This is a genomic window from Rubrobacter sp. M3-4 (genome assembly GCF_059772285.1).
Genome location: NZ_JCBAJP010000001.1, coordinates 56,646 through 114,316 on the forward strand (window position 1 = coordinate 56,646; position 57,671 = coordinate 114,316).

The window sequence follows — 57,671 nt, forward strand, 5'->3', positions numbered from 1 at the left end:
ACGTTGTGGCTGATGAAGATGACGCCTATGCCCTGCTCGCGGGTGCGGGCGATGTAGCGCAGAACTATCGCCGCCTGCTTCACCCCGAGGGCGCTGGTCGGCTCGTCGAGGATCAGGACCTTCGCCCCGAAGTAGACCGCACGGGCTATCGCCACCGACTGCCGCTCGCCGCCGGAGAGCGTGGCGACCGGCTGGGAGGTATCGCGCAGCTCTATGCCGATCTTCCGGAGCTCCTCGCGGGTGATGCGGTCGGCTCTGGCCGCGTCGAACATCTTGAACGGCCCCACCCTCTTTACCGGCTCCCGCCCGATGAAGAAGTTGCGCGAGATGCCCATCAGCGGGATCATCGCCAGATCCTGGTAGACGGTGGCGATGCCGTGGCTTATGGCGTCGCGCGGCGAGTCGAAGACGACCTCCTCGCCGTTGACCAGGATCGAACCACGGTCGGGCCGGTGGACGCCGGAGAGGATCTTGATCAGGGTGGACTTGCCCGCCCCGTTGTCCCCGAGCAGGCACATCACCTCCCCGGATCTCACCCCCATCGAGACGTCCTCGAGCGCCACGACCTTGCCGAAGTACTTCGAGACCCCCCTCGCCTCCAGGATGGGCGTCGTCTCTTTCATCATCACCTGGCCTCCGAAGCCCGCTTGCGGATGTAGTTGTTGAACAGCACGGCCACCAGCAGCATCACCCCGACGAAGACCAAAAACCAGTCGGTGTTGACGCCGGTGAAGAAGATGCCCTGCTGCACCATGCCGAAGATGAGCGCCCCGAAGAGCGCGCCCACCACCGAGCCGTAACCCCCCGTCAGCAGCACCCCGCCTATGACCGAGGCGGCTATCGCCTGCAGCTCCAGGTTCTCTCCCCTGAGAACGTCTGCAGAACCGGCCGCCAGAACCTGTATCGCCGCCAGAAGCGCCGCGGAGACCGCCGTGCACACGAAGAGCGTTATCTTCACCCGGTCGACCGGCACCCCGACGTTGCGCGCCGCGTCCGGGTCCCCGCCGGCCCCGAACGTCCAGTTGCCGAAGACCGTCCGCTGCAACACCCAGGTCCCTATCGCGGCCAGGACCAGCCACCAGATGATCGAGACCGGAAATCCCCCCACCGTCCCGGCGAAGATCGGCCGCAGAGGGCTGCCGTGCGTCGCGGAATCTAGCCCGCCTATCTGGGTGCGGCTGGTTATGAGCCGGGTGAACCCGATCGTCAGCCCCCGCAGCGCGAAGAGCATCCCCAGCGTCACGATGAACGAGTGGAGCCTGGTCTTTATGACCACGTACCCGTTGAACAGCCCCACCAGAGCCGCAAAGACGATCGCCGCCGCTATCGAGAGCCAGAGCGGCCATCCGAACTGCGTCACCCCGAGCGCGATCAGCATCCCCGCCGCCCCGACCATCGAACCCACCGAGAGGTCGAACTCCCCGGCGATCATCAGGAGCGAGACCGGAACGGTCACGACCCCGAGCTGCGCCGCGACCTCCAGGTAGCTCGCCGCCCCCCCGAGCGTCAGAAAACCAGAGTCCCCGGCGACGATCGCGAAGAAGGCGAAGACCAGGACGGCCCCGGCAACCGCCGCGAGCTCCGGCCGGGTGAGCCACCTGCGCAGGAAGCCTACCTGACGTACCCTCTCATCGGCCGTAGCTGTCTGCGCCATCAGCGTCAAACCTCCTCCTCTCCCGTGGAGAGGGGACCGAAGTCCCCTCTCCTAGCGGATACCCTCCTTGCTCAGGCTGATCACCTTCTGCGCGTTGTCTTTGGTGACGAACGCCGGACCGGTCGGCACGACGCCTATCGGGTGCAGCAGATACTGCACGTAGGTTGTGAGGAACAGGACCGGCAGATACCCCTGCAGGAACTGCTGCTGGTCGATGGCGAAGAGCATCCTGCCGTCCCTCACCGCCCGGAGGATCTCCGGAGCCAGGTCGAAGGTGGCGAATTTTATCCTGTTGTTGCCCTTGAGCGCCTGCAGGGTCGGCAGGGCACCCTGGGGACCGAGCGTCAGCAGCCCATCCACACCCGGGTTCTGCTTGAGGGCGGTCTTCACCCCGTTGCGCACCGCGGTGGGGTCGTTGCCGTTGACCGCGATCTGCTTGGCGTTTCCGCCGATGCCCTTCTTGAAGCCCTCGAACCGCTGGTCAAGCGTGACGACACCCTGCTGGTGGTTGATGACGAGCGCCGACTTCACCCCCGATTGGGCCATCTTCTTCCCGGCCTCGACTCCGGCCTGGTACTCGGTCTGGCCCACGTAGTTGAGGGCACCGAGCTTCTGCCAGACGTCCAGCCCGGCGTTCAGCATCACCACCGGGATGCCCTTGCTCACCGCCTTCTTCACCTTCGGGCCGAACGCGCTGGCATCTGCGACGGTCGCCGCGATACCGCTTGGGTTCGAAGCTATGGCCGAGTCGAAGTTCTGCTGGATCTGGGGCACGCTGTAGGTGTCTGGAGCACGATACTTAACGCTCACCCCGAGATCCTTCTCGGCCTGGTTAATCCCGTTGATCACCACCGACCAGAACGGGTCGGAAGCCGGACCATGGCTAATGAACTCGATGTGTATGTCCCCGCGGTTGACGAGCCCCTGTTTGCCACTGCTCTTGCTGCTTGAGGCCTGCTGCGAGCCTCCGCAGCCAGCCGCTCCGAGCAGCGCAGCCCCGGCAATCCCAATGCCTCCAGCCTTCAGCAGATCCCTGCGGCTGAAGTTCCCGCGATCTACATCTTCCTCTATCACGTCTCGCTCCTCTTTTCCCGCTGATTGGAGAGTCTCAGGCTGCACTTCGGTGGCACCTACGCTACCCGAAGACAGCCTCTCGCTGCCACCGCATTCTCACCCTTAGTGGATTCCTTGCCTGCTCAGCTTGATGAACTTGTCCGCCATGTCTTTCGTCACAAACTCGGGACCCGTAGGCACGGCCGCAACCGGAGACAACAGATACTGTATGTACGTGGTCAGAGCAACAACGGAGAGATATGTCTGCAGAAACATCTGCTGATCGATGGCGAACAACAGCCTACCATTGCGTACGTCTTTGAGAACCTCGGGAGAGATGTCGAAGGTGGCGGCTTTGACCTTTCCCTCTCTCCCGACATCTTTTATCGCGCCGAGAGCCTGTACGGCGGCCTCCGGACCGAGGGTGATCAACCCATTTACATCGGGGTTCTGCTTGAGGGCACTCGCCGTCCCGTTACGCATCTTAGTGGGATCCGACCCGTCGACGGCCACCTCCTTCACGTTGCCGCCGAGCCCCTCTTTGACACCCCGGTATCTAGTTTCCAGCGTGAGCTGTCCCTGCTGATGGTTTATGACGAGCGCGCTCGTGACCCCAGCCCTGGCCATCCTCTTGCCAGCTTCTACGCCAGCCTGGTACTCGGTCTGCCCGAAATAAGTCAATGCACCGAGCTTCTTCCAATAGTCCAGGCCCGCGTTGAAGAGCACTACGGGTATGCCTTTGCTCACCGCCTTGCGGATCTCGGGTCCCAGAGCGCTGGCGTCGGGCAACGTGGCAGCGATACCACTCGGGTTCGAAGCTATCGCCGATTCGAAGATCTGACGTATCTCGGGCATGCTGAACTGATCAGGCCCTCTGAACTTGACGCTGACGCCCAGATCTTTCGAAGCCTGTTCAGCCCCGTTCTGCATGATGGCGGTGTTGGGATCGGGTGGGATCATATGGGTGGGCATCTCGATATGGATCTCATCCCGGTTAACAAGCCCCTGTTTGCCACTGCTCTTGCTGCTTGAGGCCTGCTGCGAGCCTCCGCAGCCAGCCGCTCCGAGCAGCGCAGCCCCGGCGAGACCCACACCTCCAGCTTTCAGCAGATCCCTGCGGCTGATCTCCATCCGGATCATCTCCCTTTCCCCACTCATCTGCTTACCTCCTTCTCCATCTCTTCTTGAAGGTATGAAAGGCTCTTACTCACGTTCTCTATGGGACCACCACCAACGTCCGGTTCGTAATCCACGACGGTGTCCTGCTCGAGCACGTACCAGCCCGGGTAGCCGCCCTCTTCCAGGTGGCGCACCACCCCGGCCACGTCGACATCCCCCTCGCCGAGCGGCCGGAACATCCCGCGCCGGGCGGCCTCCTTGAAGGTGAGCTCTCTGTCCGCAACCTGTCTGGCCAGGCTCCGGTCCACGTCCTTGAGATGGACGAGCTTCACCCTGCGTGCGGCCCTCCTCGCTACCTCGACCGGATCGCTGCCCCCTATCACCAGGTGCCCGGTGTCCAGGCATAGTCCAGTCTCCGAACCCTCCAGAAAGCGCCATAGCTCCTCATCGCGCTCGATGACGGTCCCGTAGTGGGAGTGGAGCGCGACCGTGAGGCCGCGACGGGCGGCGATCTCCTCGACCCGTGAGAGCCCCTCGAAGAGCGTCCTCCAGCCACCCTCGTCCAGCTCCACGACCTCCTCGTAGCCCTCCGAACCGGTCGAGGCGGCGAGGACGATCACCTCGGCACCGGCCGCCTCGAAGAAGCGCGCCCGCCGCTCGACGAACGAGAGTTCCTCCTCCAGGATCTCCGGCCTGTGCAGCACGGCGGGCACGAAACCGCCGAGCAACCTGAGGCCATACCGGGAGAGGGTGCGCGATACCTCTTCCGGATCCGGGCCGAGGAAGACCTCAGGACCAGCCTCCATCGCCTCGAGCCCGAGCGAGGCGGCCTCCTCGAGCACCCTCTCGGCGGGCATCTGGTAACCCCAGTCAGGGATCTCGATGACCCCCCACGACACCGGCGCCCCCGCGATGGGTCTGCCGCCTCTCATCTGGACACCTCCAGTCCCTCTTCGTAGAGCGCGGGCCGCTCTACGGACGGGATCCTCTCCGGCCTGCCGGAGCGCAGCGAGGTGGCGCAGCTTCCCGTCGCAAGCGTGGACACATACCCGTCCCACGCGTTCGCCCCGCCAGGCGGCCTGCCCTCTCCGACCGATCCCACCCAGTCACGGACCTCGGCGACGTACGCCTCGGGAAAGCGCTCGAGAAAGCTCCCGTGGACGCCGTGGGAGACTGCATTCGACCTGCGCACCACCGTGTCGGTCGGGAGGGTGGTCTGCACCGAACCCCGCTCACAGACGAGCTCCGCCCCGACCTCGTATCCATAATCCGCCGTGACGAAGACCTCTACCGTTCCCAGACATCCGCCGCTCATCACGAGCTGTATGAGCTGAAGATCGAGGGTGTCCTCATCCAGCGCCGAGCTGTTGTGCACGCCGCGCACGTAGACCTCTTCTATCTCCCGACCCGTCATCCAGCGGGCCGAGTCCAGATCGTGCACGGCGGCGTCGAAGACGACGAACTCCGAGTCCCAGTACGGCGGCACCTCCGGGTTGCGGTGCACCCCCTTGAACAGGAGTGGACGCCCGATTGCGCCCTCCGAGGCCATCCGTTTGACCTCGAGATGCCGCCGGTCGTAGCGGCGCATGAAACCGACCTGCACCAGCCTCCTCCCCAGTTCGACCTCCGCCTCGACGATCCGGCGGGCGTCATCCGGGCTGGTCGCTAGAGGCTTCTCGCACAGGACGGGTCTACCGCGCTCCAGACACTCCAGGACGAGCTCCGCGTGGGTGTCGCCGGGGGAGGCGATCACCACCGCATCCACGCTCTCGATGAGCGCCCGCTCGTCCTGGAAGACCCTCGCCCCGCAGCGGGTGGCGACCGCTCCCGCTCTCGCTTCGTCGACATCGGTCACCCCGGCCACCTCGGCCCCGGCTACCAGGGAGTGGAGGTTGTCCGCGTGCCTTGTGCCCATCGCCCCTACCCCGATGATCCCGACACGAACCCTCTCCTGGTTATCCACACTCATCGCCTTATCTCTCCGTATATCTCCGGCTTCGTCCACTGGCCACTCTCGAGGCTCCTCTCCACCGCATCTATGACCGCCTGGGTGCGATAGCCGTCCTCGAAGGTCGGCACGGGGCTCTCGCCCGCCTTTATGCCGTCCAACAGGTCCTTCACCGTGTGCACGAAGGTGTGCTCGTAGCCGATCGTGTGTCCCGGCGGCCACCACCCCTCCATGTACGGGTGCTCCGGCTCGGTGACCAGGATGGTCCTGAAGCCCGCCGTCTCGGGTTCCTCGTCCTCGAAATGGACCCGAAGCTCGTTCATCCTCTCCAGGTCGAAGACGATGCTCCCGTTTGAACCGTTGATCTCGAAGTACTCGTGGGCCTTGCGACCCGGCACGAGCGGGGAGACCTCGAAGGTGCCGATCGCCCCGTTCTCAAACCGCGCGAGAAACGCCGCCGCCTCGTTCACCGTCACCTCACCCATACCGTCCCCCTCGGGGAGCGGGCGTTCTCTCACGAAGGTCCCGGCCGTCCCGACGACCTGCGCCACCGGGCCGACGAGGTAGTGCGCGAGGTCCACGAGGTGTGATCCCAAATCGGCGAGCGGTCCTGCCCCTCCGGTCTCCCTCCTCAGTCGCCAGGTCAGCGGTGCTCCGGGGTCGAGGAGCCAGTCCTGCAGGTAGACGGCGCGCCAGCGACGGATCTCCCCGAGCCTCCCCTCCTCGAGCAGCCTCTTCGCGAGCCGCACCGCCGGCACCCGCCGGTAGTTGTGGCAGACCATGTTCACGGCACCGGACCTGCGGGCCGCCTCCACCATCCTCCGCGCTTCGTCGAGGGTGTTGGCGAGCGGCTTCTCGCACAGGACGTGCTTTCCGGCCTCGAGGGCGGCGACGGCGAACTCGCAGTGGGTGTCCCCGGCGGAGGAGATGTCGATGAGCCGTACGTCCTCGCGCCTGAGCAGCCGCTCGTAGCTCGTCTCGTGGCCCTCCCAGCCGAGCCTGCGGGCGGCCTCGCGCACCGCAGCCTCGTTGCGGCCGCAGAGGACGCGCATCGCCGGCACCGGGTCGACGTCGAAGAAGCGGGCGACCTGCCGGTAGGCGTTCGAGTGAACCCGGCCCATGAACCCGTAGCCGACGAGGCCGACCCCGATCCCGCCCACCCCTAACCCACCTCCTCGTAGAGGATCCCTCCGTCCCTCTCGACGGGCGCCAGGCGCACCGTCCTGCCTTCCCGGTAGGAGCACTCGGCCGCCCGGGCCAGGGCGAAGGCCGCCGCGGCATCGGATCCGTCGGGCTTCGGAGCGGACTCGCCCCGGACGACGGTGACGAAGTGCTCCATCTCTCTCCGGTAGGCTTCGGCGAAGCGCTCGACGAAATCCGAGACGTAGTCCTGGCACATCCGACCGGGGGTGAGCGTCTGGACGGAGACGCGCCGGTGGTCGTCTATCCTGAGCGTGGCCTTCGAGCCCATGACCTCGCTCGAGCACTCGTAGCCATATCCGGCGACCCGGCTGTTGTCTATGATGCCCAGAGTGCCCGTGGCGAAGCGCAGCGCGACGACGGCGTTGTCTATGTCTCCGAGCTCTTCGAAGCCGGGGTCCGAGAGCGCCGCGCCGAAGGCGGTCACCTCCTCTATCTCCCCGATCATCCAGCGGGCCGTGTCGAAGTCGTGCAGCGTCACGTCGGCGAAGAAGCCGCCGGAGCCTTTTATGTACTCGAAGCCGGGGGAGCGCATGTCCCTGAGCGAGGTGCGGAAGAGGTAGACCTCGCCGACCTCGCCGGAGGCGATCTTCTCACGCGCGGCGCGGTAGTCGGGGTCGAAGCGGCGGTGGAATCCGACCTGCATCCTGACGCCCGCCGAGCGGACGGTCCGGACGACCTCGTAGGTGCGCCCGAGGTCGAGCGAGAGAGGCTTCTCGCAGAAGACGTGCTTGCCCGCCCTGGCGGCCGCCTCGGCCATCCCGGCGTGCAGCGACGTCGGGCTGGCGATGACCACGGCCTCTATCCCGGGATCTTCGAGCAGGTCCTCGTAGCGGGTGGACCACCCGACCCCGCCGAGCTCGCGGGCGGCCTTCCGCGCGATTTCTTCGTCCGCGTCCACGACGCGCACCAGCTCCGCCCGCGGGATGCGCCCCGCGAGGTTCTCGGCGTGGAAGCGTCCGATCCTCCCGAGCCCGACCAGCCCTACGCGCACCCGATCCATCTCTGTGCGACTCCTCCTTTCCCCACCGGTCTTCGTCCCTCAGCTCATCCCGTGGCACCCTGTCCGACACGGTGTGCACCGCGTTCTTTCCAGAGCGAGATCATCCGCCCGTAGGATGCGGAGACCGAGGATACGAGATCCTCGTCTTCAACCTCACCCGCGAGCCAGCGCCTGGCCGCCTCACCGTAGATGGACCGGCCGATCGCAAACCCCCTGCACATGGGCTCCGAGGAGGCGGCCTCGAAGCTCTCGGCGAGCCGCTCCTCCTCGAGCGCCTGCCCGAGGACGAGCACCCCGGCGCAGTGTGGGTCGTGCTCCCGGATCACGTCTCCTATCTTCTTCCAGGCGCCGGGTTCCGTGCTCGGCGGGAGCTTCCACCAGTCGGGGTACACCCCGAGCGCGTAGAAGCGCTCCAGGAGTGCGGCGAGCTCGCCCTCGCCGTAGCCCGTCCCCCGCGGGGCCTGCACCTCGAGCAGGAGCAGCCGATCGTTCGCCAGGCAGGCGTCGTAGAGCTGCCTCACCCTCCGCTCCTGTAGCTCCCTGATCCCCGGCTCGTCCTGCGGGTGTATGTACAGGTTGCACTTGACGACGTGCTCTTTGGGCCAGCTCCGCAAGACGGCGGCGAAGTTCGACCCCCCGACGAGCTCCACCGGGCGGCTCTTCGCCACCTCGGCCGCGCGCGCGATCCAGAACCCTCCCCCCGTGAGCTCATCCAGCGCCCCGTCCCCGTAGATGTCGTCGATCAGGACGCCTGCAGCCTCGTCCTCTTTCGCCACTTGCCGGAACGCCCGCCCGAGAAGCACCTTGAGCTCCCTGATCCTCTCTCGCTCCACCCCGAGCCCGTCCGCGACCTCCTCGAGCTGCCAGCGGTGGTCTATGGCGAGCACGTGCAGCTCGTCCGGAGCACGCCGGGTGGTGACCCGGTGCAGGTGCTCGAGCCACGCGTCATCCCTGAGGCGGCGGGGCCTCTCTTCCAGAGAGAGGAAGTACTCCAGCTCCTCGCGCGTGGGCATCGCGGGGGAGCACCCGTGGCGGGAGACCACTATCGCGCCGCAGGCGTTGCCGAGCCTGAGGCATTCCTCCGGGGGCTCGCCCCTCAGCCACCCGGAGAGGAACCCGCTCATGAAGGCGTCCCCGGCGCCCACGGAGTTGAACACCTCGACCGTAAAACCGGGGACCCTGATGCCCTCCTCGATATCATCCGGTATCTCCCCCGGGAAGAGCACCGCCCCCAGCGCCCCGACCTTGAGCACGATGGTGGCCTCCGAGATCTCGCGGATGTTCTTGAGAGCCTTTATGGTGTCGGTCGAGCCGCCGGCTATCCGGATCTCCTCCTCTGTACCGACGACCAGATCGCACTCCGGCAGCACCGAGCGGTAGATCCCGGTAACCTCCGCGCTCTCTACGAACATCTCCCCGCCCCGTCCGTGCGAGGCGACACCCCAGAAGACGGGTCTGTAGTCGAGGTCGAAGAAAACCTCCCTCCCCGCATCCTTCGCCGCCCGCACCGCCCTGAGGCACGCAGCCCGGCTTCCCTCGCGCGAGAGGGGCGTGCCGGTGACGAGAAGCGCCTTCGCGGAGGCGACGAAATCCGGTTCGACGTCTCCCCCCTCGAGCGCGAGGTCGGCCGCCTCCCCGTAGGCGAAGATGCGGGGGAACCCATCGGGCTCGCGCACGGCGAGGAGCACGTAGGGCGTGAGGTGTTCGGGATCGAGGCGCACCCGGCTCACGTCCACCCCGTTCTCCTCCAGCGTCCTCCTCACGTAGCGGCCCATCTGCTCCTCCCCGACGCGGGTGAGCATGGCGCTCCTGACCCCGAGCCGGGCGGTCCCCACCGCGATGTTGGTCGCGCTACCCCCGACGTACTTGCGGAAGGACTGCACGTCCTCGAGCGGTGCACCCTCCTGCTCGGCGTAGAGGTCCACGCAGGTGCGCCCGATGCATACGAGATCCAGCGGGGTCTGCTCCACGCTCATGCTTCTCCTCCGGATGCGGCTCCGGTCCTCGCCCCTTCGACCGGCTCCCAGAGCCCCGATTCGCAGGAGCGGTCCATCGCCTCCACGACCCGCATCGCCGAGACGATCTCGCGCATGGACGGCTCCTTCTGCCGGTCTTCGGCTATGGAGGTGAGGAACCTGTACGCCTCTGTGACCTTCAGGTCGTCGTAGCCCATCGAGATGCCGGCCCCCGTCTGGAAGCGCTCGAAATCTCCCATCCCGGGTGCGGCGAAGACGGTGCGGTATCCCCTCTCGCCGGTCGGGCCCAACCTGCAGATCTGCAGCTCGTTCAACCTCTGAAAGTCCCAGGAAAGCGCGCCGCGGGTCCCGTTGACCTCGAAGCCGTTCCTGACGTGCGGCCCGACGCAGACGCGGCTGTTCTCGATCGTCCCGCGCGCCCCGCTCTCGAAGCGCACCAGGCAGCTTACGTAGTCCTCGTTCTCCACGGCCCCCATCTCGCCGCCTTCGACGACGAAGTGGCCCGTCCCCATACCCTCGGGCACCTCCGGGCGCTCTTTTATGAAGGTCTCCTTCTGCGCCGAGACGCTCTCTATGGGCCCGAGCAGGTTCTGGGCCAGGTCCACCGTGTGGGGCATGATGTCCCCGAGCACCCCGAGCCCAGCGCCCTCGAGCCTGTAGCGCCAGGTGAGCGCACCGCCCGGGTCGGCGGCGTAGTCGGCGAGGAAGTATCCGCGGTAGTGCGTGATCTCACCGAGCTCCCCCGAGGCGACGAGCTCTTTCGCGTACTCGACCGCCGGGGCGTGGCGGTACATCAGCCCGATGGTACTCTTCACCCCGGCCTCCTCTACGGCGCGGGCGATCTCGTAGGTCTCTTCGGGAAACCTGCCGCAGGGTTTCTCGAGCCAGATGTGCTTTCCGGCCTTCGCCGCGGCCACCGCTATCTCCCGGTGCAGATAGTTCGGGGCGGCGATGCTCACCGCCTCGACCTCCGGGTCGTCGATGACCTCCTGCCAGTCGGTCGTCCACCCCTCGAAGCCGAGCAGCTCCGCCGTCCGCCGCGCCCTCTCCTCGACCGCGTCGGCGGCCACGACGAGCCGCGGCCCGAGCGGACAATCCGGATAGTGGTGGAAGAGCCGCAGGTAGGCCCGGCTGTGCACCTGTCCCATCCACCCAAGCCCGATGACCCCGACCCCGATCTTCGCGCTCACGTCTCCTCCCATCCCCTCACATGTCCACCAGCATCATCTCGAACCAGTAGGACTCCGCCGGATAGCAGTGCGAGCCGTACTCTATGGGCCGGCCCTCCGTGTCGTACGCCACGCGGGTCATCGTCAGCACCGGGTCCCCGGCCTCTATCTCCAGAAGCTCGGCCTCCTTCTCCCCGGCCTTGCGCGCCCCGATGCGCTGGGTGGCCACGTGCGGCGTCACCCCGCCCCTCCGGAACACCTCGTAGAGCCCCGTCTCCTCCAGATCCTCGCGCCTTATCTCCAGGATCCCCGCCGGAACCACGTTGTGCATCAGCGCGATCGGCTCCGGATCCCCCGAGTCGGTTATGCGCAGCCGGTCGAAGACGAAGACCCGCTCACCGGCCTCGATCCCGAGCTCATCCGCAACCTCCGCCGGACACCGGCCCCTCTTGAAGCTCAAAACCCGCGTCTCGGGCTCCCTCCCAGCCTTCTTCAGATCGTCGTAGAGGCTGGTGAGGGCCACCGCCCGCCTCACGGGCCGCGGCGCGACTATCGTCCCGATGCCCCGCCGCCTTATGAGAAGCCCCTTGTCCACCAGCTGCCTTATCGCCTGGCGCATCGTCGGACGGCTGATCCCGAGCCGCTCGGCAAGCTCGACCTCGCTCTCCAGCTTGCTCCCCCGCGGCAGCCGCCCGTCCTCGATCGCCCGCTCGATCTCCCTCGCCGCCTGGTGATAGAGCGGTACCGGACTGCCGTGATCGAGCTTCACACCCCGAAGCCCTCTCCCCATGCGCGCCCCGCCTCTCTCCTCTCCATTTCTCATGGTGGGAGTATTGTAAAGACATTCTCAGGTATTGTCGATAGTACGTAGATGATCGGCTCCCTTCCACGGCAACATGCGGGTCTTCGAGTGGTGTTCCCACGAGAGTGGTTCTATTTCCTGGACGAGAAAGAGGAGCCGGCGGCGGCCACCGTCACCAGCAGGACGGCCGCGGCGGACCTGGCCCCCAGGCTCTCACCCAGGACCATAAAACCCACGAGCGCGGCCACGGCGGGCTCCAGGCTCATGAGGACGCCGAAGACGCGAGGCGGGAGCCGCCTCAGGGCCTCTATCTCCAGCGAGTAGGGTATCGCGGAGGAGAGCATGGCGACCGCGAAGCCCATAAAGAGGGCGTGCGGTTCGAGGAGCGCTGCGCCGCCGTACGCGATTCCGACCGGGAGCAGCACCACCGCCCCGACGCACATCGCGATCGCCAGGCCGCTGCCGCCGGGGAAGATCCTGCCCGTGCGGGCGTTCAGGAAGATGTAGCAGGCCCAGAAAAACCCGGCCAGCAGGGCGAGGCCCACTCCGGTCACGTCGAGCCCCGAATGCCCGAAGACCCCGAGCGGGGCGAGCAGCAGGATACCCGCCGCCGCGAGCACGACCCACAGGAGGTCCACGGACCGCCTCGACCCGATGACCGCCACGGCGAGGGGGCCGCTGAACTCCAGCGTGACCGCCACGCCGAGCGGTATCCTGGCTATCGCCGAGTAGAACGAGAGGTTCATCAACGCCAGCGCGAGACCGAAGAAGATGGCGGTCAGGATCTCGGAGCGGGAGCGACCTTCGAGCGTGGGCCGCCACAGAGCGAGCAGCACCACGGCCGCGAACCCGACACGCAGCAGCACCGTCCCCCCGGGCCCAAGCGAACCGAAGAGCCTCTCGGCCACCGCCGCACCAAGCTGCACCGAGAAAACCGATCCAAGCACGAACACCTGGGGCGGCAAAGCGCCGGAAGCCCGGCGTGCGAGCGAACCTACCTGCCAGCCGAAGAGAGACATCCCATCCCCGAGTCTAGCACCCTTCCACCCTCAGCCCTTCCCATCTGCCTCCGTCGTCCCGGACAGCACGGCCACGACCGCCGAGAGCGCCACGATCAGATAGAGTGCCACCCCGAGCCCCACACGGTCAGCCGTGAAACCTATCGTCGGGGGGCCGACCAGAAAGCCGAGATAGCCGCTGGTCGAGACGGCGGCCACGGCCGGCCCGGAGGGCATCGCTCCCGCACGGCCCGCGGCGCTCAGGGCCGCCGGAAAGACGGTCGCGAACCCCGCTCCGGCACAGGCGAAACCCGCGAGCGCCGCCACCGGATCGCCGAGCAGCAGCGCACCCCCGAACCCGGCCGCGGCGAGCAGCCCCCCGGCCCTCACCACCGTCCGGGGTCCGAAGCGCGAAAGCAGCCCGTCCCCCACCAGCCGCCCGGCGGCCATGGCGACCGAGAAGGCGGCATACCCGAGCGCCGCAAAACCCGCGTCGGTCCCGAGCGTCCCGCGCAGGTAGACCGCGCTCCAGTCGGCCATCGCCCCTTCCCCGAGGAGCACGCAGAAGGCGATCGCCCCGAGTCCGGCCAGCGCCCGCGTCGGCCGGGCGAACGCGGGACCCGCGGCGTTCGCGTCGGCCCCCGCCGGAAGCAGACGCCGGTAGGCGAAGGCCACGACGACCGCCATCGAAGCCCCGATCCCGAGCAGATGCTCCGACACCCCCACCCCCGCCGAGGCTGCCACCCCCCCGACGACCGACCCGGCGAGCCCGCCGAGGCTGAACATCGCGTGGAAGGAGGACATGATCGGCCGCCCGTACCTCCGCTCGACCGCCACCGCCTGGGTGTTCATCGAGACGTCGAGCCCGCCCATGAAGACGCCGACCACCACGAGCGAGAGCGCGAGCGCCGCCGCTCCCCCCGCAAACCCCGGCAAAGCCAGCACCACACAGAAACCCGCCGCCATTACCCCGACCACCGGCCGGCTCCCGAAGCGCGCCGCCATCCCCCCCACCAGCGGCATCGAGATCAAAGACCCGACAGAAGCCCCCAGCAACGCCAGCCCGAGCGTACCCTTGTCCAGCCCGAGATGGTCCCGCACCGCCGGTATCCTCACCACCCAGTTCGAAAACCCGAAGCCGTTGAGGAAGAAGACCGCCGCAACAGCAACCCGCGCCGCCCGCACCCCCCCTACACCAGCCACGCGACCACCCAGAGCCACAAGACCACCGCCGATACCCCCGCAAGCCCCAGAGAAAGATCAACCAGGACCATCTCCTCACACGGCCGCGAGATCCCCCGCGAAAACCAGTAGAACATCCCCGCAACCACCGTGAGAAGCAACGCACCCACGAGCATGAGAGAAGGCCCGACCTCCCGTTTCTGAATCGTTTCAGCAAGAACTGCTCAGGCAGTGTAGCATGTGGGACATGGGAGTCAATCGGAAGAGACCCGGCGGGCGGGTGACGATCCGGGAGGTGGCGGCGGAGCTGGGGGTGGCACCCTCGACGGTTTCGAACGCGTACAACCGGCCGGATCAGCTCTCTTCGGAGTTAAGGGAGCGGGTGTTCGAGGTGGCGCGGAGGCTGGGGTATGCCGGGCCGGACCCGATGGGGCGGGGGCTCAGGCGGGGGCGGGCGGGGGCGGTGGGGGTGCTCTACACGGACAGGCTCTCGTATGCCTTCGCGGATCCTGCGGCGGTGATGTTCTTCGAGGGGGTCTCGCAGGCCACCGAGGAGGCCGGGCTGGGGCTGCTTCTGATCCCGGGCCGCTCGCTCGGGGAGAGGGACGTCTCGGCCGTTCGGGAGGCGGTGGTCGACGGGTTCGTAGTGTGGTGCATGGCCGCGGAGGATCCTCTGGTGGGTGCGGCGTTCGAGCGGCGGCTGCCCGTGGTGCTGGTGGATCAGCCGCCGGTCGAGGGGATACCCTCCGTCGGTGTGGACGACGAAGGGGCGGCGAGGGAAGCTGCGGAGCACCTGACCGGGCTCGGTCACCGCAGGGTCGCCGTCGTCTCCTTCGAGCTCACCCCCAGGACCAGGGGCGGGTTCAGGAGGCTGGATCGCTGGGAGGAAGCCGCCTTCAGGCCCTCGCGGCTGCGGCTCGCCGGGTACGCCGCCGCGCTGGAGGAAGCCGGGGTCGATCCTTCCGGGATTCCAGTCTACGAGTGTCCGGAGAACACCGTCGAGGAAGGGAGGAGGGCGGCGCGCGCCCTGCTCACGCGCGAGCCCCGGCCGACGGCTCTTCTGGCGATGAGCGACCAGCTCGCGTTCGGCGCGATCGAAGCCGCCCGCGAGCTCGGGCTCCCGGTACCGCAGGAACTCTCGGTCGTCGGTTTCGACGACGTTCCGGCGGCCGCGCGATCGGCCCCGCCGCTCACCACCGTTCGCCAGCCGCACGTCGAGAAGGGGAGGCGGGCCGGGGAGATGCTCATCGCGCTCCTCGCAGGAGGAGAGACCGCCGGGACCGTGCTCCTCCCCACCCGGCTCGTCGTTCGGGGCTCCACGGCGAGGCCGCCATCATCCGGATGAGCGCAGGATCACGCCCTCCCCTCCGGCGAGGGTGAGCCGTCCTGAGACCTCCTCCCCCTCGCGGTCGAGCCCGGTAGAGAGGACGATCCGGCCGCGGGCCGGCGTGCTCTGGACGTCGGAGCCGAGGTTGAGCACGACGAGCAGCCTGCGTCCTTCGTGCTCGCGGGCGTAGTAGAGCAAATCACCGTCGATGCCGAGAGAGGCGTAGCCGCCGGTGGAGAGAGCCCCCTCGGAGCGGCGCAGCGCGATGAGACGCCGGTAGAGGTTGAGCAGAGAACGCGGGTCCTTTCGCTGGCGGGCGACGTTCACTTCCTCGTAGTCCTCTGCCAGGGGAAGCCAGGGTTCTCCGGCGGTGAACCCCGCGTTCTCGGAGTCGTCCCACTGCATCGGGGTGCGCGCCGGGTCGCGCCCGAGCTGCGGGAAGCTCTTCCCGAACGGGTCCTGGATGCGCCCGGGCGGGATGGGGACGTCGTGCATCCCGATCTCGTCGCCGTAGTAGAGGGTGGGGGTGCCGCGCAACGTCAAAAGCAGCATCGCCGCGAGCCGCGCCTGCCCCTCTCCCACCCGGCTCGCGACCCGCGGCCGGTCGTGGTTGCCGAGCACCCAGTTGGGCCAGGCGCCGGGAGGGAGCGCCGCCTCGTACTCCTTCACGAGGCTGTAGACGGCGTCCGCCCGCCAGGGCGTGAAGATCAGGTGAAAGTTGAACGGCAGGTCCACCCCGGAGCCGTAGTAGGCGATGAGGCTCTCTATCGGGAGGTAGAGCTCCCCGATAAGAAGCCGCTCGCCGTACCCGTCGAGCACCTCTCTCATCATCCGGACCATCTCGTGCGTCTCGGGCCTATCGGAGGAGTAGAGCGGTATGAGGGCGTCGTAGGGGTTCTGCCCCTCCCGGTAGTCTGGGTTGGGCGGGTCGTCGCGCAGTCTTTCGTCCTTTACGAGCCGCCTGAGCGCGTCGACCCGGAATCCGTCCACCCCACGCTCGAGCCAGAAGCGCAGCACCCCGAGCATCGCCTCCCGGACCTCGGGGTTGCGCCAGTTGAGGTCCGGCTGCTCTTTCAGGTAGGCGTGATGGTAGTACTGCCCGGTCTTCCCGTCGAACTCCCAGGCGCTACCGCCGAAGGAAGAGAGCCAGTTGTTCGGCGGAGAGCCGTCGGGCTTCGGATCGGCCCAGATGTACCAGTCCCGCTTCGGGTTCTCGCGCGAGGAGCGCGACTCCACGAACCAGGGGTGAAGATCGGAGGTGTGGTTCGGGACGTAGTCGAGGATGACGCGGATCCCCCGCCGGTGCGCCTCCTCGACCAGCCGGTCGAAGTCCTCAAGCGTCCCGAAGAGCGGGTCTACATCCGTGTAGCAGGAGATGTCGTACCCGAAGTCCGCCATCGGAGAAGGGTAGATCGGTGAGAGCCACACCGCATCCACCCCGAGCCACGCCAGGTAGTCGAGCTTCCCGATCACCCCAGCCAGATCCCCCACCCCGTCCCCGTCCGAGTCGGCGAACGACCGCGGGTAGACCTGGTAGATGATGCCCCGCTCCCACCAGCAGTGTCTTCCGTTCATCTCCCTCTCCTAAAAGCCTTTAACGACGCCACGGTCCGAAGGTTAAACCATGGAGTCTGAGGAAAGAACCCCGGACTTTGTTAGAATGAGATCATGAAGGTGGAGCTCTACACGGCCCCCGGGTGTCCGTACAGCGCGGCGGCGCGGGAGGATCTGGAGTGGCGCGGGGTCGAGTTCGTCGAGTACGACGTGGAGAAGGACGCAGAGGCGCGCCGCAGGCTCTTCGAGATCACCGGGGGGGCGCGCATGGTACCGGTGATCGTCGAGGAGGGGAAACCGCCCCGGATCGGGTGGCAGGGCCGCGGCTGTTCGGTGTAGCCTATCCCTGCAGGTTCTCTACGAGCCCGAGCAGCGCGTGGTAGGCGGAGGCCTGGACCTCCTGGATGCGGGGGATGTAGTCCGAGCGGACGACGATGGCGTGCTCGGCCCGTCCCTCGCTCACCACACGCCCCCCGTCGTAGCCGACTATACCCACGGTGAGAAGACCACGTTTGCGTGCCTCGTCGAGCGCGGCCAGGATGTTCGGCGAGCCGCCGCTGGTCGAGATGCCGATGGCCACGTCCTCCGGGCGGGCGTGGGCGATGAGCTGGCGGGCGAAGACCGCCTCGACCCCGACGTCGTTGGCTATCGCGGTGATGTTGGCCGACTCGGCGGAGAGCGAGACCGCCGGGATCGGGTCGTAGCCGGAGGGTGGGCACAGGCAGTCGGCGACGATGTCGTTCGCGTCGGTCGCCGAGCCCCCGTTGCCGAAGGTGATGAGCTTGCCGCCGCGCTCGATGCGCCCGGCGACGGCAGCGGCGATCTCCGCGATCGTCTGAGCCTCCGTCTCGGCAGCGGCGGCCCGCATGCGGTTCACTTCCTCCAGCTTCTGAAGCATCGAGCCCTGCACCTCCTCCACCACCCGCTCGAGCGGCTGCTCCTCTCGCCCGAGCATCGGGTAGAGGAAAGAGGAGGCTCCGACGTCGTGGCCCTGCTCGCGGTGCTCGAAGTACACGTGCACCGTCTCCCAGAGCACGTGGTAGAGGTGCTCGAAGACCTCCTGGCAAACGAACGGGTCTCCGTCGGGGAGATCAAAAGCGTACTCCGCCCCCTCCCCGGAGAGCGCGAAGGTCAGAGCGCCCCGCTCCCGGGAGAAATCCAGCGCCCGCTCTACCGCTTCGTCCCGCTCCGGGAAGGAGAACCCCATCACCATGTCCTGATCATGGAGGATGGTGGACAACCGCCCTTCGAACTCCGGGCCGAGGTCCAGCGCTGGAAGCGCGCGCTTGCCCACGATCACCGGGTGCACGAACTCCACCGAGACGTGCTGGGCGTCGGTGGCGGCGGGGCCGCTCCCGAAAGCCAGCAGCCGCCCCCCGGAGAGGAACCGCTCCGACATCCGACGGCACGCCTCGGCGAGCCTCCGCGCCTCCCTCTTGAAGAAAGCTTCGAAGACCGCATTGCGCCGCAGCAGCTCATCCCGGCAGTGGGTTGCGAGCGTGTTCGTGTCTATATGCTGCATCGCTTCCACCTCCACCGGGGTGTATATAACGAATTTTACAGCACCGAGAAGCGTTTGCCCGCCCCCGCCAATCCGCCCCTGGACATCGTTCGTACGATCGTGAGGGCGGCGAAGCTTCGCACGAATTCCCTCTCCGGCTTCTCGATCTACGCCGGGTCCGCTGAACGATGGAGAGGGCCATGAAGGTGGCGCCCTACACGGCCCCTGGTATCCGTACGGCGCGGCCGCGGGAGGATCTGGAGCGGCGCAGAGGTGGGTTCCTGATAAAGGAAGGCGATGGATGTTCATGCTCCTCTCCACCCGTCGGCAGGAGTCAGCGCATAGACCACCTCATCGGGCAGCGTCCCATCCGCACGGCGCCACACGTTCCGTAGACGCCCCTCCCGCACGAAGCCCACACGCTCGGCGACGGCGATGCTGCGCGCGTTACGTGCATCGCAGACGATCTCGATGCGCTGCGCCCGCAGCACCTCGAACACATACGCCGTGAGCAGCCGGACCGCCTCGGTGACGTAACCGCGGCCTTGCTCGGAAGCCCGTACCCAATAGCCGATGGAAAACGCGGGGACATCCCAACCATCTGGCTCGCGCGGGTGCAACCCAAGCCCTCCCAGATACCTTTGTGACTCGATATGCCACATACCCATCGAAAACCGCTTCCGCAACAGCCAGTCGGCAGACGCACGAACGATCCAGTCACGCATTTCGTCGAGCGTCTGGAAGGCGTCGGCCTGCTCTGGTTCCCAGGGGCTTTTCCCCCGTCACGATTCGTACGGGCGGGAACATCTGAAAGTGCAGTCCTGAAAGTTTCACCGCCTGCCAGCCTGATGCCCGAAGAGCCCGCGCATATTCCCCCGTATGTTGAAAATCCAATAGAGCCACCCGTCCGCCCGGTTTCAGTACCCGTGCAATTTCCCTAATCGCTTTCAAGCGGCCTTCTTCGTCGGGGATGTTGTGAATCGCCAGGCTCGAAACCACAACGTCGATCGTCCCGTCCTGCGGTCATGCGGAACCGCGTTGGGCTGCTCGTGCAGGGGATTGTAGACCGGCGGGGAATGCGGAGCAAAAGACGTTCGCAAACCAGGGACCAATGCACGCATGAGGCATCATGCCTTCCGCCAAGGCTCCACGGGACACCTTCGTGGATCACTCGACCAGCAGCGGCGGGCCGGTTACCTCCATGCCGTGCTCGCGGAACAGCCCCTGCACTTCCTCGCGAGGCGAACCGCCATCCAGGCGCGCCAGCCCCGCGAAGAACGCCTCCATGCTCCCCGCGGGGCGGAACGCGATGAGCAGCCGCCCCGTTCCATCTCCGACGTGGGCCCAGACGTGAGGCATCTTCCGCGGCGCGAGGAGGGAGTCCCCCGGTCCGAGCTCGTAGCGCTCGTCCCCGATCTCTATCACGTAGGCGCCCTCGACGGCGTAGAACCACTCCTCCTGAGCGTGGTGCAGGTGCCGCGGTGGGCCTCCCGTCCGCGGGTTGGTGTTCTCGACGATCAGCAACTGCCCTTCGGTCCTGGCGGCGGGGACCTTGACGGACACGGACATCCCGCCGAGCACCCGGTAAGGTCCGCCCGGGGCGCTACCATCCGCCGGCAAGGTGTGACGGGGCATCAGCAGATCCTCGGCAGCGGGTCGCCGACGAGCATGTCGATCATTCGGGTGCCTCCAAATCCGGTATGCATCACGACCATGCGGGCGGGCTCTTCCTTCATCTCTCCGATGATCTCCGCCTCCTCACCACCCTCGACGGAGCGCAGCGCCTCCAGGGCGGCGTCGGCTACCTCGGGGGCGACGACCGCGAGCAGCTTGCCTTCGTTGGCGACGTACAGGGGGTCTATGCCTAAAATCTCGCACGCCCCCTGCACGACCTCGCGGATGGGGATGCGTTCCTCCCAGAGGACGACCCCGAGTCCTGAATCGCGGGCGAGTTCGTTGAGGACGGTCCCAACCCCGCCGCGCGTGGGATCGCGCATGAAGCGCAGGGCAGGTCCGGCGGCGCCTTTGAGCGCTTCGACGAGCGGGGTCAACGGCCGGGTGTCGGAGAGGATGTCCGCCTCGAGCTCGAGGTCGCCGCGGGCGATCAGGATCGCCGCCCCGTGGTCACCCAAGGTTCCGGAGCAGAGGATTCTGTCGCCGGGGCGTACGGAGGTCGCCGACAGCTCCAGCTCCGGGTCTGCGACGCCCACCCCCGTGGTGATCACGTAGAGCCCGTCCCCCTTGCCCCGCTCGACGACCTTGGTGTCCCCGGCGGCTATCGCGACCCCGGCCCGTTCGGCTGCGGCCGCCATCGCCCCGACCTCTCGCTCCAGCACCTCCGTGGCAAGCCCCTCCTCGACGATCAGGGCAGAGGAGAGCGCGAGCGGTGTGGCCCCGGAGACAGCCAGGTCGTTGACCGTACCGTTGACCGCCAGCTCCCCGATGGACCCGCCGGGGAACGAGAGCGGACGGACCACGAACGAGTCGGTGGTCAGAGCGAGCCGGGCTTCGCCGAAAGGCAGCACCGCCGCGTCGGAGAGGGGGGTAAGGGCCGGGTTCTCGAGCGCCGGGAGGAGCAGCCCCTCGATCAGCTTGTGGGTCGCCTTGCCTCCCGCCCCGTGGCTCATGTCTATGCGCGGGGCGTCGAAGCGCAGGCGCGGTCGTGTGCGCTGCCCGCTCATCTTCCCGCCCCCACCCGCTCACCGGTCTTCCGACCGAAGTTGTAGTAGGCGGCGCAGGCGCCTTCTGATGAGACCATCAGAGCTCCGAGGGGATGCTCCGGGGTACAGGCCGTCCCGAAGACCCGGCACTGGTGCGGCTTGAGGACACCTTTCAGGACCTCCCCGCACTGGCAGGCCTTCGGGTCTGCGACCCGCACCCCCGGCGTCTCGTAGCGGATCTCGGCGTCGAAATAGGAGTAGGCCTCGGAGATCTTGAGCGCCGACTGGGCGATGAACCCGAGCCCCCGCCACTCGAAGTACGGCCGGAGCTCGAAGACCTCGGCCATGGCCTCAAGAGCCTGCAGGTTTCCTTCCCAGGGGACGACCCGGGAGTACTGGTTCTCGACCTCGCAGCGCCCCTCGGCGAGCTGGCGCATGATCATGAGGATGGACTGCAGGATGTCCAGCGGTTCGAAGCCCGCCACCACGCACGGCGTGCCGTAGTCGGCGGCCATGAACTCGTAGGGGCGGCACCCGATCACGGTGGAGACGTGCCCGGGGCCGATGAACGCGTCGAGCCTGAGGTCCGGGGACTCGAGTAGCGCCCTTACCGGCGGGATGATGTTGACGTGGTTGCAGAAGACCGAGAAGTTCTCGATCCCCTCCTTCTTCGCCCGCTTGAGGGTGAGCGCGGTCGAGGGGGCGGTCGTCTCGAAGCCTATCGCGAAGAAGACGACCTCCCTCTCGGGGTTCTCGCGCGCGAGGCGCAAAGCGTCCAAAGGCGAGTAGACCATCCGGATGTCGGCGCCTTCGGCCTTCATCTCGATGAGGTTCCCTTTAGAGCCGGGGACCCGCATCATGTCCCCGAAGCAGGTGAAGATGACCTCGGGTCGCTCGGCGATCCTGATGCCGTCGTCGACCCGGCCCATCGGAAGCACGCACACCGGACATCCCGGGCCGTGCACGAGCTCTATCTGCTCGGGCAGGAGGTCTTTTATCCCGTGGCGGTAGATGGTGTGGGTATGCCCACCGCAGACCTCCATGATCTTGTAGTGTCTCTTCGGGTCGGTGATCGCGGCGATCTCCGCCGCCACCGCCCGCGCGAGATCGGCGTTGCGAAACTCCCGGGAGTACTTCACTTCTTCTCAGCCTCCTCGACTCTCCCTATGGCCACGCCTCCGTGCGCGAGCAAAACCTCGCCCACCCGCACCGGGGCGACCAGGTCGACGGCTATCTCTGCCCGGTTTCCGGCCCCGTCCTCGCAGAGGGCGTCATCCCCCTCGACGGAGACGACACGCACTGGAACTCCCGCGTCCGAGCACACCACACACCCGTCGTGGTCGAGGGTGCACGAGCCGGGCAGCGTCAGGTTCTTCTCCTCCATCACTCGATCCTCGAGGCCTTGAGCTCCCTGAGCTCCTGCTCGTAGGCGTCGCCGATGTCCTCGAGCGCCCTCAGGGTGGAGCTCGCCTCCGCCTCGTCTATCCTGGAGAGGGCGAAGCCCACGTGGATCAAAACCCAGTCCCCTACCTCTACCTTCCGCCCCTCTTCCTGCACGAGCCCGATGTTGATGTTCCTCTTCACCCCACCGACCTCGGCCTTGGCCAGCATCAGATCCTCGTCGACGATCTCCACCACCCGTCCTGGTATCCCCAGACACATAGCGCCTCCTATCCCTCGCTCTCCCTACAAACCGCATCGCCGAGCACCGCCTGCCCGAGCGAGATCCCTCCGTCGTTCGCCGGGACCCTGCGGTGAACGTAGACCGGAAAACCTTCCTCCTCCAGCAGCCCGACGGCCTGCCGCAGCAGCAGCATGTTCTGGAAGACCCCTCCGGAGAGGGCGACCGCCTCCGTTCCTCTCTCCTCGCGCAGCCGCCCGCAGACGGCCACGACGACCTCCGCGACCGTCCGGTGGAAACGCGCCGAGACCTCCGCCACCTCCCGGCCCACCGTCAGGTCTCCGACCACGCCCCGCATAATCTCCTCGGTCTCGACCACCCACCCGCCCGCCTCTTCGCGCAGCCGGAAGGGGTAGCCCCGCCGCGCCGGACCGGGAGCGGCCAGTTCCAGCTCCACGGCGGCCTGACCTTCATAGGTGGTGCGCCACGAGCCCGCAACCCCGCAGAGAGCGGCCACCGCGTCGAAGAGGCGCCCGGCGCTCGAGGTGGGCGGGGAGTTGACGCCCCGCTCGACCATCCGGGCGAGGAGGCGCACGTTGCGCTCGCCCGCCTCCCGCACCGCCGCGAACGGCATCCCCGCGGTCTCTTCCTCGCCGTAGAGCCCGATGAGGTGCGAGACGGCCATCCGCCACGGCTCCCTGACCGCCGCCGCCCCGCCGGGCATCGGGACGTACTCCAGGTGCGCGAGACGTTCGAAGCCCGCCTCGACGTTACCCTCGAAGAACTCTCCGCCCCAGATCGCGCCGTCGTCCCCGTAGCCGGTGCCGTCCAGGGCCACCCCGATCACACGCTCCGAAGCCGGCCTCCCGTTGTCCGCCAGGCAGCCCGCGACGTGAGCCCGGTGGTGCTGGACGCCGACCGCGGGCATCCCCTCCTCCTCGAGCTCCCGGGCGTACTTGGTCGAGAGGTACTCCGGGTGCAGATCGTAGACGATGAGCTCCGGTCTCACGTCGAAGAGCCGGCAGTAGTACTCGACCCCCTCCTCGAAGGAGCGCAGCGTCTCGTAGTTCTCCAGGTCGCCTATGTGATGGCTCATGAAGGCGTGGCTTCCTCTGGCGAGGCAGAAGGTGCTCTTGAGCTCCCCTCCGCAGGCGAGCAGCGGTCTCGAAAAGCCCTGCGTAACCGGAAGCGGCCGCGGCGCGTAGCCCCGGCTGCGCCGGATGGTGTAGACCTCCCCCCGGAAGACCCGCACCACCGAGTCGTCGCAGCGCGTGTGTATAGGCCGATCGTGGGTCAGGAAGAGGTCCGCGACCCCACAGAGGCGCTCCAGCGCGTCCTCGTCGCGGTAGGCTATCGGCTCGTCGGAGAGGTTCCCGCTCGTCATGACGAGCGGGATGCCCGCGTCGTCGAGGAGCAGGTGGTGCAGCGGAGTGTAGGCGAGCATGACGCCTAAAGTGTTCTGGCGCGGGGCCACATCCTCCGCGATCCCGCAACCCCGCAGGCGCTCCAGGAGGACGATCGGGCGGGCGGGGGAGATGAGTAATCCGGCCTCTTCGGGTGAGATCCGGCAGAGCCCTCGCGCCTGCGTGATGTCGCGCGCCATGAGCGCGAAGGGCTTGTCCTGGCGCACCTTGCGCGCCCGGAGGGTGCGCACCGCCCGCTCGTCGAAGGGGTCGCAGGCCAGATGGTAACCCCCGAGCCCCTTGACGGCGACGATCCTCCCGCTCCGCAGCGCCCGCGCGGCCTCCCTGATGGGGTCCTCCGCCTCGACCTCCGTCCCACTCGCGTCGAGCAGCCGCACCCGCGGCCCGCAGACCGGGCAGGCGTTCGGCTGGGCGTGGAAGCGCCTGTTCGACGGGTCCTCGTACTCCCGGCGGCACTCCGGACACATCGTGAAGCGGGCCATCGTGGTCGCCGCCCGGTCGTAGGGGACCGAGAGGGTTATCGTGAAGCGCGGCCCGCAGTCGGTGCAGTTCGTGAACGGGTAGCGGTGGCGGCGGTCCGCCGGGTCGAAGAGCTCTCTGAGGCACTCCCCACAGGTCGCGACGTCCGGGGAGACGAGGGCGGTGCGCTCCTCGCCCCCGCGGCTCTCCTCGATGCGAAAGCCGCGCTCGCCCCGCACCGGGAGGCTGCGCCAGGCGACGGCCTCGACCTCGGCGAGCGGAGGGGCCTCTTCCCTCAGCTCCCGCACGAAGCGCTCCAGCGCCTCGGGGGCGCCCTCGGCTTCGATGTAGACGCCTCCGGCGTCGTTGCGCACGAAGCCCGAGAGCGCGCATCTCCGGGCCAGCGCGTAGACGAAAGGTCTGAACCCAACGCCCTGCACGATCCCGCGCACCGCGACCTCCCGCCGCTCGGCGGAGGGCGTTCTCTGCGCCGCGGTCCCGCCCGTTCAGACCACCTCCTCTCCCTACATCGAGCGCATCTTGAGGTAGCGCCGAAGCTCCGGGAGCTGGACCAGCGTGAGCGCAGCGGCCCCCGCGAGCAGCCCGAGCAAGATCAGCTTGGCCCTCATCACCTCTCACCTCCTCGCCTCACGTTCTCCCCGTAGACCAGCTCGCGCGTGAGCGCCTCGACCATCTCCACGGCCTCCCGGAGCGCCGCCTCCACCGGCTCGCTGAGCCCCATCGCCATCTCTTCCGGGTCCTCCTCGCCCATGACCTTCTCCGGCTCGCATCCGACGACGAGCACCCGCGCCGGCGGGGCGCCCATCGCACGTGCCAGCCGCATCACCCGCACCGGGTCCATCCCGTGGGCGTCGAGGACGACCTCCCCCTCTTCTTCGATCCGCGGTTCGATCAGGTAGACCGTCCCCGGCTCCCCGCCCCGCGGTACCGCGTCGACGAAGATGATCGCCTCGTAGCCTTCCTGAAGAGCGTAGACGAGGTCCATCCCCCGGATCCCGAAATCCCCCACCTCCACGCCCTCCGGCAGCTCACGCTCCTCCAGCCGCTTCGCCACCTCGACCCCGAACCCGTCGTCGCCCAGGAAGACGTTCCCGACCCCGGCGACGAGGATGCGCTTAGAGACCACGATCGTTCTCCTCCAGCGGCACGAGCTCCTCCGGTGAGAAGAAGAACCGGTGACCGGGGACGCTCCGGTCCTCCCCGAGTTCCCTCCCCGGGTCGTCCTCCAGCGTCACCGCCACGTAGACCCGGCCTTCGTAGTCCCGCTCCACGGCCTCGACCCTGGCCACCCTGCCGGAGAGCACCAAATCCATCACGTCGCCGCCGGGCCCGGGCCGCAGCAAGACCCGCTTTCCGGGCCTCAACCCGGGCTCCCCGACGCCATCCCGTCCGCGGAGAGGATCCATTCCCCGTTCACCTCAGCATCCGGAACTCGCGGATCGCCCCGGAGAGCCGCATCAATTCCTCCGGCGAGAGCGACTCGCAGCGCTCCAGGATCTCGCGCACCCGAGGGTCGGTGGCCCGCACCTCTTCTTTCTCCTCGTCGGTGAGCGAGAGGACGTTCATGATGAGGAGCCGGTCTATCTCCGTCCCGTCGAAGAGGTCGCCGGGGCTCTCGGGGGCTATCTCCGGGTGGTCGTAGAGGATGATCGAGGAGGAGAGCACCGTGTCCCGCCGGCCCTTCTCCCCGACCAGCACGGGCCAGGTTTTCACGTTCTCGCAGCCTCCCGCCTCCTCCCGCAGCTCCGCCGGCGGGTCGGTCATCGAGACGAAACTCGCCCCGTCGGCCTCGAGCACCGCGTGCGCGGAGACGAAGGTGCGCCCGAGGACCTCCTCCCGCGTCCCCCCCGGCCACGAGGTCTCGTTGGCCAGGCGTGCGGTGAGCCGGTAGACATGTCCTCCCAGGTGCTCGGCCGAGGCCTCCAGCGTCCCCGAGAGCGACCGCCAGGTACGCATCAGCGCCCCCTCCGGCAGCTCCTCGATCACGCTCCCCGCCGGGATCTCGACGGCGGCCCGCTTGGGAAGCTCGAGCTCGTAGAGGCCGAACGGTCCCAGGACGATCTCACGCTCGGCCGCCTCCTCCCAGGAGAGGTGACGCTCCCCGCCAGAGACCAGTTCGTCAACGGGCTCCAGATCCCCCCTGACACGACGCAGCGCCTGACGCCAGACGACCTGCAGGAAGCGCACCCTCACCGTGAGTGCATCCCCGGCGTTCCCCAGCAGCAGACACTGGGTCTGCATGAACCAGGGGTCGTTCGTACCGGAGGTCTCGCTGTAGGCTCTGGGATAGAACCCGGCGAGCGTCCAGCGCTTGCGGTTCTTCAGGGCCGAGCGGCGATAGGGCCAGAGCACGTACCCTTCGTAGAGGACCGCGTCGGCGATCGCGCGCACCGGATCCACTAGCGCCCCACCCCTTCCTTCGCCCGGATGAGCGACTCTACCGTCTCCTCCCAGCTCAGGCACCCCTCCCTGACCCTGTAGGCATGGAGCCGCTCGAAGACGTCGCGGCGCAGCCGCAGCCAGGCGCTGTCGTGGAAGTGGTGCTCGATCATCTCCCTCCAAACCCCGACCGGCATCCCGAAGCGCGCTTCCTTCTCCCAGGAGATCCTGGAGGCCTGCAGCCGGCCATCCTCCGCTTCGTAGAAGACCGTCCCGCTGAACAGGAACTCGAGCGGCACCTCCCCACCTTCCAGGGCGCTGAAGTACCTGGCCGCCGCGACCTCTAGGTCGTAGGTGCACACGACGGGCATCTCCACCACCGTGCTCCCGGAGAACGGCGGGACCTGCAGCGAGGTCCGGGTCCACAGGAGGCTCCTGAGCGTCGTACTCCAGCGCCGGCTCTCGCCGAAGAGCCCCAGGAGCCGTTCTTGCTCCGCCTCCGCGTAGCGCCGCCCGGCGGCGTCTATTCGCACCTGCACGTCGAGGACGACCGAGCGTACCGGCTGTCCGCGGCTCTCGATGCGCAGGTCGAAAGAGAGCGTCGGGACGGCGGCGAACCGCACCGCCTCCACCCCCTCGACCGCGAACTCCAGGTCGGGGCCGGCGTAAGCTCCCCGAGAGGACCGGCCGCCCGTGTCTCGAACCGTCCCCACTACGCCGGTGAGAGGTTCGGGCTCGAGGGGTCTATCGGGTTGCGCGAGGCCGGGTTGATCCCGGTCGAGCGCTCCGCGGTGGACCGCCCACCCGGCAGATGTCCCGGCATCTTCTCGTAACCCCCGGGCTCGTTGCCCTGCCTTATGCCCTTCAGGTGCGCCATCTTGTCCGGCCGCACGTCGGCCTTCCCCACCCTGAGCCTTCCCATCTACGCTCCTCCTTCCCCGCCCACGACAACGCTCCTCTCCCGCAGATCCTCGAAGAACGCCCCTATCTCCCGCCACAGCTCCTGCCCGCCCGAGAACCCTCTCCAGCGCGTGCGGATCACACCGACCAGCCGGTAGCAGTCGTCGACCGGCACCAGATAGTGCTCCCTCGCCCCGCGGGTCCGGTTGACGAGCAGAGCCTCCACGTCCTCTTCCATCTCCCGGAGCACGGGGTTCTCGCGCTCCATCTCCTCCCAGTCCCCGAGCTCTAGCAAGGACTCCGTCGCCCCCATCGGTCCCGGGTAGAACGCGACCACCCTCCCGGCGGGGGTGCTGTGAAAGAAGAACGCCATCTCCACCGGGAGGCGCAGGCTCTCCCAGCGGGCATCGTCCAGCCGGAACCCCTCCAAATAGAGCCGGCGCTCCGGGATGAGCCGGTAGCGGCCCTCGCTGGCCTCCCTCCTGTGGAACAGGATCGAGCACGCCCGACAGACGCACACGACCTCCCGGCTGGCGACGTTGAGGAGGTGCCGGTGCTCGGGCGCTATCGGCTCGCCGCACAGCTCGCAGCGCTCCTCCGCCTCCTCCCGCCTCCCCGCAGGTTCCTCGCGGGCGAAGCCCCGCAGCGCGGAGAAGGCGGCGTAGGCACCCCCGCCGCCGTACCCGCCCACTCCCTACACACCCCCCGCGACCGCGACCCGCACCCCGCCCGCGCCCCCGAGGAGCGGCACCGGCTCGAGATGCAACTCCTGCTCCCCCCGGCACCTGCCCGCCCGGCGCGCGTCGTAGCGGCGGGAGCAGCCGGGGCAGACGATCTCACCGCCCTCCAGAGTACCGCCTTCCAGGGGACCCCCGCACCCCGGGCAGAGGTCGCGGTAAGCGTACAGCCCTTCTCCGAGCGCCGCGAAGAGCACCCGCTCCCCGCCGACCTCCCGCACCAGCGTCCCTCCGGGTGGCACCGGAAGCTCTCCGAGCTCCGTCCAGCGCGGACCGCCACCGTCCGGGCGCCCTCTCCTGCGCAACGTCGGGCCGGCGACGAACGCCGGGCGCGGCCCGGCGGCGCCCTCCGCCTCCACCCTCTCCAGATCGGGTGCGGCCCGCATCACGGCCTCCTCTATCGCGAGCTTCAGGGTGGCGGTGGAGGAGGGACAGCCGTCGCAGCTTCCCTCCATCCTGACGCGCGCCACACCGTCCTCCACGCCGAGGAGCTCGACGTCGCCGCCGTGGGAGCGCAGGTAGGGGCGCACCTCCTCGAGCGCCCGCTCGACCCGCTCCTCGATGCCAAGCGGGTGCAACCCGTGCAGGATGAGGAGGTGCGAGACGAGCTCGTCGGCGGTGAACGCCTCGAAGAGGGCCTCCCTTCCGGTGCTCCGGGCCACCGCCTCCATGATGCGCGCGAGGGCCTCGCCGTAGAGCTCGAGCAGCACCCCGACCATCTCGGCGGTCTTCTCCCGGGCCCGCGGGTCTTCGAGCGTCTCCACCTCGGCGAGCAGGGCTTCGACCCGCCCGACCCGCTCGCGCACCTCTTCTTCGCCCAGGAGCATCGCCTACACGTCCCCGCCGAGCTGGGGGGAGTGAACCTTCTTCAGAACCTTACCCGCCCCGAGGTACATGTGCACCCCGCAGGGGAGGCACGGGTCGAAGGAGCGCACCGCCCGCATGATGTCTATCCCCTTGAAGTCGTCCGGGCCGTTCTCCTCGAAGATCGGGGATCCCATCACCGCGTCCTCGTAGGGGCCGGGGGTGCCGTAGGAGTCGGTGGGGCTCCCGTTCCAGGGGGTGGGCGGGTAGGGGTGGTAGTTGGCGATCTTGCCGTCCCGGATCACCAGGTGGTGCGAGAGCACCCCGCGCACGGCTTCGTGGAAGCCGCACCCGATGCCCTCCTCGGGCACCTCGAAGTCCTCGAAGACCTTGGTCTCCCCGGCGTGCACCAGCCCCAGGGCCTTCTCGACGAAGTAGACCGCGGCGGCCGCCGAGTATGCGATGAAGTAGATGCGGGCCCTGTCACGCTCGATGGCGTTGGACCACCGCGGGATCTTCCACTCGAAGCGCGTCTCGGGCGTAGCGGCGGTCTTGGGCAGCGTGATCTCGACGCTCTCCCCCGTGGCCCGCACGCCGGCCCCGAAGGAGGACCGGATGTCCACCAGCCCCGCGAGCGCCGTCGCCCACAGCCTGGCGAGCGCTCCGCCGCCGGTGTCCAGCGCTAGGTGGTCCCCGGTGCGCCGGTCGTACCAGCGGGGGCTCATCACCCAGCTGTACGGACCCTTCTCCAGGTCGCGCCTCTGGGGCTTGGGGATCGTGGTCTGGTTCCAGGGGTGCCGCCGGTCGACCGGGTTGCCCAGCGGGTCGCGCTCGACGAACGTCTCCTCGTTCTCCCAGTCCTCGTAGTAGGAGGAGCCGAGCAGGATGCGTATCCCGAGGTTTATGTCGACCAGAGCGGTCGTGACGAGCTCGCCATCGACGACCACGCCGGGCGTGACGAACATCGCCCTGCCCCACTCGTTCATCGTCTGGTAGCGGTAGTCGCAGACGCCCGGGTCCTGGAAAGACCCCCAGCAGCCGAGCAAAACGCGCCTCCTGCCGACCTCCTCGTAGCCCGGCAGGGCTTCGTAGAAGAAGTCGAAGACGTCGTCGTTGGCCGGCACGATCTTCTTGACCCAGTCCATGAAGCGCATCAGGCGGGTCAGGTAGTCGGTGAAGAGCTGCGGGGTGGCCACCGTTCCGACGCCGCCGGGGTAGAGCGTGGAGGGGTGAACGTGACGCCCCTCCATAAGGCAGAACATCTCACGCGTCAGGCGGGCCATCTGCAGCGCCTCTTTGTACAGATCTCCGGTGAACGGGTTGAAGGCGCGCATGATGTCCGCGATCGTGCGGTAGCCGTGGACGTCGGCGTGGGGGGCCTCGGTCTGCTCGGCCCGCCGCAGCAGGCCGGGGTTGGTCTCACGTACGAGCTGCTCGCAGAAGTCGACGAAGACCAGGTTGTCCTGGAAGATGCAATGGTCGAACATGTACTCGGCGGCCTCGCCGAGGTTGACGATCCATTCTGCCAGAGGCGGCGGCTTGACCCCGTAGGCCATCTGCTGGGCGTAGCAGGAGCAGGTGGCGTGGTTGTCGCCGCAGATGCCGCAGATGCGGCTGGTGATGAAGTGCGAGTCGCGTGGGTCCTTGCCCTTCATGAAGACGCTGTAGCCGCGGAAGATGGAGGAGGTGCTCTTGCACTCGACCACCTCGCGGTTGTCGAAGTCTATCTTGGTGTAGATGCCGAGGTTGCCGACGATCCGCGTGATCGGGTCCCACGACATCTCGACCAGGTTCCTGGCCTGCTGCGGAACCTCTTCCCGGATGGCCATCTCCTACCCTCCTCCTTCCTCTACCGCGGCCAGCGCGGGTTGTAGCCGGTGGTGAGCTCTCCCCTGTTGTGGCGCCACCTGGGCTCTTTGTTCACCGTCCTGTTGGTGATGCTCCTGAGGCGCCGGATCATGGCGCCGTAGGCCTGGGTGAAACTCGAGGAGACGGTCCCGCCGGGCGGCTGGTCCATGAACGGCATGAACTTGTCCGGGAATCCGGGCATCGTGCACCCGATGCAGATGCCGCCCACGTTGGGGCATCCCCCGATCCCGTCCATCCATCCCCTCTTGGTCACGTTGCAGTTGACGACCGGCCCCCAGCACCCTATCTTCACCTGGCACTTGGGCGAGTTGTAGTCGAGCGCGAAGTCGCCCTGCTCGTAGTATCCGGCCCTGTCACACCCCTCGTGCACGGTCTTCCCGAAGAGCCAGGTGGGCCGCAGCTGCTCGTCCAGCGGGATCATCGGCGCGAGCCCCGCCGCCTGATACAGCAGCCAGGTCACCGTCTCCATGAAGTTGTCCGGCTGCACCGGACAGCCCGGAACGTTGACGATGGGTATCCCGCCAGCGGAGCGGAAGTCCCACCCGAGATAGTCCGCGAGCCCCATGCACCCGGTGGGGTTGCCGGCCATCGCGTGGATCCCGCCGTAGGCGGCGCAGGTTCCGGCCGCGACAACCGCCCACGCTTTCGGGGCGAGCCGGTCGATCCACCAGTTGATCGTCAGCGGCTCACCTGTGGCCGGGTCGTTGCCGAAGGACGTCCAGTAGCCCTCCCCGTTTATGTTCTCGTTGGGGATGGAACCCTCTATGACGAGCACGAAGGGCGCCCCGAGCTCGTCGTCGAGCGCCTGCCTGAAGGGCCGGAGAAACTCCTCTCCGCCCAGGGAGTGGTGCAGGACCTTGTTGTGGAGGTGTACCTTCGGCAACCCGGGGATGTTACCCAGCACGACGTCCTCGAGGCTCGGAAGCGTCGCCGCCGTGATGGAGACCGAGTCCCCGTCACAGCTCATCCCCTCCGAGATCCAGAGTATGTAAACCTCCTCGACCCCGCCGTTCTCGCTCACAAGCTCTCCTCCTTCATCCAGCCTCGACCCGGACGCCCAACACGCCCGGAAAGCTCACCCCACAAAGCCTGATGCATCACCGGATGCGTCTCGCTTTGGTATCTTATTCGCTCGAAACTGGAGTGTCAAGAGCGGGCGGCGGGAGACGCTCTTCGAGCCAGGAGCAGAACGCACCGACACCCGCGCCGGTGCGGGCGCTGGTGAGGATGTGGGGTGCGGTGGGGTTGACGGCCTTCAGGTAGCCGAGGAACTTCTCCAGGTCGAAGTCCAGGTGGTCGAGGAGGTCGATCTTGTTGACCAGCACCAGGTCCGCGGTGCGGAACATCAGGGGGTACTTGAGCGGCTTCTCTTCCCCCTCGGTCACCGAGAAGACCATGACCCGCGCGTCCTCGCCGACCCGGAACTCGGCCGGGCAGACCAGGTTGCCCACGTTCTCGATGAGGAGGAGGTCGATCTCTTCCAGCGGCAGCTCGGGCAGCGCGGAGCGGACCATGTTGGCGTCCAGGTGGCACTCGCCGCCGAAGCCGGGGTCGGTGTTGACCTGTACGATAGGGACATGGAAGCGGGCGAGCCGTTCGGCGTCCAGCGTGGTCTGCACGTCGCCCTCCAGGATGCCGGTGCGGAGTGTGGCGCGCAGCCGCTCCAGCACGCGCTCCAGCAGCGCGGTCTTCCCGGCGCCGGGGGAGCTCATCACGTTGATCACATACGTCCCGGCCTCATCGAACCTCTCGCGGTTGGCGCGGGCGAGGGCGTCGTTGGCGTCGAGCACGTTCTCCCGGACGACCTGTCTGACCTTCGTGCGGTGCATGCGCTACGCCTCCTCCAGCTCGAGGTACTCCACCAGAAGTTCCTCCCCGGCGGTGATCTCCAGGTCCAACCCCCCGCACTCCCCGCACCGCAGCGGGAACCCTTCCAGGGTACTCTCGGCCCCGCAGGAGCGGCACCATCCCACGGCCGGGACCGTCTCCACCTCGAGCTCCGCCCCCTCGACCGGCGTCCCCTGCGCCACGAGACCGAACCCGAACGCGAGCGCGGAGGGCACCACCTGCCGCAGATGCCCGACCTTGACGTGCACCTTCGTCACCCGCCGCCCCTCCGCCTGCCGCCCGGCGACCTGGACGATGGCGTCGGCTATCGAGAGCTCGTGCAAGCGGCTCCTCTCCCGAAAAGTTCCGCTCTCCACTCCACCCACTATAACCCGGGTGGGGCTCTGCAACAACCGTTTCTATTCGGAGACGAGGAGGGCGGCGGGGAAGGGCGAGAAGAGCTCTCGGAGCGAAAACGCCCCGCCTTCGAAGACGCGCCCGGAGAGGACGTCCCTCCAGGTACGTCCGGAGAGCTCCGGTGGGAGGGGAAGCCTCGTCCCGTCCCACTCCCCCGGATCGGGGAGGATGGAGCCCGGGAACCTCTCGAGGTGCGCGCAGAGCCTGGGGGCGATCGTAAGCGCGGCGTCCCCCGCGCAGGTGCGGGCGAAGGCGACGAGGTGGCCGGCCATCTCACCTTCGGCCTCCACGGGGATGTATTCCCCACCCTCGAAGAGGGCAGGGCGCTCGCGCCGCAGTTCGAGCGCCCGCCAGGTGAGGTAGAGCTTCGGGGCGCCCTCCTCCCAGCGGCCGTCGGAGAGGAGGGTGTGGACCTCCCCCGAAGGGAGGTCCTGCAGCCGCGCGAGCATCTCCCGGCGCCGGGCGTAGTCGACCGGGCGGCGGTTGTCCGGGTCGACGAGCGAGAGGTCCCAGAGCTCGGTGCCCTGGTAGACGTCCGGGACGCCGGGGGAGGTGAGCTTGAGCAGCGTCCGGGAGAGGCCGTTCAGCGCGCCGAGCCGGGAGACGCGGCGGGCGAAGGGGATGAAGTCCTCCAGGAAGAGGGTGTTCTCCGGGTCGAGGAGGGCGGACGCGAAGTCGAGCGCCGCGCGCTCGTACTCCTCGTTCACGTTTACCCAGGAGGTGTGGACCTGCGCCTCGCGCATCGCCTTCTGCAGGTACCGCCGGATGCGCCCGGCGTACTCCTCCAGCTCTCCTTCGTCCATCTCGTGGTTCGGCCAGGTGCCGAGGAGCGTCTGGTAGAGGAGGTACTCGTCGTTCCTGTCGGGGGCGGGCCTGCCCTCCACCTCGCGGCGGCGGGAGCGGTTGGTGCGGGACCAGCGGAAGAGGTGCCCGCGCCATTCGTCCGGGATCTCGGAGAGGACGCTCACCCGGGCGCGCACGTCCTCGCCGCGCTTGGTGTCGTGGGTCGCGGTGGCGAGCATCGCGTGCGGCCAGCGCCTGCGGCGCCCGGTGTTCAGGTGGTGGAAGGCGGAGACGGAGACCCCGAAACGCCCGGGCTCCCCGCCGACCTCGTTGAGCGAGACGAGGCGGTTGTAGCGGTAGAGCGCGGTGTCCTCCATCCCCTTGGCCATCACCGGCCCGGTGTACTGCTGGAACTTCATCACGAACCCGAGGACCATCCTCCGGTACTCCTCCAGTCCCTCGACCTCCAGCAGCAGCACGTCCCGGATGAAGTCGTAGACGGTGGTGTCGGCCGCGGTGCTCCGCTTCTTCGCCTGCGAGACGGCCCACTCCACGTAGCGGCGGTCCTCCCCGGATGGCCCGGCGGCGTCGACGTAGGTGCGGTAGACCGGGAAGTGCGCGACTATCCCGGCGAGGGCCTCGCGCAGGACGTTTATCGTGAAGTCGTAAGAACGCCTCCCGTAGCTCGAGATCGCGAGCAGCCGCCGCGCGAGGACGTTCAGCTCGCTCGCGAGCGAGCTCTGCATGATCATGCGCCTGCACCCCACGAGAAGCTCCTCGAAGTCCTCCTCCCGGCCGAGGAAGCGCCGGTAGACGCGCCCGAGCGGTCTCTCCCCGGCCGGGTCGATGAACAGGCCCTCGACCTGGTTCAGGAAGTCGTAGCCGGTCGTCCCGGCGACGGGCCAGCCCTCCGGCAGGTGCTCGTGGGGGGCGAGGATCTTCTCGACGACCACGTAGAGGTCGTCCTCTTCCCCGCGCACGCGGGCGGCCTCCTCCTGCAGCCTGCGCAGGTAACCCGCCGGGTCGTAGAGCCCGTCTATGTGGTCGATGCGCAGCCCGTCCACCTTCCCCTCGCCGACGAGACGCAGGATCAGACGATGCGTCTCGTCGAAGACCCGCCCGTCCTCGACCCGGATCCCGGCGAGGTCGTTTATCGAGAAGAAGCGGCGGTAGTTTATCTCGTCGGAGGCCACCCGCCAGTAGACGAGCCGGTAGGCCTGCGCCTCGAGCAGCCGGTGCAGCGCGTCGAAGCTCTCCGGCTTCGCCCGCTCGCCGTTGATCCTCTCGACGCAACCCTCGACGGCACGGGCCACCTCGAGCGACTCCTCGCACAGCCGGGCGAGACGTCCTTTGTTCACCGCGGCGTCGCGCACCCGCTCGGCGATCCTCTCCGGGTCGGTCTCCTCCCTCCCGGGCAGGTTGGAGAACGCCGTGATCACGCTCTCGAACTCCAGCGTGCGCCCGTCCCCGGCGGGTTCTTCCATCCCCTCGAAGATCATCGGGTAGGTCCCCGGGTCGAGCGGGAAGCGATGCTCGTAGTAGCGCACCGCGAACGACCCCTCCCCCGCATCGAAGACGACCTCGAGCTCCCCCCGCTCGAGCACCCTCCCGTAGTGGTCGCCGAGCACCGGCAGGAGCACCTTCCCCCGCAGCTCCCCCCGGTTGACCGGCTGCCAGTCGATGTCGAAGAAGTGCGCATACGGCGAAGCCGGACCGTTCTCCAGCACGTCCAGCCAACGCCAGTTGTCCTGTCCCACCCCCATGTGGTTCGGCACGATGTCCAGCAGATGCCCCATATCGTGTTTATGTAATGCGTCGATGAGACGTTCGTGATGTCCGTGGGTTCCGATCTCCGGGTTGAGCGCGTTGTGGTCGGTTATGTCGTAGCCGTGGGTGCTCCCGGGGCGGGCCTCGAGGTAGGGCGAGGCGTAGAGGTCGCTCACGCCGAGGGATGCTAGGTAGGGGACGATGCGCGTCGCGTCGGAGAAGGTGAAGCTGCGGTTGAGCTGGACGCGGTAGGTGGCGCGCGGGACCCTCACTCCGGCTCCCGCAGGTAGAAGGCGACCGACCAGGGCGGGAGGGTGCGCTCTTGCCGGGCGGCACCCTCCGTGGCGTAGAGGAGGCGTCCCGGGGCGGCCTCGAAGCCCCCGAGCTCCTCATCCCCCAGGTTCGCGAGCAGGGTGAGGAGCGAGCCGTCGCCGAGCGGCCACTGCACCCGGAGGCCCCGCTCCCCCACGGTGCGGTAGAGCGCCGCCCCGCCGGGGACGTTGCCGAGGCGCGGGGAGATCTCACGCTTTCGCAGCGCGAGGAGGTCGCGGTAGTGCCCCAGGAGGCGGTGGTGGATGCCCTCCTCGCGTTCCCCCCAGTCGAGGACGGCCATCCGGAAGGTGCTCTCGTCGGAGGGGTCGGGGATGCGCTCGCGCGTCGCGGGGTCGGAGAATTCGGGGAAGGAGGCGAACTCCTCGCGGCGGCCCTCGGTCACGAGCGGGGCCAGCTCCTCCCCGAAATCGCAGAAGAACGGGAAGGAGCTCGAGGCGGCCCACTCCTCGCCCATGAAGAGCATCGGCACCTGCGGAGAGAGCAGGGAGACCGCCGCGGCCGCCCGCACGGCCTCCTCCGGCGCGAGGTCGGTGATGCGCTCGCCGAAGGCGCGGTTGCCCACCTGGTCGTGGTTCTGGACGAAGGCGACGAAAGAGGTCGGGGGGAGGTCGGCGGCAGGCTCCCCGCGCCGCTCGCCGCCGGAGTGGCGCGAGGGCTCGCCCTGGTAGGCGAACCCCTCGGCCAGGCACCTCCCCAGGTGGGAGAGCGGCGCGTCCGCGAAGTCCGCGTAGTAGCCCGCGCTCTCACCCGTGAGCGCGGTGTGGAGCGCGTGGTGGATGTCGTCGTTCCACTGCGCGTCGTAGGGTTTTAAGCCCGGCCCCGAGCGCCGCAGGTACGAGGCGGTGTTGTTCACGTTCTCGAGCACCAGGTGGACGTGGCGGTCGGCACCGGGGGACTCCCGCACCCGCCGGGAGAGCTCGACGAGGAAGTGCTCATCCGAGTCGTCGAATATGGCGTGCACCGCGTCGAGACGCAGCCCGTCGAAGCGGCACTCCTCGAGCCAGTAGAGCGCGTTGTGGATGAAGAAGTCGCGCACGAAGCGGCTGCCCTCGCCGTCGAAGTTGATCGCCTGCCCCCAGGGCGTGCGGTGGCGGTCGGTGAAGAACTGCGGCGCGTAGAGCGGGAGGTAGTTTCCCTCCGGGCCGAAGTGGTTGTAGACGACGTCCAGCAGGACCATCAGGCCGCGCCGGTGGGCGGCCTGGACGAGCCGTTTGAGGTCTTCGGGGCGGCCGTAGACCCCCGCCGGGGCGAACGGTAGCACCCCGTCGTAGCCCCAGTTGCGCCCGCCGGGGAAGCTGGAGAGAGGCATCAGCTCGAGTGCGGTGACGCCGAGGTCTACCAGGTGGTCCAATCTCCTCTCGATCCCGGCGAAGGTCCCCTCGGGGGAGAAGGTGCCGACGTGCAGCTCGTAGACGACCGCCTCCTCCCAGGGGCGTCCCCTCCAGGCGTCGTCCTCCCATTCGAAGGCGAGAGGGTCCACGACCTCGCTCGGACCGTGCACGCCTTCGGGCTGGTGGCGGGAGGCGGGGTCGGGCACCACCCGTTCCCCGTCCACCCGGTAGCGGTAGCGGGAGCCGGGGGCGGCCTCCGCCATCGCGGTGAAGAACCCCTCCGCCGGGCGCTCCATCGGCAGGGTGCGTCCCTCGAGTTCCAGGTCGACGTTCTCCGCCGCGGGGGCCCAGAGGGAGAAACGGGTCCTGCCATCGGGCAGGACCTCGGCTCCGAAGGGCATCCGGTGCAGGTATCTCAAAAGTCCTCCCCGGCCTCGCGCAGCTGGATCAGGACGGCCATCGAGCGGGCTTTAAGGGGGTAGGGGTCTCCGGGCTTGTAGACCCCGGAGAGCTCGCGGGAGGCCGGGTAGAAGGTGTCCACGAGCGGTTGCCAGCGGGCGCCCGGGGGATCGGACGGGATCACGAAAGGCAGCTCCTCGTGGTGGGCGTTGAAGAGGAGGAGGAAGTTGTCGTCGGTCTCCGGACGGCTCGCCTCCGGGTATCCCACGCGGGAGGAGCCGAAGATCTGCATCCCCAGGGAGCGGGCGTAGGAGGTGTTCCACTCCTCCTGGGTCATCTCCTTGCCGTCCGGGGAGATCCAGGCGACGTCCGTCACCCCCTCCGAGGCCCGCCCCTGGAAGAAGTGCCGGCGGCGGAAGTCCGGGTGGGAGCGCCGCAGCCGGATGAGGCCCCGGGTGAAGAGCAGGAGATCCTCGTCGTCTTCGGAGAGGTCCCAGTCGAGCCAGGAGATCTCGTTGTCCTGGCAGTAGGCGTTGTTGTTGCCCCGCTGGGTGCGCCCCATCTCGTCCCCGGCGAGGATCATCGGCACCCCCTGCGAGAGCAAAAGCGTCGCCAGGAAGTTGCGCTTCTGCCGGGCCCGGAGCGCGAGCACCTCCGGGTCGTCGGTCGGACCCTCGACCCCGCAGTTCCAGCTCAGGTTGTGGTTCTCGCCGTCGTTGTTGTCCTCTCCGTTGGCCTCGTTGTGCTTCTCGTTGTAGGAGACCAGGTCGTTGAGGGTGAAGCCGTCGTGGGCGGTGACGAAGTTGATGCTCGCCTGCGGCCGGCGCCCGGCGGACTGATACAGGTCGCTGGAGCCGGTGAGCCGCGAGGCGAGCTCCCCGACGAGCCCGCCCTCGCCCTTCCAGTAGGCGCGGACCACGTCGCGGTACTTGCCGTTCCACTCCGAGAACGGCGGTGGGAAACCCCCCACCCGGTAGCCGCCCTCGCCGACGTCCCAGGGCTCGGCGATGAGCTTGACCTGCGAGATGATCGGGTCCTGGCGGATGATGTCGAAGAAGCCACCTGCGGGGTCGAAGGCGTCGCTCTCGCGCCCCAAAGTGGTGGCGAGGTCGAAGCGGAAACCGTCGACGTGCATCTCCTCCACCCAGTAGCGCAAAGAATCCATGATGAGCTGCAGCACGCGCGGGTGGGTGGTGTCCAAAGTGTTGCCGGTCCCGGTGTAGTCCATGTAGTAGCGGGGGTCCTCCGGGGAGAGCCGGTAGTAGCTCGCGTTGTCTATCCCGCGGAAGGAGAGCGTCGGCCCCAGGTGGTTACCCTCGGCGGTGTGGTTGTAGACGACGTCCAGGATCACCTCGAGCCCCGCCGCGTGCAGCCGCTTGACCATCGTCTTGAACTCGCCCACCGGATCGGAGGTGGCAGCATACCGCCTCTCCGGCGCGAAGAAGCCTATCGTGTTGTATCCCCAGTAGTTGGCGAGCCCCCGCTCGACCAGGTGCCGGTCCTGCACGAAGGCGTGCACCGGCAAGAGCTCGACCGCGGTGACCCCGAGCCTCTTCAGGTGGTCTATCGCAGCGTCGGAGGCGAGCCCGGCGTAGGTCCCACGCAGGGCCTCGGGCACCTTCGGGTGCCGCCGGGTGAAGCCCTTGACGTGCAGCTCGTAGATTACGGTCTCGTCCAGCGGGGTGCGCGGCGGCCGGTCGTCCCCCCAGGTGAAGGCCCTCTCGACGACCTTCGCTTTGAGCGCCCCCGCGGCGTTGTCCCGGCCGTCTGGGACGAGGTCGTCCCCGTGGCGGTAGCCGAAGTGGGGGTAGCGCCAGTCGAGCGGCCCCGCGATGTCGAAGGCGTAGGGGTCGAGGAGGAGCTTCTTGGGGTTGAAGCGGTGCCCGCGGGAGGGGTCGTAGGGACCGTAGACCCTGTAGCCGTAGAGCTGACCGGGACGGACGTCGGAGAGGTGGCAGTGCCAGACCCCGTCGGTGCGCTCGGGCATCTCGATGCGTTCGGTCTCACGCCGGCGGTCCGGGCGGAACAGGCACAGCTCGACCCGCTCGGCGTGCTCGGAGAAGAGCGCGAAGTTGACCCCGGCCCCGTCCCATCTCGCCCCCAGCGGATAGGGTACGCCGGGAGAGACGTCGCCCCTCCTCGTGCTGTAGCGTCTTCTCAAAGCCTCTCTCGCACCTTTCTATCTCAACGGGCGGGTCTGAGCACGATCGCCCCGAGCGGCGGGAGGGTAAGCTCCAGCGAGTGCTCGCGGCCGTGAGAGGGCACCGCGGAGGCCTCCACCACCTCGCCGTTTCCGACGCCGCTCCCGCCGTACTTCGGGGCGTCGGTGTTGAGTATCTCGGCGTAGCGCCCCCCGCGCGGGACCCCGAGCCGGTAGCCGTGCCTCACGACCGGGGTGAAGTTGCAGACCACGAAGACGAAGTCTCCGGGGTCGCGCGCCCGGCGCAGGAAGGATACCACGCTGTTCTGGCGGTCCCCGCCCTCGACCCACTCGAACCCGGCGGGCTCGAAGTCCACCTCGTGCAGGGCCGGGGTGGCGCGGTAGAGGGCGTTGAGATCGCGCACGAGCTCGTACACCCCGCGGTGGGCCGGGTTCTCGAGCAGGTGCCACTCGAGCTGGGCGTCGTGGTTCCACTCCGACCACTGGGCGAGCTCACCGCCCATGAAGAGAAGCTGTTTTCCGGGGTGGGCGTACATGTAGGCGTAGAGGAGCCTGACGTTGGCGAGCTTCTGCCAGTCGTCCCCGGGCATCTTCGAGGCGATCGAACCCTTCCCGTAGACCACCTCGTCGTGGGAGAGCGGCAGGATGAAGTTCTCGTTGAAGGCGTAGACGAGCGAGAAGGTCAGCTCGTCGTGGTGGTAGGAGCGGTGGATGGGATCCTCGGAGATGTAGCCTAGAGTGTCGTGCATCCAGCCCATGTTCCACTTGTAGCCGAACCCCAAGCCCCCCATGTAGGTCGGGCGGCTGACCATCGGCCAGGCGGTCGACTCCTCGGCTATCGTGACCGCCCCGGGGTGCTCCTCGTAGACGGCCTCGTTCATCTTCTTGAGGAAGTCTATGGCTTCGAGGTCCTCGTTGCCGCCGTAGCGGTTGGGGACCCACTCGCCGGGCCCCCTGGAGTAGTCCAGGTAGAGCATCGAGGCGACCGCGTCCACCCGGAGGGCGTCTATGTGGTACTCGGCGAGCCAGAAGAGGGCGTTGGCGATGAGGAAGTTGCGGACCTCGTTCCGGCCGTAGTTGTAGACGAGGGTGCCCCAGTCGGGGTGACGCCCACGCCGGGGGTCGGCGTGCTCGTAGAGGTGGGTGCCGTCGAAGCGGGAGAGGCCGTGGGCGTCCTCGGGGAAGTGGGCCGGGACCCAGTCGACGATGACGCCTATCCCGGCCTGGTGCAGCCGGTCGACCAGGTGGCGGAAGTCGTCCGGGGAGCCGTAGCGGCCGCTCGGGCAGAACATCCCGAGCGGCTGGTAGCCCCAGGAGCCGTAGAAGGGGTGCTCGGCGACGGGCAGAAACTCGACGTGGGTGTAGCCCAGCTCGCTCACGTAGGAGACGAGCTCGTCGGCGAGCTCGCGGTAGGAGAGCGAGTAGCCCTCCTCGTTCCGCCGCCAGGAGCCGATGTGGACCTCGTAGATCGAGATCGGGGCGTCGAGGGCGTTCCTCTTCTCTCTGCCCTCCATCCACTCCCCGTCGCCCCACTCGTAGCGGGTGAGGTCGTGGACGATCGAGGCCGTCGCAGGAGGGACCTCGGCGGCGAAGCCGTAGGGGTCGGCCTTCAGCGGGAGCAGGTTCCCGTCGGGCCCCTTTATCTCGTACTTGTAGAGCGCTCCCTCGCCGACGCCGGGGACGAAGATCTCCCAGACCCCCGCCGCCGGGTGTTTGCGCATCACGTGCCGCCGACCGTCCCAGCCGTTGAACCCCCCGACGACCGAGACGCGCCGGGCGTTCGGGGCCCACACGGCGAACGCCGTCCCCTCCACGCCCTCGAGGGTCGTCGGGTGCGCGCCGAGCTTCTCGTAGATGCGCCGGTTGGTCCCCTCGCCGAAGAGGTAGAGGTCGTAGTCCCCTATGAGGCGCGGGAAGCGGTAGGGGTCCTCCTGCACCACGCTCTCCCCTTCCCCGTAGGTGACGCGCAGCCGGTAGCCCGATCTGGCCTCCTCCGGCACCCGCCCGGCGAAGAAGCCCTCGGGGTGCAGCCGACGGAGGCCGCCGAGCGCGCCCCCGCCAGGAGATACGGCCTCCGCCGAGACCGCCCCCGGCAGGAAGGCCCGCACCACCAGCGAGCCTCCCTCCTCGTGCAGACCCAGTATCGAGAAGGGATCGGCGTGATCCCCGCTCACCACAGCACGTATCTCGTCTTCCCGGATCACCCGGCCTCCGTTCTCTCGCGCACAAGATCGAGTATGCCTTCGATCGGTATGCCTACCCACTCCGGGCGGTTCTCAAGCTCGTAGCGGATCTCGTAGAGCGCCTTCTCGACGGTGAACAGGTCCACCAGCGCCCGCAGGCGCTCCGGTTCCTCCGGGTAGGAGACGCAGCCGGCGGCCCCCGCGGCGTACCCCTCCATGAACGCCTCGCGGGTGCGCCGCTCCCAGCCTTCGATCCACTCCTCCGCCTCCCCGTACCTCTCCTCCTCGACGCCCGCGAGCGCCGAGCGTGCGGCGTAGTCGAAGGAGCGCAGCATCCCGGCGACGTCGCGCAGGGGGCAGCGCTTCTCACGACGCTCGGCCACCGGGCGGGTGGGCTCGCCCTCGAAGTCTATGATCTGGAAGTCGTCGCCGACGACGAGCACCTGCCCCAGGTGGTAGTCGCCGTGGTGGCGGGTCTTGACGACCTCGAAGTCGTATCCGGAGGGAGCCTCGAGCAGTTCGAAGAGCTCCGCCTCGGCGTCCAGGAGGCGCCCGGCGGCCGGACGCACCCTCTCCGGCAGGCCGTCGCGGCGCCGCTCGAGCAGGGTGAGCGTGAGCCTGAGGTCGTCGAGCACGCCCTCGACCCACCCGGCCACCTCCTCCGGGGACGCGACCTCCGGACGGAACGCTTCGTCCCCGGTCGGGATGGCGAACGCTGCGTGCATCTCGCCGGTGCGCACCCCGAGCGTGCGCATGAGCCGCCGGAAGTACTCGTCCTCGGCTTCGGACTCGGTGGCCTCCTCCGCCACCTCGTCCTCCGGGCTCCAGGCGGCGGAGAGCAGATGCTCCTCCAGGCGACGCTCCAGGTGGCTCAGGGTGTAGGACCAGCCGTCGCCGTCGCTCGGGACGAAGCCCTGCAGCACGGCGAGGGTGGTCCTCCCGCCGTCCTCACGCTCGAGCTCCGCCACCCCGGCGAGCGGCGGGGTGTTCTCGAAGCGGGCTTCCTCGGTCAGGAAGCGCCCTATCTCGACCTCCGGGTTCATCCCCTCCTGCAGGCGGCGGTAGCCCTTGAGTATGATCCTCTCGGAGAGGATCACCGAGGTGTTCGACTGCTCCACCCCGGCCCGCCGGACGTCGAGCGGCTCCTCGGCCCCCTCCAGAAGCCCCTCCAGCGCCGGGGTGCCGTAGAGGCGTAGCCTCCCGCCGTCATCGAGCTCCACCGTCCGGCCTTCGCGCATCCAGCCGACCATCCTGCGGCAGAACTCCTCGTCGGCGAACGCGTCGTAGAGGATGCCGACCATGTTGCGGCGCCTGAGGCGGGCGACGGTGTGCATCTCGAGCGGCGAGAGATCCTCGCCGTCCTCCCAGCCGACGGAGAGCGGCAGGAAGTAGAGCTGGGCGGAGGACCCGTCCTGCGCCGGGTGGACCCGCACCGTGGCGAGCAGCATCCCCGGCTCCGGCTCTACCCGGTCGACGACCTCCACGCGTCCGATGCCGCCGCCCTTCGCGGCGAACCACCTCCGGCGGTCGAGGAACTCCGGCAGCACCTCGGAGAGCTGTCGCAGGTGCCGCTCGGAGAGCCTCAGTGGGGCGTGGCGCATCCTGTATGCCGGGATGCGGTCGGCGCGCAGCACCAGGACCGGCAGCTCGGACATCCGGGAGAACTCCTCGTGCCAGCGCGGCGGCTCGGCCTCCCTGCTGAGCGAGAACCAGTAGAAGCTGTAGCCCGGGAGGGTGAGGAAGTACGGGAGGTTACCGACCGGGGGGAAGCTGGAGCCCCCGATCAGCTCCACCGGGACCCGTCCGGAGAAGCGCGAGAGGTCGAGCTCGACCGGCTGAGCCGAGCGGGAGAGGTTCGCCACGCAGAGGATCGTCTCGTCCTCGTACTCGCGCAGGTAGGCGAGGATCTTGCGGTTGCCCGGGTGCAGGAACTCGAGCGTTCCGCGCCCGAAGGCCCTGTGGGCCTTGCGCACCGCGATCAGACGCTTCATCCAGTTCAGCAGCGAGCCCGGGCTGCGACTCTGGGCCTCGACGTTGACCGACTCGTAGCCGTAGACCGGATCCATGATGGGGGGAAGGTAGAGCCGGGCGGGATCGGCGCGGGAGAAGCCCGCGTTGCGGTCGGGGGACCACTGCATCGGGGTCCTCACCGAGTTGCGGTCGCCGAGGAAGACGTTGTCGCCCATCCCGATCTCGTCCCCGTAGTAGATGATGGGCGTCCCCGGCATGCTCATCAGCAGGCTGTTCAGAAGCTCTATCTTGGGCCGGTCGTTCTCCATCAGGGGGGCCAGGCGGCGGCGGATGCCGAGGTTCACCCTCATGCGGGGGTCCGTGGCGTAGGTGCGGTACATGTAGTCCCGCTCGCGGTCGGTGACCATCTCCAGGGTCAGCTCGTCGTGGTTTCTGAGGAAGATCGCCCACTGGCAGTTCTCCGGGATCTCCGGGGTCTGCTGCATGATCTCGACGATCGGGTGGCGGTTCTCCTGCGCCACGGCCATGTAGATGCGGGGCATGAGCGGGAAGTGGAAGGCCATGTGGCACTCGTCGCCGTCGCCGAAGTAGTCCATCACGTCCTCGGGCCACTGGTTGGCCTCGGCGAGGAAGAAGCGGTCCTCGTAGCTGGCGTCCATCTCGGCGCGCATCCGCTTTATGATCTGGTGCGTCTCGGGGAGGTTCTCGCAGTCGGTCCCCTCCCGCTCGATGAGGTAGGGGATGGCGTCCAGCCTGAGCCCGTCCACCCCGATGTCCAGCCAGAAGCGCATCACGCTCATCATCGAGCGGAAGACGCGGGGGTTGTCGTGGTTGAGGTCGGGCTGGTGGGAGAAGAAGCGGTGCCAGTAGTACTGCCCGGCGACCTCGTCCCAGGTCCAGTTGGACTTCTCGGTGTCGGTGAAGATGATGCGGGCGTCCTTGTACTTCTGGTCGGTGTCGCTCCAGACGTAGTAGTTGCGCAGCGCCGAGCCCTTCGGGGCCCTCCTCGCCCGCTGGAACCAGGGGTGCTGATCGGAGGTGTGGTTTATGACGAGCTCGGTTATGACCTTGAGGCCCAGAGCGTGCGCCTTCCTTACGAACGCCCGGAAGTCGCGCCGGGTGCCGTAGTCGGGGTGGACGTTCTTGTACTCGGAGATGTCGTAGCCGTCGTCGCGCATCGGGGAGGGGTAGAAGGGCATCACCCAGATCGCCGTGGCCCCGAGCTCCCGGATGTACTCCAGCCGCTGGGTCAGGCCCCGGAAGTCGCCCATCCCGTCGTTGTCCGAGTCGAAGAACGCCTTGACGTGGAGCTGGTAGATTATCGCGTCCTTGTACCAGAGGGGGTCGCCCGGCACCTCAGCCCTCCTTCCTGACCCGGTAGATCTCGGCCGGGTTCACGTTCGGGTCGAGCCTGACGTAGCGCCCCCAGCCCATGCTCGGGTAGTCCACCCCGGAGATGAGCTCCTCGACGGTGTACCACTCGTCGTCGGCGATCCCGAGCAGGTCGAGCGGGAAGTAGACGTTGCCCTCGCGCAGGTTGTGCGGGTCGAGGTTGACCGCGACGAAGATGGCGTTCTCCCCGAGCGTCTTGCCGTAGAAGATGATGCCGTCGTTGTCCGAGCCGCAGAAGACGAGGTTCTCGAGCTCGTGCAGGGCGGGGTTCTCGCGCCGGATGCGGTTCACCTTCGCTATGTACTCCTTTATGTTGCCGGGCCGCTCCCAGTCCCAGACTTTGTACTCGTACTTCTCGGAGTCGAGGTACTCCTCCCGGCCGGGGATGCCCCGGTTCTCGCACAGCTCGAAGCCATTGTAGATGCCGTAGGAGGGGGAGAGGGTCGCGGCGAGCACGAAGCGCATCATGAACGCGGGCCTGCCCCCCTCCTGCAGGATCGGCGGCAGGATGTCCGGGGTGCTCGGGAAGAGGTTCGGCCGCATGTACTCCTTTGCCCACCCCCGGGCGAGCTCGGAGAGGTACTCGGTGAGCTCCCCGCGGGTGTTGCGCCAGGTGAAGTAGGTGTAGGACTGGCTGAAGCCGAGCTTGGCGAGCTCGTGCATCACCTTCGGGCGGGTGAAGGCCTCGGAGAGGAAGATCACCTCCGGGTGCTCCTCCTGGACCTCCTTTATCAGCCACTCCCAGAAGGCGAACGGCTTGGTGTGCGGGTTGTCGACCCGGAAGATCTTCACCCCCTGCTCGACCCAGAAGAGGACGACGCTCTTCCACTCCTCCCACAGCTCCTTCCAGTTCTCGCTGTGGAAGTCGACGTTCACGATGTCCTGATACTTCTTCGGGGGGTTCTCGGCGTACTTGATCGTGCCGTCCGGCCGCCAGCGGAACCACTCGGGGTGCTCCCTCACGTAGGGGTGGTCGGGCGAGCACTGTATCGCGAAGTCTAAAGCGACCTCCATCCCCCACTCCCGGCACGCCTCGACGAAGCGGCGGAAATCCTCCAGCGTACCGAGCTCGGGGTGGACGGATTTGTGCCCGCCCTCCTCGCTCCCGATGGCGTAGGGGCTGCCCGGGTCCTCGGGGCCGGCGGTCAGCGTGTTGTTCGGGCCCTTGCGGTTGGTGTGGCCTATCGGGTGTATCGGCAGGAGGTAGACCACGTCGAAGCCCATCCCGGCTATCTCCGGCAGCCGCCGCTCGCAGTCTTTGAACGTCGCGCTCTTACCCTCGACCGTCCCCTGCGAGCGGGGCATCATCTCGTACCACGCCCCGTAGCGCGCCCGCTCGCGGTCGACGACGACCTCGAGGGTGCGGTGGGTCGTGGCCGCCGACCGATCCGGGTGGGCCGCCATGAGCTCGCGCACCTCCCGCGAGAGCAAAAGCCGGAGCCTCTCCTCGTAGGCCGCCTCATCGAAGGCCGAGAGCACCTCTTTGAGCTTCCTGCTCCGGGTGCGGGAGGCAGTCTCCTTCACGAGCTCCCTCCCCTCGACGAGCTCGACCTCGACCCGCTGCCCGGCACCGACCTTCTTCTCGACCTCCTCGCACCAGGAGCCGAAGTGGTCCGGCCAGGCGCAGACGGTGTACTCGTAGCGGGCGTTCTCCTCGAGCACGAAGCTCCCCGTCCAGCGGTCGTTCTCCACGTGGCGCATGGGCACCTCGGACCAGCGCCGCTCGCCCTTCCTGCGGTAGCGCAGGACCGCCGAGACCCGGTCGTGCCCCTCCTTGAAGATGTCGGCCCAGACCTCCAGCCGGTCACCGACCTCCCTCTTGACCGGATGCCGCCCGCAATCGAGCTCCGGGTAGACGTCCTCTATGACGACCGTGGGATAGGCGTCCCGCACTTTCCTGGCTCCTCCCGCCGTTCACTACAAGAGTACACGTAGGAGCCTAGGATACTAGTATTTACCCCTCATTCAAACGCGGCGCTCCGGCGGCCCGGCCGAAAGCCCGCGCTCGAACCGCATCGTCTCCGCGGGCGTACCATGCCCGCCTCCATCTTCGGGCCCTCGGATCTTCCGTCTCCGCCCGCCACCTCGCCAGAGAGGGTTTACCGACGTTTCGCGTTCCTTTCACCCGGCTTTAACCAGCCTACTTGCGGTCTCCGCTAGAGTGGAGCGCGGATGTGGCAGGGTCCGGCATCGGCCCGTGTTGACAGGGGTCACCCCCTGTTACGACAATTACATCCGGGCGGCGGCGCTGGAGACGGCGTCAGAAAGGAAGGTAGGGGGAAAGAATGAAGGTACTCTCGCGTTTTGCCCTTCCGCTCGTTCTGCTCAGCCTGGTCTGTTTTTTCGCTGGGCTCACGATCACCTCTGGTAGAGGCGGCACGCCCGCCCACCACGCCGGGGTCAAACACCGGCAGAGGATCAGGGAGGTCAGAAAAGACATCCCACTGACCCCGGCCGGCTGGCGGATACAGCCCGCGGGCACCGAGTTCAGCGTCCCCAAACAGGCGGTCGGGTTCCAGGGGCCGATGGGCTCGGCGCTCTCGCCGGACGGGGGGCACCTGCTCGCGGTGAGCAGCGGGGCGGCCCGCATCGACTCGACGGACCTGTTCGATCTCAATTCTCACAGGAGAACGGACTTCGTCCGCTACGACGCGCTCGAGGACGGGGGTCCTGCGGTCTTCTACGGGGTCGTCTACTCGCCCGACGGCACGAAGGCGTGGGCCTCGGGCGGTGGGCAGAACGTGGTGCACGTCTACAGCGTCCACGGCGACAGGCTCCGGGAGACCGGTCAGATCCAAACCCCCTACTTCCCGGCGGGGCTCGCCTACGGCCACACGCCGCTCGGCGACAGGATCTACGTCGCCAACAACCTCTCCGCCCCGACCTCCGGCGCCGGGAACCCGCCCGGACACCAGGTCACGGTCATCGACCCCAAGACGGACGAGGTGACCGGGACGATAGACCTGGGACAGGCGCTGGAGCCGCTGGATGTTACGTTCGACCGCACCGGCAGGCACGCCTACGTGACCAACTGGATGGGGCGGACGGTCTCGGTCATAGACACCGCGACGCAGAAGAAGGTGAAGGACATCGTCCTCTCGCCGCACGACCAGCCGCTCGCGGCCGACCACCCGAGCGCCATCGCCGCCAACCCCAGGCGCGACGAGGTCTACACCGCCAACGCCAACAGCGACACCGTCTCCGTGATAGACACCCGCACGAACAGGCTGGTCGAGAACATAGACGTCGCGCTCGTCCCGAACGGGCCGAAGGGGGCGATCCCGGACGGCCTCGCGGTGAGCCCCGACGGCGGGACGCTCTACGTCGCCGAGGCCGGAGAGAACGCGGTCGCGGTGGTGAACCTGGACAGCCGGCGGGTAGAGGGGTTCATCCCCACCTCCTGGTACCCGTCCGACGTGCAGATAACCCCGGACGGCAGGAAGCTCGTAATCACCAACACCCAGGACTCTGGGGCCGGGGCCAACCGCTGCGGGCCGCTCACCACGATCCGCGAGAGCTGCCCGCCGCTCGACCCCGACCGCGACCCGCCCGGCGGTCACGACGGAGCGCCGGACACCCAGTACTCCGGGACCATGATCAAAGGCTCCGTCCAGGTCGTCGCGGTGCCGCGGAACCAGGGCCGACTGCGCGCCCTGACCAACGAGGTCAAAAGCAACAACCAGGTCCGCGCCCGCAGGAGGTCGGAGCCGCCGGTGCTGCGCAGGAACATCAAGCACGTCATCTACGTCATCAAGGAGAACCGCACCTACGATCAGGTCTTCGGCTCTTTGGGCAAGGGCAACGGCGACCCGAAGCTCGACCTCTTCGGCGATGACTCCGCCCCGAACCACCGGGCGCTCGCCCGGCGCTTCGTGACGCTCGACAACTTCTACGCCGACGCCGAGGTCTCCGCCGACGGGCACAACTGGTCCACCCAGGCGGGCGCCACAGACTACGTGGACAAGACCTGGCCGGTGAGCTACTCGCCGAGGCCCCGCGGCAGCGAGCGGGCCTACGACTTCGAGGACGTACCCCTCGGGATGCAGTTTTACAGCGAGCCCCTCGCCTCGGACCCTTCGGTCCCGCGCCCGGCGGCGGCCCAGACGGTGGGGTACCTGTGGGACGACGCCTACGCCCACGGGGTCTCCTACCGCGACTACGGGGAGTACACCGAGATCCCCGGCGTCTGCGGCGGGGCGGGCAACACCTCGGACGTCACCCACCTGCAGCGGCGCTTCGGGGATCACGTGGACACCCGCTACGACGGGTTCAACCTGGAGTGCTCCGACCACCTCAAGCGAGAGCCCGAGTGGGAGCGGGAGTTCCACCGCTACGAGAGGAACGGCAACCTGCCCGCGCTCGAGATAGTCCGGCTCCCCAACGACCACACCATGGGCACCGTCCCCGGAGCCGCCACCCCCGAGTCTTACGTCGCCGACAACGACCTGGCCCTCGGACGGCTGGTGCAGACCGTCTCCCACAGCCGCTACTGGAAGAGCACGGTCATCTTCGTCGTCGAGGACGACGCCCAGGACGGCCCCGACCACGTCGACGCCCACCGCACCGTGGCGCTCGCGATAAGCCCCTACACCCAGACCGGGAAGGTGGACTCCACCCACTACGACACCTCCTCGATGATCGCGACGATCGAGGACCTGCTCGGGCTCTCTCCGATGAGCATCACCGACTCGCGGGCGACGAGGATGTGGAGGTCGTTCACCAGCCACCCCAACTTCCGCCCTTACGAGGCGAAGCAACCCGAGGTCACCCCCTTCGGCGACCCAGGAGCACCGACGAACCCGAAGAACGCCCCGATGGCGAAGGCCTCCTCCAGGATGGACTTCACCCGGGAGGACGCCACCCCGGAGATAGGGCTCAACCGGGCGATCTGGAAATCCATAAAGGGCCGCGACTCCAGGATGCCGGCCCCGCTGCACGAGAAGATCATGGGATCGGAACCAGCAGAGAGAAAGTAGAGAGGAGGAAAAATGAAGAAGCTGTTGTACTCACTGGCCCTCGCCGCGGTGCTGGTGGCGCTCGCGGCCGTGGGCGCGATGGCCCGAAGCGGTCCCTCGGGCGAGAGACCGGCCCATCGCACCCCGCCTCACAGAGGGAGCCAGACCACCACGCCGATAAAGCACGTCGTCGTGATCTTCCAGGAGAACGTCTCCTTCGACCACTACTTCGGCACCTACCCCAACGCGAAGAACCCACCCGGCGAGCCGGCCTTCCACGCGAGGAAGAACACCCCCTCGGTCAACGGGCTGAACGAGACGCTGCAGGCGCCGAACAACCCGAACTCCGTGCAGCCGTTCCGGCTCGACCGCTCCCAGTTCGAGACCTGCGACCAGGACCACGGCTACACGGCCGAGCAGCAGGCCTTCGACGCGGGCCTGATGGACCGCTTCGTCGAGACCGTCGGCCGCGGTGACGGCGGCTGCAAGGATTACGGCAAAGGCCCGGGGCTCGTGATGGGCTACTACGACGGCAACACGGTGACCGCCCTCTGGAACTACGCCCAGCACTTCGCGATGAGCGACAACTCCTACGGCACCACCTTCGGACCCTCGAGCCCGGGGGCGATCAACCTGATCTCCGGGCAGACCCACGGATTTGCGCAGACGAGCCCGGCGGTGAGCGCGAACGGGACCATGATCGGCGACCCGCAGCCGGCCGGTGACAAGTGCGACACGCGCGATACGACGAAGTCCATCGACCCGAAGAACAAGAACATAGGCGATCTGCTCAACGCCAAGAACGTAACCTGGGGCTGGTTCGAGGGCGGCTTCCGAGACTGCAACCAGTCGCACGCGAACATGGCGGGCATCGTCTCCAAGGACTACATCCCCCACCACGAGCCCTTCCAGTACTACCCCTCGACCGCCAACCCCGACCACCTGCCGCCGAGCTCGGTCGCCATGATCGGCAAGACCGACCGGGCGAACCACCAGTACGACCTCTCGGACTTCTGGGCGGCGGCGCGTCACGGCAACCTGCCCGCGGTCAGCTTCCTCAAGGCCCCGGCCTACCAGGACGGTCACGCCTACTACTCCGACCCGCTCGACGAGCAGGAGTTCCTCGTGAACACGATCAACCGCCTCCAGAAGCTCCCCGCCTGGAAGGACATGGCGATCATAATCGCCTACGACGACTCCGACGGCTGGTACGACCATCAGATGGGTCCGATCGTCAACCAGTCGAACGACCCGCAGAACGACGCGCTCTCCGGGACCTCTTGCGGCAACAGGCCGGAGAACGTGATGGGCGGTTACCAGGACCGCTGCGGCTACGGCCCGAGGCTCCCGCTCCTCGTCATCTCTCCGTACGCGAAGCAGAACTTCGTCGACCACACGGTGACCGACCAGACCTCCATCCTGCGCTTCATCGAGGACAACTGGAACCTCGGGCGCATCGGCAACCACTCCTTCGACGCGAAGGCGGGCAGCCTGCTGAACATGTTCGACTTCTCGCACGGCAGACGCGCCCACAGGCTCTTCCTCGACCCGAAGACCGGGGAGCCCTCCCGCGGTTCCCACAGGTAAAGAACACCTTCCAGACAGGAAGGGGCACCCTGTACAGGGTGCCCCTTCCCCGTTCGAAAGAGAGCGTCACCGGATTTAACCCGCTCATTACACGCCGTTTACCCGCTTTTAACCACGAAGGGGTCCCCCGGCGCTACATTCCCCCGGGCGAGAAATCCGGAGGAAGGCAAATTACAATGCCAGCGTTTTACACGGCGAGAAGCAGGGTCATCGGGGGTTCGAAGAAACCCCGGGGTTCAGAGAGGGGGGTCTTGGAAGAACGGGATCCGAAACCGGTTCGACGTAGGAGCAGGGGGCGCCGCATAAGGCGCGAGCATCTGTTGTTTCTCGCGTTCATCGCACCCAACTTCGTCATACTGGGCATCTTCACCTACTGGCCGCTCCTCTACCAGTTCTACCTGAGCCTGACCAGCTGGAACTTCCTCTCCCCCGAGAAGCCGTTCGTCGGCCTCGCCAACTACCGGCAGATGTTCGCTCAGCAGGGCTTCCTGCAGGTTCTCGGCAACACCTTCTACTTCATGGCCGCCGTGGTCGCGGGCAGCCTGGTATTGGGGCTGGCGGTGGCTCTCCTGCTGAACCAGAAGCTGAAAGGGAGAAACCTCGTCCGTTCGATCGTCTTCACACCATACGTTCTGAGCGGTGCGGCGATAGGGCTCGTGTGGGACTACATCTTCGACCCGCACTACGGTCTGATCCACGCCTTCCTCGAGCCCCTCGGCATCCCGTCTCCCAACTGGCTCAACAGCACCGCCTACGCGATGCCCGCCCTGATCATCGTCTACCTCTGGAAGAACCTGGGCTTCAGCGCGCTGGTCTACCTGGCGGCGCTGCAGAACATCCCCCGCGACCTCTACGACGCCGCCGCCGTGGACGGGGCGGGGAAGTGGGCCTCGCTGCGCCACGTCACGATCCCCCAGCTCGCCCCGGCCACCTTCTTCGTCGTGGTCATAACCATGGTGCAGTCCTTCTCCTACAACGCCTTCGACATCATCTACGTCATGACGCAGGGAGGGCCGGTGAACGCGACGACCACGCTCATCTGGTACATCTACCAGCAGGGCTTCCAGGCCTTCAACATCGGGATAGCCTCGGCCGCCTCCACCGTACTCTTCATCATCCTGGTGACGCTCCTTCTGATCCAGAACCGCTACGTACGCAGAAGAACGGAGGAGATGTAGCCATGGAGGAGAGGGTGTTGAGGGTCTACATCGGCCGGGCGGTGAGCTACGCGCTGCTCTTACTGGTCGCGCTGCTGTTCGTCATCCCGGTCTTCTGGATGCTCTCGGGCTCCCTGAAGACGCTCGGGGAGATCTACACGTTCCCACCACAGTGGATACCGCTGCACCCCAAATTCTCCAACTACGTCGAGGCCTGGCACGCGGCCCCCTTCGGCCGTTACTACCTGAACACCGTCATCGTCGCCTTCTTCGGCACCGCGATAGAGATGGTCGACGCGGTGCTGGTGGCCTACGCGCTCGTCTTCCTCAGGTTCCCCGGCAAGAACCTCTTCTTCCTCGCGCTCGTAGCCGCGCTGATGGTCCCGATCCACGCTACCATGATCGCCAACTACGCGACCGTCTCCTCGCTGGGGTGGGTCAACACCTACCAGGGGATCATCGTACCCGGAGCGGCCACGGTGGTGGCCGCGTTCCTGCTGCGACAGCACTTCACCACGATCCCGCGCGAGCTGGTCGAGGCGGCCCGGCTGGACGGGGCCGGCCATCTGAGGACCCTCTGGTTGGTCCTGCTCCCGGTCTCGCGCCCGGTGCTGGTCACCGGGGCGTTGATCACGCTCGTGGGCAAGTGGAACGACTTCCTGTGGCCGCTGGTGGTCACCAACACCAGCAACATGCGGGTCCTCTCGGTCGGCCTCGCCCAGCTCTACAACCAGGAGGGTCAGAACCAGTGGGGCGTGATCATGGCCGCCACCATCTTCGTGATCGTCCCGGTGATCCTCGTCTTCCTGCGCTGGCAGAAGCACATAGTCTCGGGGCTCACCGCAGGTACGACCAAATACTAGGAGAACACCGAAAGAAAGGAGAACCATGCGCACAAGAAAGGTGAGCAGGGGGAGGTTCCTGGCCCTCTCGGGAGGAGCCCTGGCTTCGGTAGCCCTGGCCGGCTGCGGGAGCGGGTCGGGCGGCGTCCAGCAGGCCTCCGGCAACCTCCCGAAAGAGGCCAAGGGACGCACGGTGGTGGTGCTCTGGTCTTCCTACTCCGACGTCCTGGGCAAAGCCCTGCAGAGCCTGGTGGACAAATTCAACGGCTCACAGAAGGACGTCTACGTCCAGAACCAGTTCCAGGGCTCCTACGAACAGACGGCCCAGAAGCTCGCCCAGGCTCTGCAGGCGAAGAAGATCCCGGACATCTCGCTCCTCTCGGACGTCAACTGGACCCGCTTCTACCTCAACGGCAACCTGGAGCCGCTCGACGGATACTTCGGCAAAGGGTTCTCCAGGGAAGATTACCTGACGCCGTTTCGCAAGGAAGGCACCAAGAACGGCAAGCTCTACTGGGTCCCCTTCGCCCGCAGCACCCCGCTCCTCTACTACAACAAAGAGATGTTCCGGAAAGCGGGCCTGCCCGACCGCGGCCCGAAGACCTGGAGCGAGCTTCAGGACTGGGGGCGCGAACTGGTGAAGCTCCCCGCCAAGCCCAAGGCATTCGCGTTCACCACCGCGGACAACTACAACGCCTGGTACTTCCAGAACAACGTCTGGGACTGGGGTGGAGCCTACTCGAACGACAAGCTCGACATACTCATAGACAAGGACGGGGCGGTCGCGGCCGGTGAGTTCGTACGCGCCTTCTGCAACAAGTACGGGCTCGGCTACATGGCGAAGAACCAGACCGCGGACTTCGCCAACGGGCAGACCGCGATGACCGAGGACTCTTCCGGAGACCTCACGACGATCCTGCAGTCGGCCAAGTTCGACGTCGGGGCCTCTTTCCTGCCGGCCGAGAAGGACTTCGGCTGTCCGACTGGGGGGGCGGGGCTCTCCATCCTCTCCTCGATCCCGGAAGAACGCAAGAAGGCGGCCTTCGAGTTCATCAAGTTCCTCGGGCAGCCGGAGAACGTCTCGTTCTGGACGAAGAAGACGGGATATCTACCGGTCACCAACTCGGCGATAGCTTCGAGCGAGATGCGCGACTACCTCAAGAAGAACCCGCTGTTCAAGGTGGCCGTCGAGCAGCTGCCGAAGACCCGCCCGCAGGACCTCGCCCGCACGATCATCCCGAACGGCGACCAGATCATCGGCAAGGGCATCGAAAACATCATAGACAACAACCAGCCGGCCAAGACCGCCTTCGCCAGCGTGGCCCAGCAGCTCGAGAGCGCGGGCAAGAGCGTCAAGAGCCAGCTGGCCAAGGCCGGAGGCTGACAATCCCCATGGTCATCAACATCGCCCACCGGGGCGCCTCCGGGATCGAGCCCGAGAACACCCTGAGGGCGTTCAGGAGGGCCGAGCGGGAGGGAGCCGACGCCGTCGAGTTCGATCTGAGGGTCGCGCTCGATGGAGACCTGATCGTGATGCACGACCCCGACGTCCTCAGGACGACCGGCCGCGGGGGGCTCGTCAGCGAGATGACCTCCTCGGAGCTCGCCGGACTCGACGCCGGGCTGGGGGAGCCGGTGCCGACGTTCGTGGAGGCCTCCCGCTCGACCGGCCTGGAGCTCTACGCCGAGATGAAGGTCCGGCAGGCCGTCGAGCCCCTCTGCCGTCTGCTCGCCGGCGGCGGAGACCTCACCTCCCGTATCACGCTCATCTCCTTCGACCACGGGGCGCTCGAGGAAGCGCGGTCCCTGCTCCCGGAGGTGAGGCTCGGGCTCATCAGCAGGGAGCCCTCCCTCCGGGACCTCGGCTGGGCCCGAGAGGTGGGGGTGGGTTTGATCTCGGTATGGGCCCCAGCGCTCGAAGACGACTTCGTCACCGGCTGTCACGGTCTGGGGATCTCGGTCACCGCCTGGACGGTCAACGATCCGTCCGACATGCGCCGTCTCATCGGCTGCGGCGTGGACGGGGTGGTAACCGACCACCCCGAAGTGCTCGGCCGGATCCTGCGCAGAGGCTAACGCCGGCGGAGTACGGCGAAGAAATCCCTGTCATCGGGCGTGAGGTAGCGGTCGTTCGGGCGCAGCATCGTGGGCAGGAGCTTGGAGGGTCCCTTTCCACCCGGAGCATCGTAGGTGAAGAAATCTACCCAGTAGGGGTTTATGTCCAGCTGCATGGCCCGGACGGCCCCGGCCCTCACCATGATGTCGGCCAGCCCGCGGGTTGTCACCCCGTCGGCGGCGGCGTAGATGAGGCCACCGTGCGCATCCACCCCGACGGCGGATCTCCACACGTATACCGTGTTCCCAACCGTGGTGCCCCAGAGCGTCGGATCTAGGGTCCTGCGTGTGGGTCTTGCGTGGTCCACGATGAGCGGCAGGTTTTGGCGCAGGTACTCTATGTTGTGGGATGGTCTGATCTCTTTCCCCCAGCTCCCCACGTCGACCCGTCCGTTCTTGTACACCGCGATCGTGCCCAGCCCGGACCTGGGCCGGACGTAAACCCTGCCTCTGGAAATAAACCCACCATGCCCGTCCTGGGTCTTGAAGCCGCTGTTGAAGGTGGCAAGAAGCTCGCTCCTCTGCGCAGCGGGCACCTCCCCCTCTCCCGGCCCCAGCCGCGAGTGGGGTTGCTTGCGCCCCGGGATCAGCTCGAGGCGCACCAGCCGGGTGTCGATCCAGGCGACCCCGGCGACGACCGTGGGATGCGAGGGGTCCGGCCGGAAGGTGGTCTCGAGTATCGGCGCTCTCCCGCCGAAGACCTGTCCCGCAGGCCTCCAGACCCCCTCACCCGGCAGGGCGGGGTGCATGAGTGGTTTGATCCCCGCAGGGCGGGTAAGGTCCGCCGCGGTCCCGACCGGAGAACCCGAAGAGACAAGACGCGTCGGTGCCCGTCTTGGGAGCCTGTGCAGCGTAGGACCTCCCCGTGGAGGCTGGTTGAGCGTGTACCAGACATCCTCGGCCTTCGCCACCAGAAAACCACCGTGGTGGTTCCTCACCCACTCCACGGTCCTCATGGCCAGGCTGGTGTTGCCCGGAGCGGTGATGGCCCGGACGTAGGAAGGCCCCGCCAGAGCGGCCAGAACGAGCAGCACCCCGGCTGCGGCGTATCCCGCCCCGCGTAAGAACCTGCCCTTCCTCGCACGTTTTCT

General features: G+C 67.5%; 50 protein-coding genes and 1 pseudogene (2 of these 51 cut by a window edge). 8 read left to right on the plus strand and 43 right to left on the minus strand.

Features of this window, described 5'->3' with window-relative positions; all coding sequences use genetic code 11:
- From AC6EKW_RS00265 to AC6EKW_RS00330, 14 genes are all read right to left on the minus strand, one after another.
- Window positions 1-623 carry the 5' portion of an ATP-binding cassette domain-containing protein gene (locus AC6EKW_RS00265; RefSeq protein WP_420541970.1) on the minus strand. It extends 193 nt beyond the left edge of the window, so the window shows 623 of its 816 coding nt (coding positions 1-623); it begins with the start codon at window positions 621-623; the stop codon falls past the left edge of the window.
- Between the two features lie 2 nt (window positions 624-625).
- Window positions 626-1,654, minus strand: coding sequence for an ABC transporter permease (locus tag AC6EKW_RS00270; RefSeq protein ID WP_273889269.1), 1,029 nt, complete (start codon window positions 1,652-1,654; stop codon window positions 626-628).
- A 51-nt stretch (window positions 1,655-1,705) separates the two neighbouring features.
- Window positions 1,706-2,728 (minus strand): sugar ABC transporter substrate-binding protein, encoded by a 1,023-nt coding sequence (locus AC6EKW_RS00275; protein ID WP_498513339.1) that lies wholly within the window; start codon window positions 2,726-2,728, stop codon window positions 1,706-1,708.
- Window positions 2,729-2,830: 102 nt separating this feature from the next.
- Complete coding sequence (locus tag AC6EKW_RS00280) at window positions 2,831-3,865, minus strand: sugar ABC transporter substrate-binding protein (protein ID WP_498513340.1); 1,035 nt, start codon at window positions 3,863-3,865, stop codon at window positions 2,831-2,833.
- Window positions 3,862-4,758 (minus strand): sugar phosphate isomerase/epimerase family protein, encoded by an 897-nt coding sequence (locus AC6EKW_RS00285; protein WP_498513341.1) that lies wholly within the window; start codon window positions 4,756-4,758, stop codon window positions 3,862-3,864. The genes AC6EKW_RS00280 and AC6EKW_RS00285 overlap by 4 nt, the downstream gene beginning before the upstream one ends.
- Window positions 4,755-5,795, minus strand: a complete 1,041-nt coding sequence (locus tag AC6EKW_RS00290; protein ID WP_498513342.1) for a Gfo/Idh/MocA family oxidoreductase — start codon at window positions 5,793-5,795, stop codon at window positions 4,755-4,757. The genes AC6EKW_RS00285 and AC6EKW_RS00290 overlap by 4 nt, the downstream gene beginning before the upstream one ends.
- On the minus strand, window positions 5,792-6,934 hold the full coding sequence (locus AC6EKW_RS00295) for a Gfo/Idh/MocA family protein (RefSeq protein WP_498513343.1): 1,143 nt from the start codon (window positions 6,932-6,934) through the stop codon (window positions 5,792-5,794). The genes AC6EKW_RS00290 and AC6EKW_RS00295 overlap by 4 nt, the downstream gene beginning before the upstream one ends.
- A 2-nt stretch (window positions 6,935-6,936) precedes the next feature.
- Window positions 6,937-7,977 (minus strand): inositol 2-dehydrogenase, encoded by a 1,041-nt coding sequence (gene iolG, locus AC6EKW_RS00300; protein WP_498513344.1) that lies wholly within the window; start codon window positions 7,975-7,977, stop codon window positions 6,937-6,939.
- Window positions 7,978-8,021: 44 nt separating this feature from the next.
- The gene (locus tag AC6EKW_RS00305) at window positions 8,022-9,953 is read right to left on the minus strand and encodes a bifunctional 5-dehydro-2-deoxygluconokinase/5-dehydro-2-deoxyphosphogluconate aldolase (protein WP_498513345.1); all 1,932 of its coding nucleotides are present in this window, start codon (window positions 9,951-9,953) and stop codon (window positions 8,022-8,024) included.
- Window positions 9,950-11,143, minus strand: a complete 1,194-nt coding sequence (locus AC6EKW_RS00310; RefSeq protein ID WP_498513346.1) for a Gfo/Idh/MocA family protein — start codon at window positions 11,141-11,143, stop codon at window positions 9,950-9,952. Before AC6EKW_RS00310 ends, AC6EKW_RS00305 begins: the two co-directional genes overlap by 4 nt.
- A gap of 16 nt (window positions 11,144-11,159) precedes the next feature.
- Window positions 11,160-11,912 carry a GntR family transcriptional regulator gene (locus AC6EKW_RS00315; protein ID WP_498513347.1) on the minus strand — a complete coding sequence of 251 codons (753 nt, stop codon included), beginning with the start codon at window positions 11,910-11,912 and terminating at the stop codon, window positions 11,160-11,162.
- 143 nt (window positions 11,913-12,055) lie between these two features.
- On the minus strand, window positions 12,056-12,943 hold the full coding sequence (locus AC6EKW_RS00320) for an EamA family transporter (RefSeq protein WP_498513348.1): 888 nt from the start codon (window positions 12,941-12,943) through the stop codon (window positions 12,056-12,058).
- 30 nt (window positions 12,944-12,973) lie between these two features.
- Window positions 12,974-14,125, minus strand: a complete 1,152-nt coding sequence (locus AC6EKW_RS00325) for an MFS transporter (protein WP_498513349.1) — start codon at window positions 14,123-14,125, stop codon at window positions 12,974-12,976.
- Window positions 14,113-14,280 (minus strand): hypothetical protein, encoded by a 168-nt coding sequence (locus AC6EKW_RS00330; RefSeq protein WP_498513350.1) that lies wholly within the window; start codon window positions 14,278-14,280, stop codon window positions 14,113-14,115. The genes AC6EKW_RS00325 and AC6EKW_RS00330 overlap by 13 nt, the downstream gene beginning before the upstream one ends.
- Window positions 14,281-14,351: 71 nt before the next feature.
- On the opposite strand from AC6EKW_RS00330, the gene AC6EKW_RS00335 reads away from it, so the two are divergent.
- Window positions 14,352-15,449 (plus strand): LacI family DNA-binding transcriptional regulator, encoded by a 1,098-nt coding sequence (locus tag AC6EKW_RS00335; protein ID WP_498513351.1) that lies wholly within the window; start codon window positions 14,352-14,354, stop codon window positions 15,447-15,449.
- Here the strand turns inward: AC6EKW_RS00335 and AC6EKW_RS00340 are convergent.
- Window positions 15,438-17,006, minus strand: a complete 1,569-nt coding sequence (locus tag AC6EKW_RS00340) for an alpha-amylase family glycosyl hydrolase (RefSeq protein WP_498513352.1) — start codon at window positions 17,004-17,006, stop codon at window positions 15,438-15,440. The genes AC6EKW_RS00335 and AC6EKW_RS00340 overlap by 12 nt on opposite strands.
- Before the next feature lie 93 nt (window positions 17,007-17,099).
- Here AC6EKW_RS00340 and AC6EKW_RS00345 point away from each other — a divergent pair, with 93 nt between their 5' ends.
- Window positions 17,100-17,324 (plus strand): Uxx-star family glutaredoxin-like (seleno)protein, encoded by a 225-nt coding sequence (locus AC6EKW_RS00345; protein WP_273889409.1) that lies wholly within the window; start codon window positions 17,100-17,102, stop codon window positions 17,322-17,324.
- A 1-nt stretch (window position 17,325) separates the two neighbouring features.
- Here the strand turns inward: AC6EKW_RS00345 and AC6EKW_RS00350 are convergent, their stop codons facing one another.
- From AC6EKW_RS00350 to AC6EKW_RS00480, 27 genes and pseudogenes are all read right to left on the minus strand, one after another.
- Window positions 17,326-18,507: an SIS domain-containing protein gene (locus tag AC6EKW_RS00350; protein ID WP_498513353.1), complete on the minus strand. Its 1,182-nt coding sequence runs from the start codon at window positions 18,505-18,507 to the stop codon at window positions 17,326-17,328.
- A gap of 284 nt (window positions 18,508-18,791) precedes the next feature.
- Window positions 18,792-19,214, minus strand: a pseudogene (locus AC6EKW_RS00355) (GNAT family N-acetyltransferase); the annotation flags it as partial.
- A complete protein-coding gene (locus AC6EKW_RS00360) occupies window positions 19,204-19,494 on the minus strand; it encodes a class I SAM-dependent methyltransferase (RefSeq protein ID WP_420542104.1) in 291 nt (96 codons plus the stop codon). The gene AC6EKW_RS00360 and the pseudogene AC6EKW_RS00355, both read right to left, overlap by 11 nt.
- 159 nt (window positions 19,495-19,653) lie before the next feature.
- Window positions 19,654-20,121, minus strand: a complete 468-nt coding sequence (locus AC6EKW_RS00365) for a cupin domain-containing protein (protein ID WP_498513354.1) — start codon at window positions 20,119-20,121, stop codon at window positions 19,654-19,656.
- Entirely contained in the window at window positions 20,121-21,167 is a 1,047-nt protein-coding gene (hypE, locus tag AC6EKW_RS00370) for a hydrogenase expression/formation protein HypE (protein WP_498513355.1), read from the minus strand. The genes AC6EKW_RS00365 and hypE overlap by 1 nt, the downstream gene beginning before the upstream one ends.
- Window positions 21,164-22,285, minus strand: coding sequence for a hydrogenase formation protein HypD (hypD, locus tag AC6EKW_RS00375; RefSeq protein ID WP_498513356.1), 1,122 nt, complete (start codon window positions 22,283-22,285; stop codon window positions 21,164-21,166). The genes hypE and hypD overlap by 4 nt, the downstream gene beginning before the upstream one ends.
- Window positions 22,282-22,530: a HypC/HybG/HupF family hydrogenase formation chaperone gene (locus AC6EKW_RS00380; RefSeq protein ID WP_273889414.1), complete on the minus strand. Its 249-nt coding sequence runs from the start codon at window positions 22,528-22,530 to the stop codon at window positions 22,282-22,284. The genes hypD and AC6EKW_RS00380 overlap by 4 nt, the downstream gene beginning before the upstream one ends.
- Complete coding sequence (locus AC6EKW_RS00385) at window positions 22,530-22,808, minus strand: HypC/HybG/HupF family hydrogenase formation chaperone (RefSeq protein ID WP_273889415.1); 279 nt, start codon at window positions 22,806-22,808, stop codon at window positions 22,530-22,532. The genes AC6EKW_RS00380 and AC6EKW_RS00385 overlap by 1 nt, the downstream gene beginning before the upstream one ends.
- A gap of 8 nt (window positions 22,809-22,816) precedes the next feature.
- On the minus strand, window positions 22,817-25,102 hold the full coding sequence (gene hypF / locus AC6EKW_RS00390) for a carbamoyltransferase HypF (RefSeq protein WP_498513357.1): 2,286 nt from the start codon (window positions 25,100-25,102) through the stop codon (window positions 22,817-22,819).
- Between the two features lie 72 nt (window positions 25,103-25,174).
- The gene (locus AC6EKW_RS00395) at window positions 25,175-25,279 is read right to left on the minus strand and encodes a DUF6893 family small protein (RefSeq protein WP_420542105.1); all 105 of its coding nucleotides are present in this window, start codon (window positions 25,277-25,279) and stop codon (window positions 25,175-25,177) included.
- The gene (locus AC6EKW_RS00400) at window positions 25,279-25,797 is read right to left on the minus strand and encodes a hydrogenase maturation protease (RefSeq protein ID WP_498513358.1); all 519 of its coding nucleotides are present in this window, start codon (window positions 25,795-25,797) and stop codon (window positions 25,279-25,281) included. Before AC6EKW_RS00400 ends, AC6EKW_RS00395 begins: the two co-directional genes overlap by 1 nt.
- Window positions 25,787-26,035, minus strand: coding sequence for a hypothetical protein (locus AC6EKW_RS00405; protein ID WP_273889418.1), 249 nt, complete (start codon window positions 26,033-26,035; stop codon window positions 25,787-25,789). The genes AC6EKW_RS00400 and AC6EKW_RS00405 overlap by 11 nt, the downstream gene beginning before the upstream one ends.
- 49 nt (window positions 26,036-26,084) lie before the next feature.
- Window positions 26,085-27,071, minus strand: a complete 987-nt coding sequence (locus AC6EKW_RS00410; RefSeq protein WP_498513359.1) for a hypothetical protein — start codon at window positions 27,069-27,071, stop codon at window positions 26,085-26,087.
- Window positions 27,071-27,763: a DUF6084 family protein gene (locus AC6EKW_RS00415; protein WP_498513360.1), complete on the minus strand. Its 693-nt coding sequence runs from the start codon at window positions 27,761-27,763 to the stop codon at window positions 27,071-27,073. Before AC6EKW_RS00415 ends, AC6EKW_RS00410 begins: the two co-directional genes overlap by 1 nt.
- Window positions 27,763-27,972: a hypothetical protein gene (locus tag AC6EKW_RS00420; RefSeq protein ID WP_498513361.1), complete on the minus strand. Its 210-nt coding sequence runs from the start codon at window positions 27,970-27,972 to the stop codon at window positions 27,763-27,765. Before AC6EKW_RS00420 ends, AC6EKW_RS00415 begins: the two co-directional genes overlap by 1 nt.
- The gene (locus tag AC6EKW_RS00425) at window positions 27,973-28,641 is read right to left on the minus strand and encodes a DUF5947 family protein (RefSeq protein ID WP_498513362.1); all 669 of its coding nucleotides are present in this window, start codon (window positions 28,639-28,641) and stop codon (window positions 27,973-27,975) included.
- 3 nt (window positions 28,642-28,644) lie between these two features.
- A complete protein-coding gene (locus AC6EKW_RS00430; protein ID WP_498513363.1) occupies window positions 28,645-29,514 on the minus strand; it encodes a NifU family protein in 870 nt (289 codons plus the stop codon).
- 3 nt (window positions 29,515-29,517) lie between these two features.
- A complete protein-coding gene (locus AC6EKW_RS00435) occupies window positions 29,518-31,320 on the minus strand; it encodes a nickel-dependent hydrogenase large subunit (RefSeq protein ID WP_498513364.1) in 1,803 nt (600 codons plus the stop codon).
- Between the two features lie 20 nt (window positions 31,321-31,340).
- The gene (locus AC6EKW_RS00440) at window positions 31,341-32,327 is read right to left on the minus strand and encodes an NADH-quinone oxidoreductase subunit B family protein (protein WP_420542054.1); all 987 of its coding nucleotides are present in this window, start codon (window positions 32,325-32,327) and stop codon (window positions 31,341-31,343) included.
- Between the two features lie 157 nt (window positions 32,328-32,484).
- Complete coding sequence (gene hypB, locus AC6EKW_RS00445) at window positions 32,485-33,189, minus strand: hydrogenase nickel incorporation protein HypB (RefSeq protein WP_273888109.1); 705 nt, start codon at window positions 33,187-33,189, stop codon at window positions 32,485-32,487.
- Window positions 33,190-33,192: 3 nt separating this feature from the next.
- Entirely contained in the window at window positions 33,193-33,531 is a 339-nt protein-coding gene (locus tag AC6EKW_RS00450; RefSeq protein WP_273888110.1) for a hydrogenase maturation nickel metallochaperone HypA/HybF, read from the minus strand.
- A gap of 75 nt (window positions 33,532-33,606) precedes the next feature.
- Window positions 33,607-36,426: a malto-oligosyltrehalose synthase gene (gene treY, locus AC6EKW_RS00455; RefSeq protein WP_498513365.1), complete on the minus strand. Its 2,820-nt coding sequence runs from the start codon at window positions 36,424-36,426 to the stop codon at window positions 33,607-33,609.
- Complete coding sequence (gene treZ / locus AC6EKW_RS00460) at window positions 36,423-38,237, minus strand: malto-oligosyltrehalose trehalohydrolase (protein ID WP_498513366.1); 1,815 nt, start codon at window positions 38,235-38,237, stop codon at window positions 36,423-36,425. Before treZ ends, treY begins: the two co-directional genes overlap by 4 nt.
- Window positions 38,234-40,378, minus strand: coding sequence for a glycogen debranching protein GlgX (gene glgX, locus AC6EKW_RS00465; RefSeq protein ID WP_498513367.1), 2,145 nt, complete (start codon window positions 40,376-40,378; stop codon window positions 38,234-38,236). Before glgX ends, treZ begins: the two co-directional genes overlap by 4 nt.
- Window positions 40,379-40,401: 23 nt before the next feature.
- Window positions 40,402-42,582 (minus strand): 1,4-alpha-glucan branching protein GlgB, encoded by a 2,181-nt coding sequence (gene glgB, locus AC6EKW_RS00470; protein WP_498513368.1) that lies wholly within the window; start codon window positions 42,580-42,582, stop codon window positions 40,402-40,404.
- Entirely contained in the window at window positions 42,579-45,887 is a 3,309-nt protein-coding gene (treS, locus tag AC6EKW_RS00475; RefSeq protein ID WP_498513369.1) for a maltose alpha-D-glucosyltransferase, read from the minus strand. Before treS ends, glgB begins: the two co-directional genes overlap by 4 nt.
- A gap of 1 nt (window position 45,888) precedes the next feature.
- On the minus strand, window positions 45,889-47,817 hold the full coding sequence (locus AC6EKW_RS00480) for an alpha-1,4-glucan--maltose-1-phosphate maltosyltransferase (protein WP_498513370.1): 1,929 nt from the start codon (window positions 47,815-47,817) through the stop codon (window positions 45,889-45,891).
- A gap of 392 nt (window positions 47,818-48,209) precedes the next feature.
- On the opposite strand from AC6EKW_RS00480, the gene AC6EKW_RS00485 reads away from it, so the two are divergent.
- The 6 genes from AC6EKW_RS00485 to AC6EKW_RS00510 all read left to right on the plus strand — a co-directional run bounded on the left by AC6EKW_RS00485 (window position 48,210) and on the right by AC6EKW_RS00510 (window position 56,541).
- Window positions 48,210-50,900 carry a bifunctional YncE family protein/alkaline phosphatase family protein gene (locus tag AC6EKW_RS00485; RefSeq protein ID WP_498513371.1) on the plus strand — a complete coding sequence of 897 codons (2,691 nt, stop codon included), beginning with the start codon at window positions 48,210-48,212 and terminating at the stop codon, window positions 50,898-50,900.
- Between the two features lie 12 nt (window positions 50,901-50,912).
- On the plus strand, window positions 50,913-52,466 hold the full coding sequence (locus AC6EKW_RS00490; RefSeq protein WP_273888118.1) for a phospholipase C: 1,554 nt from the start codon (window positions 50,913-50,915) through the stop codon (window positions 52,464-52,466).
- A 251-nt stretch (window positions 52,467-52,717) separates the two neighbouring features.
- Window positions 52,718-53,644, plus strand: a complete 927-nt coding sequence (locus tag AC6EKW_RS00495; protein WP_273888119.1) for a carbohydrate ABC transporter permease — start codon at window positions 52,718-52,720, stop codon at window positions 53,642-53,644.
- A 2-nt stretch (window positions 53,645-53,646) separates the two neighbouring features.
- Complete coding sequence (locus AC6EKW_RS00500; RefSeq protein WP_498513372.1) at window positions 53,647-54,486, plus strand: carbohydrate ABC transporter permease; 840 nt, start codon at window positions 53,647-53,649, stop codon at window positions 54,484-54,486.
- A gap of 25 nt (window positions 54,487-54,511) precedes the next feature.
- Complete coding sequence (locus tag AC6EKW_RS00505) at window positions 54,512-55,849, plus strand: ABC transporter substrate-binding protein (protein WP_498513373.1); 1,338 nt, start codon at window positions 54,512-54,514, stop codon at window positions 55,847-55,849.
- 8 nt (window positions 55,850-55,857) lie between these two features.
- A complete protein-coding gene (locus AC6EKW_RS00510; protein WP_498513374.1) occupies window positions 55,858-56,541 on the plus strand; it encodes a glycerophosphodiester phosphodiesterase in 684 nt (227 codons plus the stop codon).
- Here AC6EKW_RS00510 and AC6EKW_RS00515 read toward each other — a convergent pair.
- Window positions 56,538-57,671, minus strand: partial view of a phosphodiester glycosidase family protein gene (locus AC6EKW_RS00515; RefSeq protein ID WP_498513375.1) — the 3' portion only. Its footprint extends 12 nt past the window's final position; the window shows 1,134 of its 1,146 coding nt (coding positions 13-1,146); its start codon lies off the right edge, out of view; the stop codon is at window positions 56,538-56,540. The two genes, AC6EKW_RS00510 and AC6EKW_RS00515, sit on opposite strands and share 4 nt — an antisense overlap.

Bases quoted from the DNA above. Each gene is read 5' to 3' on its own strand.
- AC6EKW_RS00270 (WP_273889269.1), bottom strand. From the start codon at position 1,654: ATGGCGCAGACAGCTACGGCCGATGAGAGGGTACGTCAGGTAGGCTTC.
- AC6EKW_RS00280 (WP_498513340.1), bottom strand. From the start codon at position 3,865: ATGAGTGGGGAAAGGGAGATGATCCGGATGGAGATCAGCCGCAGGGAT.
- AC6EKW_RS00285 (WP_498513341.1), bottom strand. From the start codon at position 4,758: ATGAGAGGCGGCAGACCCATCGCGGGGGCGCCGGTGTCGTGGGGGGTC.
- AC6EKW_RS00290 (WP_498513342.1), bottom strand. From the start codon at position 5,795: ATGAGTGTGGATAACCAGGAGAGGGTTCGTGTCGGGATCATCGGGGTA.
- iolG (WP_498513344.1), bottom strand. From the start codon at position 7,977: ATGGATCGGGTGCGCGTAGGGCTGGTCGGGCTCGGGAGGATCGGACGC.
- AC6EKW_RS00305 (WP_498513345.1), bottom strand. From the start codon at position 9,953: ATGAGCGTGGAGCAGACCCCGCTGGATCTCGTATGCATCGGGCGCACC.
- AC6EKW_RS00315 (WP_498513347.1), bottom strand. From the start codon at position 11,912: ATGGGGAGAGGGCTTCGGGGTGTGAAGCTCGATCACGGCAGTCCGGTA.
- AC6EKW_RS00320 (WP_498513348.1), bottom strand. From the start codon at position 12,943: ATGTCTCTCTTCGGCTGGCAGGTAGGTTCGCTCGCACGCCGGGCTTCC.
- AC6EKW_RS00330 (WP_498513350.1), bottom strand. From the start codon at position 14,280: ATGCTCGTGGGTGCGTTGCTTCTCACGGTGGTTGCGGGGATGTTCTAC.
- AC6EKW_RS00335 (WP_498513351.1), top strand. From the start codon at position 14,352: ATGGGAGTCAATCGGAAGAGACCCGGCGGGCGGGTGACGATCCGGGAG.
- AC6EKW_RS00340 (WP_498513352.1), bottom strand. From the start codon at position 17,006: ATGAACGGAAGACACTGCTGGTGGGAGCGGGGCATCATCTACCAGGTC.
- AC6EKW_RS00345 (WP_273889409.1), top strand. From the start codon at position 17,100: ATGAAGGTGGAGCTCTACACGGCCCCCGGGTGTCCGTACAGCGCGGCG.
- AC6EKW_RS00350 (WP_498513353.1), bottom strand. From the start codon at position 18,507: ATGCAGCATATAGACACGAACACGCTCGCAACCCACTGCCGGGATGAG.
- AC6EKW_RS00365 (WP_498513354.1), bottom strand. From the start codon at position 20,121: ATGCCCCGTCACACCTTGCCGGCGGATGGTAGCGCCCCGGGCGGACCT.
- hypE (WP_498513355.1), bottom strand. From the start codon at position 21,167: ATGAGCGGGCAGCGCACACGACCGCGCCTGCGCTTCGACGCCCCGCGC.
- AC6EKW_RS00380 (WP_273889414.1), bottom strand. From the start codon at position 22,530: ATGGAGGAGAAGAACCTGACGCTGCCCGGCTCGTGCACCCTCGACCAC.
- AC6EKW_RS00385 (WP_273889415.1), bottom strand. From the start codon at position 22,808: ATGTGTCTGGGGATACCAGGACGGGTGGTGGAGATCGTCGACGAGGAT.
- AC6EKW_RS00395 (WP_420542105.1), bottom strand. From the start codon at position 25,279: ATGAGGGCCAAGCTGATCTTGCTCGGGCTGCTCGCGGGGGCCGCTGCG.
- AC6EKW_RS00420 (WP_498513361.1), bottom strand. From the start codon at position 27,972: ATGGGAAGGCTCAGGGTGGGGAAGGCCGACGTGCGGCCGGACAAGATG.
- AC6EKW_RS00430 (WP_498513363.1), bottom strand. From the start codon at position 29,514: ATGCTCCTGGGCGAAGAAGAGGTGCGCGAGCGGGTCGGGCGGGTCGAA.
- AC6EKW_RS00435 (WP_498513364.1), bottom strand. From the start codon at position 31,320: ATGGCCATCCGGGAAGAGGTTCCGCAGCAGGCCAGGAACCTGGTCGAG.
- AC6EKW_RS00440 (WP_420542054.1), bottom strand. From the start codon at position 32,327: ATGAGCTGTGACGGGGACTCGGTCTCCATCACGGCGGCGACGCTTCCG.
- hypB (WP_273888109.1), bottom strand. From the start codon at position 33,189: ATGCACCGCACGAAGGTCAGACAGGTCGTCCGGGAGAACGTGCTCGAC.
- AC6EKW_RS00485 (WP_498513371.1), top strand. From the start codon at position 48,210: ATGAAGGTACTCTCGCGTTTTGCCCTTCCGCTCGTTCTGCTCAGCCTG.
- AC6EKW_RS00490 (WP_273888118.1), top strand. From the start codon at position 50,913: ATGAAGAAGCTGTTGTACTCACTGGCCCTCGCCGCGGTGCTGGTGGCG.
- AC6EKW_RS00500 (WP_498513372.1), top strand. From the start codon at position 53,647: ATGGAGGAGAGGGTGTTGAGGGTCTACATCGGCCGGGCGGTGAGCTAC.
- AC6EKW_RS00505 (WP_498513373.1), top strand. From the start codon at position 54,512: ATGCGCACAAGAAAGGTGAGCAGGGGGAGGTTCCTGGCCCTCTCGGGA.
- AC6EKW_RS00510 (WP_498513374.1), top strand. From the start codon at position 55,858: ATGGTCATCAACATCGCCCACCGGGGCGCCTCCGGGATCGAGCCCGAG.